Raw genomic sequence first — 57466 nt, forward strand, 5'->3', positions numbered from 1 at the left:
GCCTGCGCGACTGCAACGAGAAGATGTTCGCCACGCTGTTCCCGCAGTGCACCACGCCGACCCTGGTCAGCCGCCGCCCGGACATCATTCGCGAGTTCGCAGCCAAGCATGCCGACGTGATCCTCAAGCCGCTGGATGGCATGGGCGGCACATCGATCTTCCGTCACCGCGCTGGCGACCCCAACCTGTCGGTGATCCTGGAAACCCTGACCGCGCTGGGCACCCAGCAAATCATGGCCCAGGCCTACCTGCCGGCGATCAAGGACGGCGACAAGCGCATCCTGATGATCGACGGCGAGCCGGTGGACTACTGCCTGGCGCGTATCCCGGCCAGCGGCGAAACCCGTGGCAACCTGGCCGCCGGTGGCCGTGGCGAAGCACGCCCGCTGACCGACCGCGACCGCTGGATCGCCGCCCAGGTCGGCCCGACCCTGCGCGAGAAGGGCCTGATGTTCGTGGGCCTGGACGTGATCGGCGACTACCTCACCGAAATCAACGTCACCAGCCCCACCTGCATCCGCGAGATCGATGCCGCCTACAACACCGATATCGGCGGAAAATTGATGGATGCCATTGATCGCCAGCTGAAGGCGCGCTGACCGCCGACGCACGGCAACAACCCAGAGTGGGGTATGATGCGGGTCCTTTTGGCCTGGCCTGCTACCCCGCCCTGCGGTTGCTGGAAACCTGATGACGCTGCCCGCTGACATCCCCGCCGACCTGCTGCCCCCCCGTGTTCGCCCGGTGGACCGGCTCGGCTTTACCCTGTTCCTGGCTGCCTTGGTGCACCTGGCGCTGATCCTCGGCGTCGGCTTCAGCGTGGTCAAGCCTGCCGAAATCCGCCACACCATGGACATCACCCTGGCCACCTTCAAGAGCGAGAAACCGCCGGAGAAGGCCGATTTCCAGGCCCAGGACAACCAGCAGGGCAGCGGCACCCTGGACAAGAAAGCGGTGCCCAAGACCACCGAACTGGCCCCGTTCCAGGACAGCAAGATCAACAAGATCACCCCGCCACCCGCCGCCAAGCCCGAGGTGGTACCGCCCCCTGCCCCGCAGAAGTCGGCGGTAGTGACCACGGCGCCCAAGCCACAGAAGGTCGAGCCCAAGCCCAGGGAAAGCAAGCCGCAGCCCAAGCCGGCAGCCCCGGCACCGGACTTCGACAGCTCGCAGTTGTCCAGCCAGATCGCCAGCCTGGAGGCGGAGCTGTCCAACGAACAGCAGATGTACGCCAAGCGCCCGCGCATCCACCGGCTCAATGCCGCCTCGACCATGCGCGACAAAGGTGCCTGGTACAAGGAAGAGTGGCGCAAGAAGGTCGAGCGGGTGGGCAACCTGAACTACCCCGACGAAGCGCGCCGGCAACAGATCTACGGCAACCTGCGCATGATGGTGTCGATCAACCGCGATGGCTCGCTGTACGAGGTGCTGGTGCTGGAGTCGTCCGGGCAACCGGTGCTGGACCAGGCGGCGCAGCGCATCGTGCGGTTGGCGGCGCCGTTTGCGCCGTTTACCGGGGACCTGGCCGAGTTTGACCGGCTGGAGATCATCCGCACCTGGCGCTTTGCCCGTGGGGACCGTTTGTCCAGTAACTGACCTGCGGCATTACGCGGTCCCTGTGGGAGCGGGTTTACCCGCGAAAGCGTCCGACTAAACGACATCATTGCCTGATCTGGCGCATTCGCGGGTAAACCCGCTCCCACAGGGAACGCGCAAGCCTCGTTACGCACCTTGTCAGCCTCGCCACCTGGCGCCACACTATCCCCCATGAAAACCCTCACGCCGAGCTACCTCAAGCATCAGTTCCTGATCGCCATGCCGCACATGGCCGATCCGAACTTCGCCCAGACCCTCACGTACATCGTCGAGCACAACGCCCATGGCGCCATGGGCCTGGTGGTCAACCGGCCGCAGGAGCTGAACCTGGCCGACATCCTCGAGCAGCTGCGCCCGGACGAAATGCCACCGGCCAGCACCTTGCAGGTGCCAATCTACCAAGGTGGCCCGGTCCAGACCGACCGTGGCTTCGTGCTGCACAGCAGCGAATGCAGTTTCCAGGCCACCGTGGCGCTGGAAGGGCTGTCGCTGACCACCTCGCAGGATATATTGCTTGCCATCGCCGCCGGGGTAGGCCCGAAACAGAGCCTGATCACCCTGGGCTATGCCGGCTGGGAAGCGGGCCAACTGGAAGCGGAGCTTGCCGACAACGCCTGGCTCAACTGCCCGTTCGACCCGGAAATCATCTTCGGCCTGACCAGCGACCTGCGCCTGGAAGCCGCCGCTGCCAGCCTGGGGATCAACCTGAACCTGCTGACCAGCCAGGCGGGCCACGCCTGATGGCCGAACTGCACCCTGAACTGCGTCTGCTGCTGGGCTTCGACTACGGCAGCAAACAGATCGGCGTAGCCGTCGGCCAGGTGGTCACCGGCCAGGCCCGCGAGCTTTGCACCCTGAAGGCACAGAACGGCGTGCCGGACTGGGCCCAGGTGGAAAAGCTGATTGCCGAATGGAAGCCTGACGCCATCGTCGTCGGCCTGCCGCTGAACATGGACGGCACCCCCAGCGAAATGAGCGCCCGCGCAGAAAAGTTCGCCCGCCGCCTGAACGGCCGCTTCAACCTGCCCGTGCACACCCACGACGAACGCCTGACCACCTTCGAGGCCAAGGGCGAGCGCATGGCCCGTGGCGGCCAGCGCGGCAGCTACCGCGACAACCCGGTCGATGCCATCGCCGCCGCCCTGTTGCTGCAAGGCTGGCTGGAGGCCAATACCTGATCATCTTTGCCGCCGGGCCCGCCCGGCGCACCCTTCCGAGGAGCCTGCAATGAGCCTACCCGATCCAGCCGAACTGATTCGGCAGATGGCCGTCGACCTTCGCGCCCACCTGGCCCGCCGGGCAATTACCGAACCGCGCTACATCGGCATCCGCACCGGCGGCGTCTGGGTTGCCCAGGCCCTGCAGGAAGCCATGGGCGACACCAGCCCCATGGGCACTCTGGACGTGTCGTTCTATCGCGACGACTTCAGCCAGAACGGCCTGCACCCGCAAGTGCGCCCTTCCGAGCTGCCGTTCGAGGTCGAGGGCCAGCACCTGGTGCTGGTGGATGACGTGCTGATGAGCGGCCGCACGGTGCGCGCCGCGCTCAACGAACTGTTCGATTATGGCCGCCCGGCCAGCGTCACCCTGGTCTGCCTGCTGGACCTGGATGCCGGCGAACTGCCAATCCGCCCGAATGTACTCGGCGCCACCCTGTCGCTGGCCGCCCATGAACGGGTAAAATTGACCGGACCCGCACCGCTCGCTCTCGAGCGCCAGGACCTCGCCTCCGCTTCCGCCCTTTAAGAGTCCCCCGCGATGACGCCAATCGACGCCAAGCGCCCGCTGCAGCTCAATGATCAGGGCCAGCTGCGCCACTTCCTCTCGCTCGACGGTTTGCCCCGCGAACTGCTCACCGAGATCCTCGACACCGCCGACTCCTTCCTGGAAGTCGGTGCCCGGGCCGTGAAGAAAGTCCCGTTGCTGCGCGGCAAGACCGTGTGCAACGTGTTCTTCGAGAACTCCACCCGTACCCGTACCACCTTCGAACTGGCGGCCCAGCGCCTGTCGGCCGACGTGATCAGCCTGAACGTGTCGACCTCCTCGACCAGCAAGGGCGAGACCCTGTTCGACACCCTGCGCAACCTCGAAGCCATGGCCGCCGACATGTTCGTGGTGCGTCACTCCGACTCCGGGGCCGCGCACTTCATCGCCGAACACGTGTGCCCGGAAGTTGCCGTGATCAACGGCGGTGACGGCCGCCATGCGCACCCGACCCAGGGCATGCTCGACATGCTCACCATCCGCCGCCACAAGGGCAGCTTCGAGAACCTGTCGGTGGCCATCGTCGGCGACATCCTGCACTCGCGCGTGGCCCGCTCCGACATGCTGGCGCTGAAAGCGCTGGGCTGCCCGGACATCCGCGTGATCGGCCCAAAAACCCTGATCCCGATCGGTATCGAGCAGTACGGTGTGAAGGTGTACACCGACCTCGCCGAAGGCCTGAAGGATGTCGACGTGGTGATCATGCTGCGCCTGCAGCGTGAGCGCATGGCCGGTGGCCTGCTGCCCAGCGAAGGCGAGTTCTACCGCCTGTTCGGCCTGACCACCGCGCGCCTGGCCGGGGCCAAGCCCGACGCCATCGTCATGCACCCGGGCCCGATCAACCGTGGCGTGGAAATCGAGTCGGCGGTGGCCGACGGCAAGCACTCGGTGATCCTCAACCAGGTCACCTACGGCATCGCCGTGCGCATGGCCGTGCTGTCCATGGCCATGAGCGGGCAGAACGCGCAACGTCAATTCGACCAGGAGAACGCCCAGTGACCATCAGTATTCTCGGCGCCCGGGTCATCGACCCCAACAGCGGCCTGGACCAGGTCACCGACCTGCACCTGGACGGCGGCCGCATTGCCGCCATCGGTGCCGCCCCGGCCGGCTTCAGCGCCAGCCGCACGATCCAGGCTGATGGCCTGGTCGCCGCGCCCGGCCTGGTCGACCTCGGCGTGTCCCTGCGCGAGCCGGGCTACAGCCGCAAAGGCAACATCGCCAGTGAAACCCGTGCCGCCGTCGCTGGCGGTGTCACCAGCCTGTGCTGCCCGCCGCAGACCAAGCCGGTGCTGGACACCTCGGCCGTGGCCGAACTGATCCTCGACCGCGCCCGCGAGGCCGCCAACAGCAAGGTCTACCCGATCGGCGCCCTGACCAAGGGCCTGGAAGGCGAGCAACTGGCCGAGCTGGTGGCCCTGCGCGACACCGGCTGCGTGGCCTTCGGCAATGGCCTGAAGGAAATCCCCAACAACCGTACCCTGGCCCGCGCCCTGGAATACGCCGCCACCTTCGACCTGACCGTGGTGTTCCACTCCCAGGACCGCGACCTGGCCCAGGGTGGCCTGGCCCACGAAGGTGCCATGGCCAGCTTCCTCGGCCTGCCGGGCATTCCGGAAACCGCCGAGACCGTGGCCCTGGCGCGCAACCTGCTGCTGGTGGAACAGACCGGCGTGCGTGCGCACTTCACCCAGATCACCAGCGCCCGCGGCGCGCGCCTGATCGCCCAAGCCCAGGCTCTGGGCCTGCCGGTGACCGCCGATGTGGCGCTGTACCAGCTGATCCTCACCGACGAATCGCTGCGCGAGTTCTCCAGCCTGTACCACGTGCAGCCGCCGCTGCGCACCGCCGCTGACCGCGACGGCCTGCGCGAGGCGGTGAAGTCGGGGGTGATCCAGGCGATTTCCAGCCACCACCAGCCGCACGAGCGCGACGCCAAGCTGGCCCCGTTCGGCGCCACCGAGCCGGGCATCAGCAGCGTCGAACTGCTGCTGCCGCTGGCCATGACCCTGGTGCAGGACGGCCTGCTCGACCTGCCAACCTTGCTGGCCCGCCTGAGCAGCGGCCCGGCGGCGGCCCTGCGCCTGCCGGCCGGCGAGCTGAAAGTGGGTGGCGCGGCCGACCTGGTGCTGTTCGACCCGCAAGCCTCGACCGTGGCCGGCGAGCAGTGGTTCTCGCGCGGCGAGAACTGCCCGTTCATCGGCCACTGCCTGCCAGGTGCGGTGCGTTATACCTTGGTCGATGGGCATGTCTGCCACGAGGCCTGACAAAGCGCACACTCGCTTTGTGTAGGAGCGGCCTTGTGTCGCGATCGGGCCGCAAAGCGGCCCCAGCTAATCTTGCATGATGCCGAGATCCTGGGGCTGCCTTGCAGCCCTTTCGCGACACAAGGCCGCTCCTGCATCGACCGAGTACGGTTAAGAGACCGAGCCGACCATTCATCCCCCACGGTTGAAATCCTTCCCCCCACCCCCATATGAGTCTGCATCAGGCACTTTCGCCCCGCTGCGTGGAGACTCTCCCCTTGACCACCATCGTTTCTGTCCGCCGTAACGGCAAAGTCGTCATGGGCGGCGACGGCCAGGTATCCCTCGGCAACACCGTGATGAAAGGCAACGCCAAGAAGGTGCGCCGCCTGTACCACGGCCAGGTCATCGCGGGCTTCGCCGGCGCCACCGCCGATGCGTTCACCCTGTTCGAGCGCTTTGAAGGCCAGCTCGAGAAACATCAGGGCCACCTGGTCCGCGCTGCCGTGGAGCTGGCCAAGGAATGGCGTACCGACCGCTCCCTGAGCCGCCTGGAGGCCATGCTGGCCGTGGCCAACAAGGACGCCTCCCTGATCATCACCGGCAACGGCGACGTGGTCGAACCCGAAGACGGCCTGATCGCCATGGGTTCCGGCGGCGCCTACGCCCAGGCCGCAGCCCGCGCCCTGCTGAACAAGACCGACCTCTCGGCCCGTGAAATCGCCGAGACCGCCCTGAACATCGCCGGCGACATCTGCGTGTTCACCAACCACAACCTGACCATCGAGGAGCAGGACCTGGCCGACTGATCAGCTGTTCTGGCGCCTCATCCCGGTGATGGGGTTTTTCCACGCTGATTCATTCCGCCCGAGGACCATTTTCATCATGTCCATGACCCCCCGCGAGATCGTCCACGAACTCAACCGCCACATCATCGGCCAGGACGACGCCAAGCGCGCCGTGGCCATCGCCCTGCGCAACCGCTGGCGGCGCATGCAGCTCCCCGCCGAGCTGCGCGCCGAAGTGACCCCGAAGAACATCCTGATGATCGGCCCTACCGGCGTCGGCAAGACCGAAATCGCCCGCCGCCTGGCCAAGCTGGCCAACGCGCCGTTCCTCAAGGTCGAAGCCACCAAGTTCACCGAAGTGGGCTACGTGGGCCGCGACGTCGAGTCGATCATCCGCGACCTGGCCGATGCCGCGCTGAAGATGCTGCGTGAGCAAGAGATCATCCGCGTGCGCCACCGCGCCGAAGACGCCGCCGAAGACCGCATCCTCGACGCCCTGCTGCCACAGGCGCGGGTCAGCAGCTTCGCCGAGGAAGCCGCGCAGACCAGCACCGATTCCAACACCCGCCAGCTGTTCCGCAAGCGCCTGCGCGAAGGCCAGCTGGACGACAAGGAAATCGAGATCGAAGTGGCCGATGCCGTGGGCGTCGAAATTGCCGCGCCGCCCGGCATGGAAGAAATGACCAACCAGCTGCAGAGCCTGTTCGCCAACATGGGCAAAGGCAAGCGCAAGGCGCGCAAGCTGAAGGTGAAAGAAGCACTGAAGATGGTTCGCGATGAAGAAGCGAGCCGCCTGGTCAACGAGGAAGAGCTCAAGGCCAAGGCCTTGGAAGCTGTCGAGCAGCACGGCATCGTGTTCATCGACGAAATCGACAAGGTTGCCAAGCGCGGCAACGTTGGCGGCGCCGACGTGTCCCGTGAAGGCGTGCAGCGCGACCTGCTGCCGCTGATCGAAGGCTGCACCGTCAACACCAAGCTGGGCATGGTCAAGACCGACCACATCCTGTTCATTGCCTCGGGTGCGTTCCACCTGAGCAAGCCGAGCGACCTGGTGCCCGAGCTGCAAGGCCGCCTGCCGATCCGTGTGGAACTCAAGGCCCTGACCCCGGAAGACTTCGAGCGCATCCTGCAGGAGCCGCACGCGTCGCTGACCGAACAGTACCAGGCCCTGCTCAAGACCGAAGGCCTGAACATCGAGTTCCTCGCCGACGGTATCAAGCGCCTGGCCGAGATTGCCTACCAGGTCAACGAGAAGACCGAGAACATCGGTGCCCGCCGCCTGCATACCCTGCTCGAGCGTTTGCTCGAAGAGGTGTCGTTCAGCGCTGGCGACCTGGCCAGCACCCATGACGAAGCGCCGATCCAGATCGACGCGGCGTATGTGAACAGCCACCTGGGTGAGCTGGCGCAGAACGAAGACCTGTCGCGTTACATCCTGTAAGACCGCAGGGGGCCGCCTTGCGGCCCATCGCGACACAAGGCCGCTCCTACAGGGGAACGCGATCTCCTGTAGGAGCGGCCTTGTGTCGCGATGGGCTGCAAAGCAGCCCCCTTGCACAATCCCCCGAATCTCCTGAAGCTGTGCACCATCAGCTCCCGAGAGATTCCGCCCATGGCCCGCCTGCCCACCGCCATCAACCTGCACAAAGCCTCGAAAACCCTCAGCCTCACCTACGCCCCCGGCGAGGTCTACCACCTGCCCGCCGAATTCCTGCGCGTGCACTCCCCTTCTGCCGAGGTCCAGGGCCACGGCAACCCCATCCTGCAGTTCGGCAAGATCAACGTCGGCCTCAGCGGCCTGGAACCTGCCGGCCAATACGCACTGAAACTGACCTTCGACGACGGCCATGACAGCGGCCTGTTCACCTGGGAATACCTCGAGCAGCTGTGCCTGCGCCAGGAACAGCTGTGGGCCGAGTACCTCGACGAACTGCACAAGGCCGGGAAATCCCGCGACCCTGCCGAGTCGGTGGTCAAACTCATGCTCTAGCGCAAGGCCTGCAGGATTTAGAGCGCATTTTCTAAAATCATCTGTTTGAATGACTTACAGACAGCCCAGTGACGGGCTGTCTTGCGCATTACATGAAAGTCGGGTAACCAATGGGGGTGGCAAGTTCCCTGCATCAAATTGCAGGTAGTCAGAGCCCTCGCAGCACCGCTGTTCCTTATCACTGGTCACCCGAGTAGCAGTACCGGGCTCAGAACTGTGCACCCGCCACAGCAACCGGTACTCGTCTCAGGACAACGGAGCGTCGTAGATGAGTAACAAGAACAACGATGAGCTGCAGCGGCAGGCCTCGGAAAACACCCTGGGGCTGAACCCGGTCATCGGTATCCGCCGCAAAGACCTGTTGAGCTCGGCACGCACCGTGCTGCGCCAGGCCGTGCGCCAACCGCTGCACAGCGCCAAACATGTGGCCCACTTTGGCCTGGAGCTGAAGAACGTGCTGCTGGGCAAGTCCAGCCTTGCCCCGGAAAGCGACGACCGCCGCTTCAATGACCCGGCATGGAGCAACAACCCACTTTACCGCCGCTACCTGCAAACCTATCTGGCCTGGCGCAAGGAGCTGCAGGACTGGATCGGCAACAGCGACCTGTCGCCCCAGGACATCAGCCGCGGCCAGTTCGTCATCAACCTGATGACCGAAGCCATGGCTCCGACCAACACCCTGTCCAACCCGGCAGCGGTCAAACGCTTTTTCGAAACCGGCGGCAAGAGCCTGCTCGATGGCCTGTCCAACCTGGCCAAGGACCTGGTCAACAACGGTGGCATGCCCAGCCAGGTGAACATGGACGCCTTCGAGGTGGGCAAGAACCTGGGCACCAGTGAAGGCGCCGTGGTGTACCGCAACGATGTGCTGGAGCTGATCCAGTACAGCCCCATCACCGAGCAGGTGCATGCCCGCCCGCTACTGGTGGTGCCGCCGCAAATCAACAAGTTCTACGTATTCGACCTGAGCCCGGAAAAGAGCCTGGCGCGCTACTGCCTGCGCTCACAGCAGCAGACCTTCATCATCAGCTGGCGCAACCCGACCAAAGCCCAGCGCGAATGGGGCCTGTCCACCTATATCGATGCGCTCAAGGAGGCGGTCGACGCGGTGCTGGCGATAACCGGCAGCAAGGACTTGAACATGCTCGGTGCCTGCTCCGGCGGCATCACCTGCACGGCATTGGTCGGCCACTATGCCGCCCTCGGCGAAAACAAGGTCAATGCCCTGACCCTGCTGGTCAGCGTGCTGGACACCACCATGGACAACCAGGTCGCCCTGTTCGTCGACGAGCAGACTTTGGAGGCGGCCAAGCGCCACTCCTACCAGGCCGGCGTGCTCGAAGGCAGCGAGATGGCCAAGGTGTTCGCCTGGATGCGCCCCAACGACCTGATCTGGAACTACTGGGTCAACAACTACCTGCTCGGCAACGAGCCGCCGGTGTTCGACATCCTGTTCTGGAACAACGACACCACGCGCCTGCCGGCCGCCTTCCACGGCGACCTGATCGAAATGTTCAAGAGCAACCCGCTGACCCGCCCGGACGCCCTGGAGGTTTGCGGCACTCCGATCGACCTGAAACAGGTCAAATGCGACATCTACAGCCTTGCCGGCACCAACGACCACATCACCCCATGGCAGTCGTGCTACCGCTCGGCGCACCTGTTCGGCGGCAAGATCGAGTTCGTGCTGTCCAACAGCGGCCACATCCAGAGCATCCTCAACCCACCAGGCAACCCCAAGGCGCGCTTCATGACCGGCGCCGATCGCCCGGGTGACCCGGTGGCCTGGCAGGAAAACGCCACCAAGCATGCCGACTCCTGGTGGCTGCACTGGCAAAGCTGGCTGGGCGAGCGTGCCGGCGAGCTGAAAAAGGCGCCGACCCGCCTGGGCAACCGTGCCTATGCCGCTGGCGAGGCATCCCCGGGCACCTACGTTCACGAGCGTTGAGCTGCAGCGCCGTGGCCCCCTGCGGGGCGCCACGGTGTTCATTTCACCCCATGAGTCACGCGCATGCCGCAACCCTACATCTTCAGGACCGTCGAGCTGGACAACCAGTCCATCCGCACCGCCGTCCGCCCGGGCAAGCCGCACCTGACGCCGTTGCTGATCTTCAACGGCATCGGCGCCAACCTGGAGCTGGTGTTTCCGTTCATCGAAGCACTGGACCCGGACCTGGAAGTCATCGCCTTCGACGTACCCGGGGTCGGCGGCTCGTCCACGCCGCGCCACCCGTACCGCTTCCCCGGGTTGGCCAAGCTGACGGCACGCATGCTCGACTACCTCGATTACGGTCAGGTCAATGCCATCGGCGTGTCGTGGGGCGGCGCCCTGGCCCAGCAGTTCGCCCACGACTACCCCGAGCGCTGCAAGAAGCTGGTGCTGGCCGCCACTGCCGCCGGTGCGGTGATGGTGCCGGGCAAGCCCAAGGTGCTGTGGATGATGGCCAGCCCACGGCGCTACATACAGCCATCGCATGTCATCCGCATTGCGCCGACGATCTATGGCGGCGGCTTCCGGCGTGACCCCGACCTGGCCATGCAGCACGCCGCCAAGGTGCGCTCCGGCGGCAAGATGGGCTACTACTGGCAGCTGTTCGCCGGGCTCGGCTGGACCAGCATCCACTGGCTGCACAAGATCCAGCAACCGACCCTGGTGCTGGCCGGCGACGACGACCCGCTGATCCCGCTGATCAACATGCGCCTGCTGGCCTGGCGGATTCCCAATGCCCAGCTACACATTATCGACGACGGTCATTTGTTCCTGATCACCCGGGCCGAGGCCGTCGCCCCGATCATCATGAAGTTCCTTCAGCAAGAACGACAGCGCGCCGTCATGCACCCTCGCCCGGCTTCGGGTGTGTGAAGGCGATTTGGGACCCTGTGGGAGCGGGTTCACCCGCGAAGAAATTAACTCGGTGTATGGCACCGGCTTCGCCGGTGTTCGCGGGTGAACCCGCTCCCACAGAGACCCTGCTAGATCAGTGAATATGTTTAGTCATGAGGCACCAGGTCAGGACGAGGGAGTGTTGCCATGAAAGACAAACCGGCCAAAGGAACGCCAACGCTTCCCGCCACCAGCATGAACGTGCAGAACGCTATCCTCGGCCTGCGCGGTCGTGACCTGATTTCCACGCTGCGCAATGTCAGCCGCCAAAGCCTGCGTCACCCGCTGCATACCGCGCATCACCTGTTGGCCCTGGGTGGCCAGCTGGGCCGGGTGATACTGGGTGACACACCGCTTCAGCCGAACCCGCGCGATTCGCGCTTCAGCGACCCGACATGGAGCCAGAACCCGTTCTACCGTCGCGGTCTGCAGGCCTACCTGGCCTGGCAGAAGCAAACCCGACTGTGGATCGAGGAAAGCCACCTGGACGACGATGACCGGGCCCGTGCGCACTTCCTGTTCAACCTGATCAACGATGCCCTGGCGCCGAGCAACTCGCTGCTCAACCCGTTGGCAGTCAAGGAACTGTTCAACAGCGGTGGCCAGAGCCTGGTGCGCGGTGTGGCCCACCTGCTCGATGACCTGCGCCACAATGACGGCCTGCCACGCCAGGTCGACGAGCGCGCATTCGAAGTGGGCGGCAACCTGGCCGCGACCGCCGGCGCCGTGGTGTTTCGCAACGAGCTGCTGGAGCTGATCCAGTACAAGCCGATGAGCGAAAAGCAGCACGCCCGGCCACTGCTGGTGGTGCCGCCACAGATCAACAAGTTCTACATCTTCGACCTCAGCTCGACCAACAGCTTCGTCCAGTACATGCTCAAGAATGGCCTGCAGGTGTTCATGGTCAGCTGGCGCAACCCCGACCCGCGCCACCGCGAATGGGGCCTGTCCAGCTACGTTCAGGCCCTGGAAGAAGCGCTCAACGCTTGCCGCAGCATCAGCGGCAACCGCGACCCCAACCTGATGGGCGCCTGTGCCGGCGGCCTGACCATGGCCGCGCTGCAGGGCCACCTGCAGGCCAAGCACCAGCTGCGCCGGGTGCGCAGCGCCACCTACCTGGTCAGCTTGCTGGACAGCAAGTTCGAAAGCCCCGCCAGCCTGTTCGCCGACGAGCAGACCATCGAGGCCGCCAAGCGCCGCTCCTACCAGCGCGGCGTGCTGGATGGCGCCGAGGTGGCGCGGATCTTCGCCTGGATGCGGCCCAACGACCTGATCTGGAACTACTGGGTCAACAACTACCTGCTCGGCAAGACACCACCAGCCTTCGACATCCTGTACTGGAACGCCGACAGCACGCGCCTGCCCGCCGCGCTGCATGGCGACCTGCTGGACTTCTTCAAGCTCAACCCGCTGACCCACCCCGCCGGCCTGGAGGTATGCGGCACACCCATCGACCTGCAGAAGGTCGAGCTGGACAGTTTCACCGTGGCCGGCAGCAACGACCACATCACCCCGTGGGATGCGGTGTACCGCTCGGCCTTGCTGCTGGGTGGCGACCGGCGCTTCGTGCTGGCCAACAGCGGGCACATCCAGAGCATCATCAACCCGCCCGGCAACCCCAAGGCCTACTACCTGGCCAACCCCAAGCTGTCCAGCGACCCCCGCGCCTGGTTCCACGACGCCAAGCGCAGCGAAGGCAGCTGGTGGCCGTTGTGGCTGGAGTGGATCACCCCGCGCTCCGGCCCGCTCAAGGCACCGCGCAGCGAACTGGGCAATGCCACCTACCCACCACTGGGCCCCGCGCCGGGCACCTACGTGCTGACCCGATGAGCATGCCGACTGGATGAAGACTCGCGACCGTATCCTCGAATGTGCCCTGCAGCTGTTCAACCAGCAGGGCGAACCGAACGTATCCACCCTGGAAATTGCCAACGAACTGGGCATCAGCCCTGGCAACCTCTACTACCACTTCCACGGCAAGGAGCCGTTGGTGCTGGGGCTGTTCGAGCGCTTTGAAGAAGCGCTGATGCCCTTGCTCGACCCGCCGCTGGAGGTACGCCTTGACGCCGAGGATTACTGGCTGTTCCTGCACCTGATCGTCGAACGCATGGCGCAGTACCGCTTCCTGTTCCAGGACCTGTCGAACCTGACCGGGCGCCTGCCCAAACTGGCCCGCGGCATGCGCAACCTGATCAACGCGCTCAAGCGCACGCTGGCAGCGTTGCTGGCCAGCCTCAAGGGCCAAGGGTTGGTAGAGAGCGAGACCCAGGCGCTGGGGCAACTGGTGGAGCAGATCACCCTGACACTGATGTTCTCGCTGGATTACCAGCGGGTACTGGGGCGCGAGGGGGATGTGGGGATTGTGGTGTACCAGGTGATGATGCTGGTGGCGCCGCATCTGCAGGCCCAGGCGCGGGGGGCGGCAGAGCAGTTGGCGGTGCGGTATCTGGAGGGGTAAGCCTGACTGGGATGTATTGCAGCAGCCGACGCATTCGCGGGTGAACCCGCTCCCACAGGTACGTTGCAGAGCTTACAAGCGGCGCAGTACCTGTGGGAGCGGGTTTACCCGCGAAGAAGGCGACGCGGTATCAGATCAGGGTACCGGTGCCTGTCTGTGCCGAAGGCGGGTTGCTGGCCGGAGCCGCAGTGGGCGCCGGAGCTGCGCTAGCGGCCGGAGCGGCGCTGGCCGCTGGAGCTGCCGGCTTGGCGGCTGCCGGCTTGGCCGGTGCTTTCTTCACAGCAGGCTTCTTCGCCACAGCTGGTTTGGCCGCTGCCGGTTTCGCCGCAGGCTTGGCCGCCGCAGTCTTCGCAGCAGGTTTAGCCGCTGCGGCCTTGGCTGCCGGCCTGGCTGCCGCGGTTTTTGCCGCAGGCTTGGCCGCTGCCGTCTTGGCCAGTGGCTTGGCCGCCGCCTTGCTCGCAGCCGGTTTGGCTGCAGTGCGCGACGAAATCGGGGTAACCGAAGCGCCGGTCAGTTTCTCGATCTGCTTGGTCAGGCTGTCCACCTGCTGGTGCAGGGCCTTGATCTCGTTGCGGCTCGGCACACCAAGGCGCGAGATGGCGCTGTTCAGGCGCTTGTCGAAGGCCTCTTCGAGTTCGCTCCACTTGCCCAGCGCACGGTCCTTCACGCCCGACACGCGCGAAGTGGTCGACGACTTGGCAGTCTCAGCAACATCTTCGGCGGTCTTCTTCGCCTGCTTCTCGGCCTTCTCGCCATCCTTCACCAGCGAGTCGAACAGCTTCGGGCCGTCCTGGTCGATCTTCGAATAGATACCAAGCCCCGCCAGCCAGATCTTGCGGGAGTACTTCTCGATCCCGCCGACCCAGGAGCTGCCTTCTTTCTCGGAATTCTTCTTGCCAGCCATCCTGCTCTCCTTATGGTTTGTGCGCGACGCGCTCGAGCAGCTCGTGCAGCTGTTCAAGCTTGATGGACAACGCCTCAACGTCATGTTTAGACGGAATGCCAAGGCGATTCAAGGCGCGACCTACCCGCGCGTCGAAAGCTTTTTCGATCTTGTCCAGTTGAACTTCGACCTTGCCGCGTACGCGACTGACTTCCTGGGTCGCTTCGTCGATCTGGTTGTTGGCAGCATCGAGCTCCTTGTCGATGCGCTTCTTGCCACGCTTCTCGACGCCTTCGCCGGCCTTGACCAGCTCATTGAAGTAGTCGGAGCCTTCCTGGCCCACACGCGCATAGGCGCCGATGCCCGCCAGCCAGATCTTGCGCGCGTAGCCGCGTACCTCGCCCAGCGTACCCGGGGCGTCGTCCTTTTTCTTCACAGTCACTTTGGCCATGCTCTGTACCTCATGCTCATGAGTGGAGGAGGAACCGCCCATGGAGGTTGGGCTTGAGCACAAGGTAGAGAGGGAAATTAGAATCTTCACCCTAAGGTGAACGAGCATGGCCCCGGGAAGGGGTGTCAGGCCAGGGCTTTGTCCAGCGCCCGCTCGATCTCGCCCTTGATGGTGCCGCTCATCATCGACAGCATCATGCCCAGCTTCAATTCGACGCGGATGCGGTCATCGAAGATGTGCACGCTGCCGTTGGCACCGCTTCGCGCCACATCGACCCGGTCACCGTTCCAGGTGGCCTTGAGGTCGTATTCGCGGGTCAGTTTGTCGACCAGCGCTTCAGCCTTGGCACGGGCGGCATCACGGCCGAGGGAATGTTTGCGTTCGACGCTGATCTGGGTCATGCGGGTGTTCCTGAAGATGAAGACATAATGGGCATTATGCCCGCCCCTGCCCACTGGCACACCCCGCCAAGACAAATCCGCCCGTTCGCCCTAGAATGGCGGTAATTTTTTCCGGTGAAGCGATATGAACGACCAGCGCAAAGGCGACCACGCCGAACCCACCACCCATTTCGGTTACCAGGACGTCCCTGAAAGCCAGAAGGCGAAGAAAGTCGCCGAGGTGTTCCACTCGGTAGCGGCCAAGTACGACCTGATGAACGACGTGCTTTCCGGCGGCATGCACCGCCTGTGGAAGCGCTTCACCATCGAGCTGTCGGGCGTACGCGCCGGCAACCGTGTACTGGACATCGCCGGCGGTACCGGCGACCTGGCCGCCAAGTTCTCGCGGCTGGTCGGCCCGACCGGCCAGGTAGTGCTGGCCGACATCAACGAGTCGATGCTCAAGGTCGGCCGTGACCGCCTGCTCGACCGTGGCGTGGCCGGCAACATCGAGTTCGTCCAGGCCGATGCCGAGAAGCTGCCATTCCCGGACAACCACTTCGACTGCGTGACCATCGCCTTCGGCCTGCGCAACGTCACCCACAAGGACGAAGCCATCCGCTCGATGCTGCGCGTGCTCAAGCCGGGCGGTCGCCTGCTGGTGCTGGAGTTCTCCAAGCCGACCAACAAGCTGATGTCCAAGGCCTACGACGCCTACTCGTTCGCCTTCATGCCGCTGGCCGGCAAGCTGATCACCAACGACTCGGAGAGCTACCGTTACCTCGCCGAGTCGATCCGCATGCACCCCGATCAGGAAACCCTGAAGGCCATGATGGTCGAGGCCGGTTTCGACCGCGTCACCTACCACAACATGACCAGCGGCATCGTTGCCGTGCACCGGGGGATCAAGCCCTGATGCTGCTGGCCGGGCTGCTCGCCAGCGCCGAACATGGCCTGAACCGCGTCCTGCGCATGGACAGCACGGCCCTGCCGCGGCTGGCCGCGCTGGAGGGCAAGGTCATCGAGATCGACTGCCGCCAGCCGGCCTTGCAGGTGTTCATCCTGCCCGATGAAGAGGGCCTGATGCTCGCCGCCCACTGGCAAGGCGAGGTCGACTGCAGCCTGCGCGCCCCGGCCGGCAGCCTGGCGCAACTGGCCCTGGCCAGGGACAAGACTGCCGTGCTGCACAGCCCGCAAGTCGAACTGCATGGCGACAGCGCCGTGCTGCTCGACCTGTTCGGTGTGCTGCAGGACCTGGAGCTGGACTGGGAGCACGAGCTGCAACGCTGGCTCGGCCCGGTCGCCACGGCGCTGCTGGCGGGCCACATCCGCCTGCGTGCACGCTGGACCCGCCAGGGCCTGGCGCGCTTCAGCCAGAACCTTTCCGAGTACCTGGCCGAAGAATCCCGTACCCTGGTCGGCAAGCGCGAAGCCGAAGCCGCCTTCAGCGAGCTCGATGCCCTGAAGCTCGATACAGAACGCCTCGAGGCGCGCCTCAAGCGCCTTTCCCGAACCCTTGATACCAGCGATAACGCATGAAGCTGCTCGCCGTCCGCCGTCTTTTTCGCATCCAGCGTGTGGTGATCCGCTACCGTCTCGATGACCTGCTGTTCGACCTGCCGCTGCCCTGGTGGCTGATGAGCCTGCGCCTGCTGATGCCATGGCGCTGGCTGCCGCGCAAGCCGTCCGAGCTCAGCCGTGGCGCGCGCCTGCGCCTGGCCCTGCAGGACCTGGGGCCGATCTTCATCAAGTTCGGCCAGTTGTTGTCCACCCGCCGCGACCTGCTGCCCAACGACATTGCCGATGAGCTGATGCTGCTGCAGGACCGCGTGCCGCCGTTCGACCCCAAGCAGGCAGTGGCACTGATCGAGGCGCAGTTGGGCGCCCCGGTAACGCAACTGTTCAGCCGCTTCGACGTCGAGCCACTGGCCTCGGCCTCGGTGGCCCAGGTGCACGCTGCGCGCCTGAAAAGTGGCGAGGAAGTGGTGGTCAAGGTGGTGCGCCCGGGCCTGAAGCCGGTGATCGCCCAGGACCTGGCCTGGCTGTTCCTGATCGCCAAGGCCGCCGAGCGCGCTTCGGCCGACGCCCGTCGCCTGCACCCGGTGGAAATCGTCGGCGACTACGAAAAAACCATCTACGACGAGCTCGACCTGCTGCGCGAAGCGGCCAACGCCAGCCAGCTGCGGCGCAACTTCGAAGGCTCCGAGCTGATGTACGTACCCCAGGTGTACTGGGACCTGTGCCGCCCCAAGGTGCTGGTGATGGAGCGCATCTACGGCGTGCCGGTGACCGACATGGCCACCTTGGCCGACCAGCGCACCGACATGAAGCTGCTGGCCGAACGAGGCGTGGAGGTGTTCTTCACCCAGGTGTTCCGCGACAGCTTCTTCCACGCCGACATGCACCCCGGCAACATCTTCGTCAGCACGGTCAAACCATGGAGCCCGCAGTACATCGCCATCGACTGCGGCATCGTCGGCAGCCTGACCGCCGAGGACCAGGACTACCTGGCGCGCAACCTGATCGCTTTCTTCAAGCGTGACTACCGCCGCGTCGCCCAGTTGCACATCGACTCGGGCTGGGTGCCGGCGCACACCAAGGTCAACGAGTTCGAAGCGGCGATCCGCACCGTGTGCGAGCCAATCTTCGAAAAACCGTTAAAGGATATTTCCTTCGGCCAGGTGCTGATGCGCCTGTTCCAGACCGCCCGGCGCTTCAACATGGAAGTGCAGCCGCAGCTGGTGTTGCTGCAGAAGACCCTGCTCAACATCGAGGGCCTGGGCCGCCAGCTGTACCCCGAGCTGGACCTGTGGAGCACCGCCAAGCCATTCCTCGAGCGCTGGATGCGCGACCGCATGAGCCCCAAGGCCGTGCTCGGCAACATCCACAGCCAGGTCGAGCAACTGCCGCACCTGGCCGACATGGCCCGCGACCTGCTCGAGCGCCTGTCGCAACCGCACCTGCACGATCCACAACTGCCGGAGCGGCGCCGCCAGGGCGACCGCTGGGCGCTGCGCCTGCTCGGCGCCGGCCTGCTCGGCGGTGGTGCGGTACTGGCCGCTGGTGCCGCCGCGGCCACCAGCCTGGCCGCCCCTGCCGCCTGGCCGGCCTGGCTGATGCTGGCCGCCGGCCTTTACCTGATCGTGCGCCAATAGCCAGCCGCGCCCATGGCTGGCACACTAGCGCAAAGGGCCCGGCACAGGAGCGGGCCCGCTTTGGAGTCGACGATGAAAGACTGGCTGGACGAGATCAAGTGGAACAGCGAGGGCCTTGTACCGGCGATCGCCCAGGACCACAAGACCGGACGCGTGCTGATGATGGCCTGGATGAACCGCGAATCGCTGGCCCTGACCGCCGCCGAGCAACGCGCCATCTACTGGTCGCGTTCGCGTGGCAAGCTGTGGCGCAAGGGCGAGGAATCCGGGCATGTGCAGAAGCTGCATGAAATGCGCCTGGACTGCGATGCCGACGTGATCATCCTGATGGTCGAGCAATTGGGCCATATTGCCTGCCATACCGGCCGTGAAAGCTGCTTCTACCGCGTCTTCGAAGACGGCCAGTGGAAAACCGTCGACCCGGTCCTGAAAGACCCGGATGCCATCTACAGCGCAGGACACTGACATGAGCGACACCCTCAACCGCCTGGCCGAAGTGCTTGAAGAACGCAAGCAAGCGGCGCCCGACAGCTCCTACGTGGCCAGCCTGTACCACAAGGGCCTGAACAAGATCCTCGAAAAGCTCGGCGAAGAGTCGGTCGAGACGATCATTGCCGCCAAGGATGCCGCGGTCAGCAAGGATTACAGCGATGTCATCTACGAAACCGCCGACCTGTGGTTTCATAGCCTGGTAATGCTCAGCGCGCTGGGTCAGCATCCGCAAGCCGTGCTCGATGAGCTGGAGCGCCGCTTCGGGCTTTCCGGGCATGATGAGAAGGCGGCTCGACAGCCGTCTGCCTGATGTAATTCAGGTGCGCGGTGCCCCTCTCTTTTGTGGGAGCGGGTTCACCCGCGAAGAATGCGACGCGGTGTATGGCACCGGCTAAGCCGGTGTTCGCGGGTGAACCCGCTCCCACAGGGGCCGCGTTGCCAGAACAATTCGCTTTACCTGTAAATTTCAGGAGTACGAAATGGGTATCTTTGACTGGAAACACTGGATCGTCCTGCTGGTGGTCGTGGTCCTGGTGTTTGGCACCAAGAAGCTGAAGAACTTCGGCAGTGACCTGGGTGAGTCGATCAAGGGCTTCCGCAAGGCCATGAGCGACGAAGAGAACAAGCCGGCCGAGCAGACCCCGCCGCCTGCCCAACCCGTTCCACCGGTGCAGAACACTGCCCAGCAGAACCAGGGCCACACCATCGAAGGCCAGGCCCAGCCGGCTCAAGAGCCGCAGCGGAAAGACTGACCCATGTTCGGCATCAGTTTCAGCGAGCTGCTGCTCGTCGGCCTGGTCGCCCTGCTGGTGCTCGGCCCCGAGCGCCTGCCCGGTGCCGCGCGCACGGCAGGCCTGTGGATCGGCCGGCTCAAGCGCAGTTTCAACAGCATCAAGATGGAAGTGGAGCGCGAAATCGGCGCCGACGAAATCCGCCGCCAGCTGCACAACGAGCACATCCTGCAGATGGAAGAGGAAGCCAAGCGCATCCTCAACCCGATGACGCCACCGGCGCAGCCGCCTGTCACCACCGCAACCGTTCAGCCCCCCGTCGGGCTCGAAGCCAGGCCGGTCGAGACCGCTGCCACCCCGGCCACGCCTTCTGAACCGCCTCAACCGCCGCGAGCCCCATGAGCGAAAATCCGGAACACGACCAGCCAATGCCGCTGGTTTCGCACCTGACCGAACTGCGCACCCGCCTGCTGCGCTGCGTTGCCGTCATTTTCCTGATCTTTGCCGGGCTGTTCTCCTTCGCCCAGCAGATCTACACCTTGGTCTCCGCGCCGCTGCGCGAGCACCTGCCGGCCAATGCGACGATGATCGCCACCGACGTGGCCTCGCCGTTCCTCACGCCGTTCAAGCTGACCATGATCGTCTCGCTGTTCCTGGCGATACCGTTCATCCTCCAGCAGATCTGGGGCTTCATCGCACCCGGGCTGTACCGCCATGAAAAGCGCATCGCCATTCCGCTGTTGGTGTCGAGCATCTTCCTGTTCTACGCCGGCATGGCCTTCGCCTATTTCCTGGTGTTCCCGCTGGTCTTCGGCTTCTTCGCCAGCGCCACGCCGGAAGGCGTTTCGATGATGACCGACATCGCCAGCTACCTCGACTTCGTGATGACGCTGTTCTTCGCCTTTGGCGTGGCCTTCGAAATCCCGGTGGCGGTGGTGCTGCTGGTATGGATCGGCGTGGTCGACGTGAAGTACCTGAAGAAGATTCGCCCCTACGTGATCATCGGCTGCTTCGTGGTCGGTATGGTCCTTACCCCACCGGACATCTTCTCCCAGACCCTGCTGGCCGTACCCATGTGGCTGCTGTTCGAGATTGGCGTGCTGTGCGGCAGCCTGATCCGCAAGCGCAGCGCCCACGACGAAACCGCCAACGACCACAACGACCAGCCACCAGCGACCCAACCGTGAACCTGTTGCTCCTTGAAGAGGCCGACTTCGTCTCGGCCGACCGCGTCGTTCTCGCAGACCGGCGCTTCACCTACATGCAGGACATCCACCGTGTGGCGGTGGGCGACAACCTGCGCGTGGGCCGCATCAACGGCCTGATGGGCAAGGCCACGGTGCTGCGCCTGGAAAAGCACGAAGCCGAACTGGAAGTCGCCTTTGACCAGCAGCCACCGGCCAAGCTGCCGCTGACCCTGGTGCTGGCCGTACCTCGGCCGAAAATGCTGCGCCGGCTGTTCCAGACCGTGGCCACCCTTGGCGTGCCGCGGCTGATCCTGCTGAACAGCTACAAGGTCGAGAAAAGCTTCTGGCAAACACCGTTCCTGCACCCGGACAGCATTCGCGAGAACCTCATCCTGGGCCTGGAACAGGCCCGCGACACCGTGCTGCCCGAAGTGATCATCGAGAAGCGCTTCAAACCGTTCGTCGAAGACCGCCTGCCGGCCATCGCCGCAGGCACCCTGGGCCTGGTCGGCCACCCTGGCCCCTACCCCGCCTGCCCGCGCGCCGTGGAGCAGCCCGTGACCCTGGCAATCGGCCCGGAGGGCGGCTGGATCCCCTACGAGGTGGACCTGCTGGGCAAGGCAGGCCTGGCTCCGGTCCAGCTGGGCGACCGCATCCTGCGGGTAGAGACCGCGGTGACAGCACTGCTTTCACGAATTTTCTGACACTCAAGTCAACTTTCACCCATAAAGTTTCCCCTCCCCAGGCCGATTGTCTTGGCAACACAACAATTAATCGTGCTGCCAAGGCGCCGGGGAGTCGTACATGTATCAATGGTTCGCCCAATCATTGGGCAATGTGAGCGTCAATCGCAAACTGGGGCTGGGCTTCGGCCTGGTGCTGCTGTTGACCCTGGCCATTACCCTGGCTGGCTGGCACGGCATGGACAGCATCATCAACCGTGGCGACAAGCTGGGGAACATCTCGGTCATCCAGCAGTACACCCAGGAACTGCGCATCGCCCGCCAGCATTACCAGCGCCAGCCTGACGAAGCCTCGGTGGCAGAGCTGGAAAAAGCCCTGGGCAATCTCGAGCGCCAGGTGCAGCTTATGCTCGGGCAGATCGAGCAGCCCGCTGACAGCCAGCGCCTTGAGCAGCAGCGCGAGGCCGTGCGCGGCTACCAGCAGGCGTTCAACGAGCTGAAACAGGCCGGCCAACGCCGCGAGGCCAGCCGCGCCGTGCTTGGCGATACTGCCGACAAGGCCGCAGAGCTGATTGGCCGGGTGCAACGCGGCCTGCTGCAGGGTGGCGATATCAGCCAGTACCAGCACGCGGTGGAAGTCAGCGCCCTGTTGCAACAGGCGCGCTTCCAGGTACGCGGCTACACCTACAGCGGCAACGCCGACTACCAGCAAACGGCGCTGAAGGCCATCGACCAGGCCTTGGCCGAGCTGCGCGCGCTACCGGCCAAAGTGCCGGCGGAGCACGCTGCCAGCCTGGACGATGCCACCACCGCCCTGGCAGGCTACCGCGACGCGGTCACCCAGTTCGGCAATGCTCAGGTCGCCAGTGAGCATGCCCTGCAGAGCATGGTCGAGCACGGCTCGGTACTGCTGCAGACCAGCCAGGCGATGACCACCTCGCAAACCGCTGTGCGCGACGCCGGGGCGGCCCAGGCCAAGACCGTGCTCGCCGTGGCCACCGTGCTGGCCCTGACCCTCGGCCTGCTGGCGGCCTGGGCCATCACCCGGCAGATCATCGTCCCGCTGCGCCAGACCTTGCACGCCGCCGAACGCGTGGCCAGTGGCGACCTGACCCTGAACCTGCAGGCACAACGCCGCGACGAACTGGGCCAGTTGCAAGCCAGCATGCATCGCATGACCCAGGGCCTGCGCGAACTGATCAGCGGCATCGGTGATGGCGTCACGCAGATCGCCAGTGCTGCCGAGGAGTTGTCGGCGGTGACCGAGCAGACCAGTGCCGGGGTCAACAACCAGAAGGTCGAGACCGATCAGGTGGCGACCGCCATGAATCAGATGACCGCCACCGTGCATGAGGTGGCACGCAATGCCGAGCAAGCCTCGGAAGCTGCGTTGATGGCCGACCAGCAGGCCCGCGAGGGCGATCGTGTAGTGGGCGAGGCGGTGGCGCAGATCGAGCGCCTGGCCGGCGAAGTGGTCAACTCCAGCGAAGCGATGAACCAGCTCAAGGCCGAAAGCGACAAGATCGGCAGCGTGCTCGACGTGATCAAGTCGGTGGCCCAGCAGACCAACCTGCTGGCCCTCAACGCAGCGATCGAGGCGGCCCGTGCCGGCGAGGCCGGGCGTGGCTTTGCTGTGGTGGCTGATGAGGTGCGCAGCCTGGCGCAGCGCACCCAGCAATCGACCGAAGAGATCGAAGAGCTGATTGCCGGCCTGCAGAGCGGCACCCAGCGTGTGGCCAGTGTGATGGACAGCAGCCGCCAGTTGACCGACAGCAGCGTCGAACTGACCCGCCGAGCCGGCAGTTCGCTGGAGACCATCACCCGTACCGTGTCTTCGATCCAGGCCATGAACCAGCAGATTGCCACGGCAGCGGAAGAACAGACGGCCGTGGCAGAAGAGATCAACCGCAGCGTGATGAACGTGCGAGATATTTCTGACCAGACCTCGGCGGCCAGTGAAGAGACGGCCAGTTCCAGCGTGGAGCTGGCGCGGTTGGGTACCCACCTGCAAGGGTTGGTGGGGCGGTTCAGGCTCTAGGCTGATGTGTAGGTCGCCTGTACTGGCCTCTTCGCGGGTAAACCCGCTCCCACAGGTACCGCACAGTTCTCAAAATCTGTGCAGTACCTGTGGGAGCGGGTTTACCCGCGAAGAGGCCGGCGCAGGTGGAGTATTCCTACCTGTTGAAGTGAAATTTCCTACCTGATTATCAGGTCAAGTCCTACAGCTCCGCTGCCGATTGGCAAAGGTGTGATGCCAGCAATGCGCCTGCATCCTCGCCCCCAATCGCACGGAGATTCCTCATGCTCGGCTACCTCAACCGCAAGCTCGGCAACATCAGTGTCGCAGCCAAGCTCGCCCTCGGCTTTGCCGTAGTCCTGCTGCTTACCCTGGCCACCACCGTCAGTGGCTGGCGTGCACTGGATGACGCCATTGTGCGCTCGCAGCAACTCAGCGAAATCGGCCTGATCAACGACCTGACCAAAGACTTGCGCGCAGAGCGCATCACTTACCGCGTACTCAACGACAACGCCAGCAGAACGCGGATAGCCAACATTCTCGACCAGCTCAACAGCATGCTGAGCACCTTGCAACAACGTAGCAGCGTGGATGAATCCCGGCAGATGCTGACCGAAAAACTGGCGTTGCTGCAGCGCCTGCGCGACGATTTCAGCGAGCTGGAGAATACTGTCGCCAAGCGTATCGCCCTGCGCCAGGCCATGCAGGCCCATGAGCAGAAGCTCACCGAAGTGATCGACGATCTCCAGACCCAGGCCTTGCTGAGGATGCCTGCCGACAGCCAGCAAGGCGGTGTGCTGGGGCTGATGGACACGCTTGGCCGTCATGTCGACGGTGCCAACCAGCAGAGCCTGGTTCCGGCCTATACCTTCTCCCCTGTGGAAAGCTTCGCCAAGGTCGGCGACAGCTCCCTGGATGCCGCCGCCAGCAGCCTTGCGCAACTGCTCAAAGGCCTTGCTCCACTTGGCTTGCCCCGTGCGCTCACCCAGCAGCCCGGGGAGCAGCTGGCCAAGTACCGCGCCAGCCTGGATGAGTATCGTCGGGCTGCGGTGCGTGTCGAACAGCTGCAAAACAACATGGAGAACATGGGCAACGAGCTGCGCGCGGTAAGCCTGGAACTCGGCAAACGCAAGATCGAGCAGCGCGACAGGGAAGCCCTTGAGGCCCGCTCGCTGCTGACCACTGTAGCCCTGCTGGCGTTGGCCGTAGGCGTCGTGGCCGGCTGGCTGATCACCCTGCAGATCACCCAGCCTTTGCGCCAGACCCTGGCCGTGGCCGGGCGCATCGCCAAGGGCGACCTGAGCCAGGTCGAACCTGTGCAACGCCGCGACGAGATGGGCCAGTTGCAAACCAGCATGCGCGAAATGACCTTGAGCCTGCGCGAGCTGATCGGTGGCATCGACCAGGGCGTCGGCCACCTGTCACAGGCCGCCACACAGCTGGCGGCCAGCAGCGAAGACACCAAGCTGCGCATCAACCAGCAACGCGAGGAAACCGACCAGGTGGCCACAGCCATGAACCAGATGAGCGCCACCGTGCAGGAAGTGGCGCAGAACGCTGAACAGGCCTCGCTGGCGGCGACCAACGCCGACCAGCAGGCGCAGATCGGCGACCAGGTGGTGGCCGAAGCTATTGGCCGTATCGAACAGCTGGCCGGGCAGATGGACCATTGCCTGGCGGCCATGCAGCACCTGGCGGGCGAGAGCCAGCGCATCGGCAGCATCCTCGATGTGATCAAGTCAGTGTCCGAGCAGACCAACCTGCTGGCCCTGAACGCGGCGATCGAAGCGGCACGGGCGGGTGAAGCCGGGCGTGGTTTTGCCGTGGTGGCCGATGAAGTGCGCGGTCTGGCACAGCGCACCTCGACGGCGACCGAGGAAATCGGCCAACTGATCGACAGCCTGCACAACGGCACCGACGAAGTGACCCGCCTGCTGGACAACAGCAAGAACCTGACCGAGCAGAGTGTGGAGCTGAGCCGCAAGGCGGGGCATGCGTTGAGCCAGATCACCGACACGGTGTCCAGCATCCAGGGCATGAACCAGCAGATTGCCACGGCCAGCGAAGAGCAGAGCGTGGTCGCCGAGCAGATCAACCGTAGTGTGCTGAATGTGCGCGATGTGTCGGATCAGACCAGTGCGGCCAGTGAGCAGACGGCGGCTTCTAGTGGGGAACTGGAGCAGTTGGGGCAGCAGTTGCGGGGGATGGTGGGGCGGTTCAACATCTGAAACCGAGTCGTCCTCTTCGCGGGCATGCCCGCTCCCACAGGTATATCACCCTCCTTCAAGGCGGTGGTGGACCTGTGGGAGCGGGCGTGCCCGCGAAGAGGCCGGTGCGGGTTAAAGCACCTGACGCAGGAACGCCTGCGCGCGCGGGTCTTTCGGCGAGGCGAAGAACGCGGCCGGCGCCGAATCTTCCAGCAACTTGCCATGATCGAAGAACAGCACCCGGTCCGCCACTTCACGGGCAAAGCCCATTTCGTGGGTAACGCAGACCATGGTCATGCCTTCCTGGGCCAGGGTCTTCATCACGTCCAGCACCTCGCCGACCATTTCCGGGTCGAGCGCCGAGGTTGGCTCGTCGAACAGCATCACTTTCGGGTCCATGGCCAGGGCCCGGGCGATCGCCACCCGCTGCTGCTGGCCACCGGACAGGCGCGACGGGTATTCGTTGGCTTTCTGCGCAATGCCCACCTTCTCCAGCAGCGCCCGGGCCTTGGCCTCGCGGTCGGCCTTGTTGCGCTTGCGCACCACCTTCTGTGCCAGGCACAGGTTCTCCAGCACGGTCATGTGCGGGAACAGGTTGAAATGCTGGAACACCATGCCGACTTCGCGGCGGTAGGCGTTGATGTCGGTCTTCGGGTCGGCCAGTTGCAGGCCGTCGATGGCCACATGGCCTTCGTCGAAATGCTCCAGGCCGTTGAGGCAGCGCAGGAAGGTAGACTTGCCCGAACCCGACGGGCCGAGCACCACCACCACTTCGCCCTTGGCGACCTGGGTGGTGACGTTATCCACGGCCCGTACCACGTGGCCACGGGTGTCGAAGACTTTCAGCAGGTCACGGACTTCAATCACTTTGCGCAAGCCTCCGCTCGAGCCGGCTGGCCAGGTGCGACAGCGGCAGGTTGATCAGCAGGTACAGGCCTGCCACGCAGAACCAGATCTCGAAGGTCGAGAACGAGGTGGTAATGGCCTCGCGGCCGCTCTTGGTCAGTTCGGTGATGGCGATCACCGACACCAGCGAAGTGTCCTTGACCAGGCTGATGAACTGGCCGGCCAAAGGCGGCAGCACGCGCTTGAAGGCCTGCGGCAGGATCACGTGGCGCATCGACTGGCCCGCGTTCAGGCCCAGCGAGCGGGCCGCTTCGTTCTGGCCCTTGGCGATGGACTGCACGCCGGCACGAACGATTTCGGCCACGTAGGCGCCGGTGAACAGCGCCAGTGCAGCCACCCCGGCAAACTCGCGGGACAGGTTGAGCACGGTACCGATGAAGAAGTAGAAGATGAAGATCTGTACCAGCAGCGGTGTACCGCGCACCAGCTCGACATACACCGTCGACAGGTCACGCAGCGTAGGGTTGCTGGACAGGCGGCAGAGGCCGGCGAACAGGCCGATCAACAGGCCCAGAGCACCGGATACCACCGAAATCCAAAGCGTGGTCCACAGGCCCCAGGCCAGCGGGCCAGCCGCCCAGTGGCGGGTGACGCCAATCTGGTCGCCTTCGGAAACATCGTCGCCACGGGCCAGTTGCAGGCTGTCCTTGTCCACATCGAGCACCTGCTCGGCACCGCTCTCGTCTTTCAGCGTGACACGGGCATTGTCGCCAGAGATGACGATGTCCTGCACGGTGCCGTAACCGGCGGCGCGCTGTGCTTCCTCGGCCTTGTAGGCGAAGTACTGCGGTACGCGGTTCCAGCGCCACTCGTAGGAAATCATCGAGGTGGCCATGTACAGGCTGAACGCCAGGCCCACCAGGACCAGGGCAGTCAAACCGTGCCAGGGCCACTGGGCTTTCTTGTGTTTGATCACGTGGGGTACTTCCGTAAATACGAACGCGCAGGGTTTGCCTGCGCGTCGGGGTCATAAAGCCGGCTTGTGGCCTGGGCCTTATTCCATTTCCTTCAGCCAGTCCTTGTTCTTGAACCACTTGTCGTGAATACGATCGTAGGTCCCGTCATGCTTGATCTGGTGCAGGAAGTTGTTGATGAAGTTGATGCTGTCGTAGTCGCCTTTCTTCAGGCCGAAGGCCAGCGGCTCGTAGGTGAAGGGTTCTTCGAGGAACAGCAGCTTGCCGGCACCGGCCTTGTCCACTGCCACCACGTTGTACGGCGCGTCGTAGACGAAGGCGTCAGCCTTGCCGTTGACCACATCCATCACCGCTTCCTGCTCGTTGTCGTAGCCGTGGTACTTGGCCTTGGCGATCAGCTTCTTGGAAACCATTTCGCCGGTGGTGCCGAGCTTGGAGGTGATGCGGTACTTCTCGTTGTTCAGGTCCTTGTACGACTTGATCTCGCCCGCCAGTTCCTTGCGGATCAGCAGGGTCTGGCCAACCACGATGAAGGGTTCGCTGAAGTTCAGGCGCAGATTGCGTTCCTGGGTCAGGGTCATGCCGCTGCCGATCATGTCGAACTTGTCGGTCAGCAGGGCCGGGATGATGCCGTCATAGGCCGTGGATACCGGCTCGAACTTGACGCCCATGGACTTGGCCATGGCTTTGAGGATATCGACTTCGAAGCCGATGATCTCGCCACGCTTGTTGGTCATCTGGAACGGCATGTAGGTCGGGTCCATGCCCACCCGCAGGGTGCCGCGCTTGACCGCGTCATCGATCGCGCCCGCCTGGGCCGCCGTCACGGCGACCAGGGCGGTGACACCGACCAGCAGTCGCGAAAGGTATTTCTTGATCATCACCAAGTCCCCTAGCAAGAAAAGTAGCGAATCTTATTGTTGGCACGGCCGTGGCGGCCGATGCGTCATATCGGAGAGGGATGCTAACGCATGGCGGCTCGGGGACCTAGAGCCGGGGGGGACTTTGTTGGCCAAAATCCATCATGCAGGGACATTGCTAGCGAGGGCTTTGCCCTCGTTTCGCGACACAAGGCCGCTCCTACAGGGGCATGCATTCCCTTGTAGGAGCGGCCTTGTGTCGCGATAGGGCCGCAAAGCGGCCCCTGGGCCGATCAGGCGCCGACAAGTGCCGGTTGGCCTTCATTCTCCGGATGCAGCGGCAACAGCGGCGAATGCGGGTCGTTCTTGATCGATGCACGCCACACGTTGATCCACGCCGCATTGTGCTCGGCCCAGACCTGCTCGTGCAGGCGGGTCAGCGCCACCGGGTCGCTGAGCAGGGCCAGGCGGGTATTGAGGTCCAGCCCTTGCGGCCCGACCTCCATCGCCTTGGCCACGCGCTCGACGCGCAGTGCCTCGATCGGCGCCGCCTGACCATGACGGGCAGTGGCCATGGCGCAGGCCAGGGCGTTCTGCCGCGGGTCGACCACAGCCCGCACGAAGCCGTCATGCAGGGCATGCCAGCGGTTTTCGTGGGTGTACTGGTCGGTGGCCAGCAGCTCTTGCGGAGTGGCGTATTCCTCGGGGATGAGGAACAGCTTCTCGTCCTTGGCCGCCAGGCCCAGGCGGGTGCGGCTGGAGATCACCGAAACCGGGATCGACAGCACCAGCGAACCAACGATTGGCGCCAGCCACCACAGGAAGCTCGGGTTCAGCCAGGCCACCAGCGCCGCCCAGGCAATGCCCAACAGGGTCTGCGGGCCGTGGCGGCGCACCGCTTCGCTCCACGGCGTGGAGTCGTCGTCACGCTGCGGCGAGTTCCAGGTCGCGGCCCAGCCGAGGAACGCGGCCAGCACGAAGCGGGTGTGGAAGATCATGCGCACCGGTGCCAGCAGCATGGAGAACAGCATCTCCATCAGCATCGACAGGGTGACCTTGATACGCCCGCCAAACTCTGTCGCGCCCTTGGCCCAGATCAGGATGACGCTGAGCAGCTTGGGCAGGAACAGCAGCACGATGGTGGTGGAGAACAGCGCCACGGCCTTCTCCGGGTGCCACTGCGGCCACAGCGGGTAGAGCTGGTACGGCTCGATGAAGTACTGCGGCTCCATCAGCGTGTTGGTCGCCAGCAGCGCGGTCGACAGCACCAGGAACAGGAACCACAGCGGTGCCGACAGGTACGACATCACCCCGGTGAGGAACACCGCACGGTGCACCGGGTGCATGCCCTTGACCAGGAACAGGCGGAAGTTCATCAGGTTGCCGTGGCACCAGCGGCGGTCGCGCTTGAGCTCGTCGAGCAGGTTCGGCGGCAGTTCTTCGTAGCTGCCCGGCAGGTCGTAGGCAATCCACACGCCCCAGCCGGCACGGCGCATCAGCGCGGCTTCGACGAAGTCGTGGGAGAGGATTGCACCGGCGAACGCACCCTTGCCCGGCAATGGCGCCAGGGCGCAGTGCTCGATGAACGGCTTCATGCGGATGATCGCGTTGTGGCCCCAGTAGTGCGACTCGCCCAGCTGCCAGAAGTGCAGGCCGGCGGTGAACAGCGGGCCGTACACGCGGGTGGCGAACTGCTGCAGGCGCGCATACAGGGTGTCCATGCCCGAGGCCTTCGGCCCGGTCTGGATGATGCCGGCGTCCGGGTTGGCCTCCATCAGGCGCACCAGGCTGCTCAGGCACTCGCCGCTCATGACGCTGTCGGCGTCGAGTACGACCATGTACTTGTATTCGCCGCCCCAACGACGGCAGAAGTCGTCGAGGTTGCCGCTCTTGCGCTTCACCCGGCGCCGACGGCGGCGGTAGAAGATACGGCCGAAGCCTTTGGTTTCGCGGCACACGTCCAGCCAGGCCTGTTGCTCGGCCACGGCGATGTCGGTGTCGTTGGTGTCGCTGAGCACGAAGAAGTCGAAACGGTCGAGGTTGCCGCTGGCGGCCACCGACTCGAACGTTGCGCGCAGGCCGGCGAACACGCGCGGCACGTCTTCGTTGCAGATCGGCATCACCAGCGCGGTACGCGCCTCGGGCGCGATCGGCTCGTTGCCTGCACTGCTACCCGAAATCTTGTACTTGTCACGCCCGGTGAGCAGCTCGAGGAAGCCCATCAGCGCGGTCCAGAAGCCCGCCGATACCCAGCAGAACAGGATGCCGAAGAGAACCAGGATGGACGTCTGCAAGGCATACGGCCAAACCTGCACCACGGTGTCCCACAGCGGCTGGTTGACGACTTCGTCAAAGTCCACGAACGACCAGCCCTGGTACGGCAGGATGCCCTTCATGTACCAGCCGGCAACGATGGTCTGGCCGATCATCAGCGCCAGCAGGATGTAGCGGCGGATCGAGCCGACCGCACGCCAGCGAGCTGGCGGCAGCTCGCGCTTGGGCGGCTGCGGGGCGTTGGTGCGGCCGGTCATGCGCCGCCACATGCGGATCAGCACGTTGGTACGCCATGGCTCGGGCACGACCTTGGTGCGCTTGATCGGCGGAGCGATCTTCAGGCACAGGCGGCCGCTGCCGTCGACGCCAAGCATCTCGGCGTCTTCCAGCTCGGCGGCGCTGCCTACGGTCAGGCGCGGGCCCACCGAGGCCTGGACGGCCTCGGCAGAGCTGGCGGCCGGGTTGGCCGCCAGGCGTTGGTGCAGCTCACTGAATGACGTGCAGCTGGCGAGCTCCGCCCGTTGCTCGTCGCTCAGTGGTAGGTGGGCCAGGTACTCGCGAAGCGATTCCGGCCTTGCGCTTGAGTTACTCATCGGCAGGCAACTGATAGCTCCAGGTCTCGGTCAGCACCTTCTCGGTGGTGGCCGGGGTCCCGTTGGTGGGCGCCGCATCGGCGGCAGGTTGTTCGGCCTTGGCAGCTTTCTCGGCCTTGGCTTGCTTGGCTGCAGCCTTGTCCTGCTTGGCGTCCTTGGCAGGCTTGGCGGCTTCGACCGGCACGTCACGCACCAGCGCGGCACGCATTTCGGTCGATTTGTTGGCTTCCTTGACCTTCAAACGCAGGGTCAGGCGCCAGCCCTTGGTCTCAGGGTTATAGCGCAGGTTGTTCTCGACCACCTCGGCGTTGTCGCCCACGCTGATCTGGCTGCGCACGGCGGTGTCTTCCGGCAGGGCGGCCAGCGCCGGGCCGGCGAAGTCGACCAGGAAGGCCACGCTGCCGTCTGGCTGGCGGATCAGGTTGGATTGCTTGACGTCGCCGGTGGAACGCAGGGTCTGCTTGACCCAGCCCAGCTCGGGAGCCTGGAACTTCGGCTCGTCGATGGTCCAGTGCAGGCGGTACGCGTACTCGAATGGCTTGCCTGGCTCAGGCAGCTTTTCCGGGCTCCAGAAGGCCACGATGTTGTCATTGGTCTCGTCGGCAGTCGGGATTTCGACCAGGTCGACGGTGCCCTTGCCCCAGTCCCCCTTCGGCTCGATCCAGGCGCTCGGGCGCTTCTGGTAGTTGTCGTCGAGGTCTTCGTAGTCGCTGAAGGCGCGCTGGCGCTGCATCAGGCCGAAACCACGCGGGTTCTCGACGCTGAAGTTGCTCACGGCCAGGTGTTTCGGGTTGTTCAGCGGACGCCACAGCCATTCGCCATTGCCGGCATGGATCGACAGGCCTTCGGAGTCGTGCAGGGCCGGACGGTAGTTGAGGACCTTGGACGGCTGGTTGGGGCCGAACAGGTACATGCTGGTCAGCGGGGCAATGCCCAGGCGGCTGACATGGTCACGCAGGAACACGCGGGACTGCACGTCGACCACGGTATCGTTGCCTGGGCGCAGGGTCAGCTTGTAGGCGCCGGTGGAACGCGGCGAGTCCAGCAGGGCGTAGATGACCAGGTGCTTGTCGGCCGGCTTGGGCTTCTCGACCCAGAACTCGGTGAAGCGCGGGAACTCCTCGCCCGACGGCAGTGCGGTGTCGATGGCCAGGCCACGGGCCGACAGGCCGTACACGTGGCCCTTGCCGACCACGCGGAAGTAGCTGGCGCCAAGCAGGGTCATGATCTCGTCCTGCTTGTCGGCCTTGTTGATCGGGTACAACACGCGGAAACCGGCGTAACCCAGGTTCTTGGTGGTTTCCGGGTCGTGTGGCACGTCACCGAACTCGAAACGGCTCGGGTCGTACTTGATTTCCTCGACCTTGGTGGCGGTGACCTGGTTGATCTTCACCGGGGTGTCGAAGTGCATGCCCTGGTGATAGAACGACAGCTTGAACGGGGTCTTGTCCTTGGCCCACTCGGCCTTTTCCTGCAGGAAATGAATCTTCTGGTAGTCCGCGAACTTCATGTCGCGGAATACGGCCGGCAGGTTGCTTTTCGGTGCTTCGTACTTCTGGCCGGCCAGATCCTTTGCCTTGGCTGCAACATCGTCAAGATTGAATGCCCACAGCTGGCCCGCGCTCATCAGGCCGACCAGTGCCACACTGGCCATCAGGGCCTTGCGCAGCCCGGTACCGGGGATTCTTGATGCTTTTTGGGGACTAACAATCACGAGCAACCCTCGCCGAAAACAGATCATGAAACCAACGGCCAGCGACAAATGCCGGGTTGGCGAGCACTGTTCGGACCCCGTGAGGGCGTAATGATTCCCCAAACGGATCCAGACAATGCTCGAGTCAGAGTGAAACGAACCTGCGAACGCAGGTCCATGCAGCGCGCGATTATCCAGCAGGTCGCGTGACAACGCATCAGGCTGGAACAACTATTTATCGTACAAAACCCCTTGTTTTCCTGTGAACAAGGGGTTTTTTACACTCACATTTGTAACATAAATGTTACGGGGCCATCATTGACCAGGTGCACCTGCATGTCTGCACCGAATTGCCCGCTTGCCACATCGGCATGCTGGGCCTTCGCCTGCTGCAAAAGATAGTCGAACAACTCGGCGCCGAGGGCCGGTGGCGCTGCCGTCGAGAAGCTCGGGCGCATGCCGTTGCGGGTGTCTGCCGCCAGGGTGAACTGCGACACCAGCAACAAACCTCCCCCCACATCCTTGAGCGACAGGTTCATCTTGCCCTGCTCGTCGCTGAACACCCGGTAGTTCAACAGCTTGTGCAACAACTTGTCGGCCTGCTCACGGGAATCTTCAGGCTCGACGGCCACCAGCACCAGCAAACCCTGGTCGATGGCACCTACCACCTCCCCCGCTACTTCCACCCGCGCACCACGCACGCGCTGCAGCAGGCCCCTCATGCTTCTTCCAGGGGCAGATCGAGCAGGCGCCGGGCCATCTGGTCGGCGGCACGCACCAGGGCATCGGTGATGCCCGGCTCGGAAGCCGCGTGGCCAGCGTCACGGATCACCTTCAGTTCGCTGTTCGGCCAGGCCTGGTGCAGCGCCCAGGCGTTGTCCAACGGGCAGATCACATCATAGCGGCCATGCACGATCACGGCCGGCAGGTGGGCGATCTTTGGCAGATCGCGGATCAGCTGGTCCGGCTCGAGGAAGGCGTTGTTCATGAAGTAGTGGCATTCGATACGGGCGATCGACAGTGCACGCTGCGGCTCGGAGAAGCGGTCGACCACCAGCGGGTTGGGACGCAGGGTGGCGGTACGGCCTTCCCAGGTGGACCAGGCCTTGGCCGCGTGCATCTGGGCGATCTGGTCGTTGCCGGTCAGGCGCTTGTGGAAGGCCGTGACCAGGTCACCGCGCTCCTCCGGCGGGATCGGCGCGATGTAGTCCTGCCAGTAATCGGGGAACAGGCGGCTGGCGCCTTCCTGGTAGAACCATTGTATTTCCTGGGGCCTGCACAGGAAGATGCCGCGCAGGATCAGGCCATGCACCCGCTCGGGGTGGGTCTGGGCGTAGGCCAGGGCCAGGGTGGAGCCCCACGAGCCGCCGAACAGCACCCACTTGTCGATGCCAAGGTGCTCGCGGATGCGCTCAAGGTCCTCGACCAGGTGCCAGGTGGTGTTGTTTTCCAGGCTCGCGTGCGGCGTGGAGCGGCCACAGCCGCGCTGGTCGAAGGTGATGATGCGGTACAGGGTCGGGTCGAAGTAGCAGCGGCTCTGGGCGTCGCATCCGGCGCCCGGGCCGCCGTGGATGAATACCACCGGCAGACCTTCTGGCGAGCCGCTTTCGTCGACATACAGCACATGCGGCGCTTCCACGGCCAGATCGTGCCGGGCGTAGGGTTTGATCTGCGGGTACAGGGTCTGCATTGCGCACTCCGTGTGAGGATTATTCGGCCGTGGGCCATCATAAACCTGAATTGCGCTTTGAGCACTGCCCGCGCTGATGCCGCCGCACCTCAAGGGCACATATATCTACCTCCAGCAGCTCAGGCAGGCCCGCGATAGTCCCTCGCCCCAAATCAAGTAAGGGCCTCGCCATGCCAACTGCAGTCACTGCCGTGCCTAGTGTTCATTACGCCACCATCGAGCGCAGAATCCCCACCTGGCTCAAGCAGGCTCCACCAGAAACCCGACTTGCGATGCGCAACTGGCATCACCCCCCTGCCTGGCTGGTGACGGCACTCCAGCAACAACCGGAAGTCGCCAAGGCATGGCAGGAAGAGCACGCACGCCACCGCGAGCACCAGGTGCAGGTGCACAAGCTGTTCGAACAGCTTCCAACCCTGGAAACCTACGCCACCAAGGCACTCACCGAAGCCATCAAGCAGCGATTCAGGCTTGACCTGGATGTGCGCAACACCTACCTCGTCGATGCCCGCCTGATCGAAACGACCGACGCCATCGACAGCCGCCAGGCTGTCGACCGGGCTACACGCTCGCTGCTGCACTGCGCCTTGCACAACTTCGACCAGGCCGCCGCTGCCGAACATGGCATGGACGCGCCCGCCTCCTTGCTCAAGAGTTCGGTCATCGTCGATCACCGGCGCTTCATGGGCACCGTGCCGATCACCAATGCACTGGATATTGCCGCCGAAGACTTCGCCGACTTGTGTCGCACGCTGGATATCGGCGGCAAGTACCACGAACAGGTACATGCCATCTACTACCCGGTGGCCACGCCGTCACTCGGCGCCGATGAAGCCGCACTGGCCGTTTATGAAACCCTGGGGCGTGCCGAGGTCTCTGCATTCCGGCAATCCCTGCATTTCGCGCGCCTCAAGGGCGATATCAGCGAAACGCTATATTCCGCCGCTCTCGCCACACCACTTGACCAGGCGCCATCGCCCTCTTCGCCGGTGACATTCAGCTTGCTCGAGTTGTGGGAAGCCGAGCTGACCGGCGTTGTGCTCATTACCCTGCAAGCTGAAGGGCATCAGGCCGTGGCGCTGTACATCCCTGAAGACAGCACCACGCCCCTCAAGGAGTTCACCAGCCAGCAAGCCATGCACGACGAATTGCGCGACAGGCTCCAGGCCGATATCGGCTACCTGGACAAGCACCTCGCCGACCGCGACAAGGCGCCGATAACCACCCGCCTGAAGGACCGGCTCATGCCCCTCGCCTGGAGTGTTCGCGGCTTGCATGAACGTGTTCCGGACCCGTACGCCACCCTGTATCCGGTCATGAAGCCTTTCAGCCACGCCTTCCAAGGCGTGATGGCTTTCCAGAAGGCCCAGCGTCATGAAAAGGATGTGCTGTTCCACGCCACGCCAACCGAAATCGTCGACCGGCGCACCACGCAAGCCCACCGGGAACTGATCGCCGGCCGTGTGCTTACGGCCTTGAACATCGCCGGCTTCTTCGTGCCGGGGCTTGGCGAGGCAATGCTTGCCGTTTGCCTGGCCCAGCTGGCCCATGAGGTGTATGAAGGGATCGACGCCTGGGAAAACGACGAGCGTGATACTGCCTATGGCTATCTGCTCGATGTGATCGAAAACGTGGCCGTCATGGCCGCCCTCAGCGCAGCAGCCAAAGCATTGAGAGGCTCGCAGGGCAGCGAAACCGGCATGGCTTCGGAAGGGCCGGAGATAGAAGAGCCAGAGGATGAGGAGCCAGGGATAGCCCGTATTCCTATAGAAACGCCTTCATTCATCGAAGAACTGGAAGACGTGGAAACATCCGATGGTCAGATGAGGCTGTGGAAACCCGACCTCACGCCTTACCAGAGCTTCGAGACACTGCCCCATGACCTGGTACCAGACGAACTGGGCCTACGGCATCACCAAGGCAAGCGCTGGCTGGTACTGCAGGGCAATCAGTACATCGTCAGCCAAGCGCCAACGACTGGTGAATATCGTTTGCAACACCCTGCAAGTCCTCGCCGTTACCAGCCGCCAGTGCGGCACAACGGTGCCGGAGCATGGTTGCACGTTACCGATAAGCCACTGAGTTGGTCGGGTATGACACTCCTGCGCCGCATCGGCCACTTGAGTGGGCACTTCGACGAGCCGACGCTGCAACGGATTATCGCCGTCAGCGGCGTACACGAAGACGAGCTGCGCCGGGCCCTGGCCGAAAGCCAGCGGCTGCCGGCCTTGCTGGAAGACACCCTGCAACGCTTCAAGCTGGACGAAACGGTCCGCCAGCTGGCGGACGAGAGCACTCGGCCCGCTGAGTTTGCCAGGGCCTACGCCGGCCTTTCGCGCGACCTGGCGCCGGGCGCCGAGGCCATCCAGAGGGCGTATCCGAAATTGCCGTCAGCAGTCGCCAATGAGCTGGCGCGCGAGGCCAGTGCCAACGAACTGCAGATACTCGACAACGGCAAGGTACCACTGCGCCTTGCCGAAGAGGCCCGCATCTACCAGCAACAAATTCGCCTTGCCCGCGCCTGCGAAGGGCTGTACCTGGCCAGCGTGCCAAACTGGGATAGCGACCTGTTGATCGTGCATACGCTCGAACGCTTGCCAGGCTGGCCTGCACAGACCAGGCTCCGGCTGCTCCAGCGCATGTCCTGGCCGACCCAGGATCATGCCATAGGCACACTGGACACCCGCCCATTCAAGACCATCACCCATGCCCAGGCAGGGTACATCGTCCACGACGCAAGCCTGCCCAGCGCGGCGGTCAAGGTGTATTCAAGCCTTTACGCTGCATTGTACGAGGCACTGCCAGCGGCCATGGCAAGCATGGACATCGCCGATCAACAAGCGCTGCAGCGCCTTGTACAGGAAAGCCCGTTGCTGCCCCGCCCGGCCTTGAGGGTGCTGCTGGGCATGCAGCCCGTACGCCCAGGCTACCGTTCTCCCATGCGCCTGGCCGATGGCCGCCTGGGCTACCCACTCAGTGGCGGCGGCCCGGCCACCCATGGCATCACCCGCCAGCAGCTGTTCGAAGCTATCGAAGCCACAGGGCTCGCCGCACGCACCGGCCGCTCGGCGGATCAGATTCTGCTGGCACTTGCCAGCCGCGGCCGCACACAGCTGCAGATATTCGAACATTTGCAGACGCTGCTGGAGCAACGCAACGAGCTGCAAAGCAGCCTGGACGATTGGAGCGAAGCCATTTCGCCGGCAAGCGACCAGGCAGCACACGACTACGACAGCCTGCGTGACTCGATCATGCAACATTGGTACGACACTGCGCTGGACGAGAGCACCGGGCCCACCACCGAACTGCGTATCGCCCGCGTCCCGCTTGCCGACGTGCCCCTCACCTTGCCCGCTTTTTTCAACGCACGCGTGCGCAGCCTGAGCCTGATCGACTTACCGTCAGGGTCCTTGGCGGGGTGGGCGCAAAACGAGCGCCTGCTGCACCGCCTGCTCAGGCAGATGCCGCAGATCGAGTCGCTGGAAATCAGCCGTCCGTTTGACCCCAGGGCAACGCCCTCGCCCTTCCTGTTCAGCGTGCCCACCATCACCGAGTGCCTGCCAGGGTTGCAACGACTGGTGCTCACCAACCAGAACATGACGCTTTCCGAAAGCGACCTGAACCTGCTGTCAGGGCTTCGCCAATTGAGATACCTGGACCTGAGTGGTAACCGGCTGGCGCAGAGCAACAGGCCAAGCTTCCATGAATTGACCCTGGATTACCTGGGCCTGGACCAGATGCAATTGGCCCAATGGCCGATCGGGATTGGTAGCGACGCCCTGGCGCGCATTGCCCACCTGTCATTGCGCCACAACAATCTCAGGTCGTTGCCCACGTTCCTGCTTCATGAAGCGGACATGCTGACCACGCCACCGGTGATCTCGCTGGAAGGCAACAGTATCAATGAATCCCACCTGCAGCGCTTGTTGCTGAACGAGCACATCGACACCTCGGGTATCACCACGGACCAGCCAGCAGCACTTTCCGAACAGCTAGCACGCATTCGCGATGAGCGACGGCAGATGCGCGATGCGATCGATGGCTGGGCCCAGGCATCCAGTTCGAGCAACCCATTGACCCAGGCCGCACTGGCGGACAGGCAACGTATCGCGTCAGCGATCGACCAATTCTGGGAACAGCAGGAGCAGGGCCAGTCATACCTGCGCCTGCAACTCGAGGACGTGGCCATCGAGCATTTCCCCAGGCGGCTTCCAGCGTTCTTCGGCGCCCGCGTACGTGCACTCAGCCTGACGCGGTTGCGAGGCAGCACCTCACAGCTCGATGAACTACTCAGCCGGTTCCCTAACATCAGCCGGCTGACCATCGATGAACACCAGGCCGCCATGCCATCGCTGGCATCCGCCCTGGCTCGCCTTCCCCAACTCACCTACCTGGAGTTTCGCAACATGGGTCTGGAGGTCGACCAGGCCATGATGGACATTTTCGCAGGGCTGCGAAACCTGACCTCGCTGGACCTGTCGGGCAACCGTGCAGGCAGCATCGACCATGTGCCCGCATCGCTGGCCAGCAACCTGCAGTCACTCGCATTGACCAACATGAACCTGCAAGCCTGGCCCAGCTGGTGTGACAGTTTGCTGCCACTGGAACTTCTGGACCTGAGCTCGAACAACATCACCCAGTTGCCCGAGCACATCCTGACGAACCTGAACAATCCCATGCCAATCTCGTCGATCGCCTTGTTCGACAACCCACTGCCTCTTGAAACCATCCTGCGGGTACGCACCTTCTCGGACAGCCAGCACAGCTATTCCTTTGCCCTGGATATCCCCGACGACCTGATGTTCTTCGATTCTTCGAGCGAAGGGTCTCTCGACCACCCTCACTTCCCACTGCTGGGCGATGATACGCCCAGCCTTGAGGACTGGATGCTGGGTAGCGAAGCACAGAATGCCGCGTTGCAGGACTGCTGGGAGCGGCTCGAAGGCAGTGATCTGTTGCGTCTGACGGGCCGTTTGCACAATGCCGCCCCATACGTTGACCCGAATACGCGAGCCACCTTCTGCGAACGGGTGCGCTTGATGCTGGTGGTGGCTGCAAGCAACGAAAGCGAACGCCCGATCATGGAGAGCATCGCCGCAGCGGCATTGCCAGACCCGGTAACCGGCTCGCAGACCTGCCATGACGGAGCGCTGCAGGAGTTCAACAATATTGAACTGTACCTGATGAGCCAACGCCTGTTGGTCGACGCCGGCGATTCCCTGCAAGCACTGCGTCGTCGGCTGTTGCAGCTTTTCCGGATCGAACAGCTGGAGCTGCTGGCCAACCAACGGACCGGCTCGGGTGACCTGGTCTCGGTACGCCTGGCCTACCGCCGGGAACTGGCCAGGGAACTGGACCTGCCGATCGCCGACAGCATGCGTTTTCGAGGTGCTGCGAACCTGGCGCGCGATGAGCTATCCAGTGTGCTGGAAAAGGTCCGGAAAAGTGAACTGAGCGATGCACTGGTCGACTACATGCTGGCGAATACGGACTGGACCACGCGCCTGCGCGCCGAGTGTGCCGACCGCTTCGCCGAAATAGACGCACGTTTCCGCCTGCGGGTGCTCGAGCTGGCCAGCAAGGACCACTCGCTTCAGGACGAGTTGAACTTGCAGCAAGGCCTGCAAGATGACAGGGACCAGGAAGAGAACGAGCTACTGCGCGAACTTACCATCAAGCAGATCAACAACAACTGACCCGTAGTGACTGGCGACGCGCATGGCCTGCATCGCGTCGCCATTCTTACTGGCGAACTTCACCGCCCGTAATGTGCCTTGCCCCAATCCAGCACTGCCAGCAGAAGCTGCTTCAACACCTCCTGTGTCGGCCGTGCCAGGTCTTCGCGGTAATCGAACGGCTCGGTCTCTTCCATATAGGTGCTCTGCGCCAGCTCCAGCTGCACCGCATGGATGTGATTGGCCGGATCGCCGTAATGCCGGGTGATATGCCCGCCCTTGAAGCGGCCATTGAGCACATGGCTGTAACCTGGCGCCTCGGCGCACACTCCATGCAGCCGCTCAGCCAGTTCCGGATCGCAACTGGCGCCGTTGAAGGTACCCAGGTTGAAGTCCGGCAGCTTGCCGTCGAACAGGTGTGGGATCAGCGAACGGATCGAATGGGCGTCCCACAGCAGGGCGTAGCCGAACTGCTCGCGCAGCCGCGCCAGCTCGCGACGAATCGTGTCGTGGTAGGGGCGCCAGATCTGCTCCAGATACTGCTTGCGCTCCTCGCCTGTCGGCACCAGCCCGTCCTTGAACAATGGCTCGCCATCGAACAGCGTGGCCGGGTACAGGCCGGTGGTGGCACCAACGTACAGTGGCTTGTCGTCATCCGGCCGGTTCAGGTCGATGACGAAGCGGGAATACTCCGCCGCCACCACGCTGGCGCCCATGTCACGGGCAAAGTCATACAACCGTGGAATATGCCAGTCGGTGTCCGGCAGGCTGCGCGCCTGGTCGACCAGGCCGTCTCGTACCGCCGGCGACAGTTGCAGGCCGGCATGGGGCATGCTGATCAGCAGCGGCAGGCGCCCCTGGTGAAAACTCAGTACCTTGTCCATCGTGCCTCACTCAGTTGGAAATCTCGTGGCCCTTGCGCACCACGCGCTTGGGCAGGTCGCCGCCCAGCCAGTAGGCCAGGTCGGCGGGGCGTTCGATCTGCCAGGCGACGAAGTCGGCGACCTTGCCCACTTCCAGCGAGCCGTGGCTGTCGCCCAGGCCCAGCGCCGTGGCGGCGTGCACGGTGACACCGGCCAGGGCTTCTTCCGGGGTCATGCGGAAGCAGGTGCAGCCCATGTTCAGCATCAGCCGCAGCGACAACCCTGGCGAGGTGCCGGGGTTGAGGTCGCTGGCCAGGGCAATCTTCACGCCGTGGCGGCGCAAGGCGTCCATCGGCGGCAGCTGGGTTTCGCGCAGGAAGTAGAACGCGCCCGGCAGCAGCACGGCGACCGTGCCGGCTTTTGCCATGGCAATGGCGTCTTCCTCGGTCATGAATTCCAGATGGTCAGCCGAAAGCGCCTGGTAGCGCGCCGCCAGGCTGGAGCCGTGCAGCGACGACAACTGTTCGGCGTGCAGCTTGACCGGCAGGCCCAGCTCGCGCGCCTTGATGAACAGCCGCTCGACCTGGGCCGGGGAGAACGCCAGGTGTTCGCAGAAGGCATCCACTGCGTCCACCAGGCCTTCGGCAGCCAGGGCCGGCAGCATTTCGTCGCAGATGTGCGCGATGTATTCGTCAGCCCGGCCGACGTATTCCGGCGGCAAGGCATGGGCTGCCAGGCAGGTGGCGCGCACCGCCAGCGGCAACTCGTCGGCCAGGCGCCGGGCCACACGCAGCATCTTGCGCTCGTTGGCCAGGTCCAGGCCGTAGCCGGACTTGATCTCGATGGTGGTCACGCCATCGCGCATCAGAGCCTGGACCCGCTGGCGAGCACTGGCGAACAGCTCGTCCTCGCTGGCCGCGCGGGTGGCCCGCACGGTGCTGGCGATGCCACCGCCCTGTGCGGCGATTTCGGCATAGCTCACGCCCTGCAGGCGCTGCTCGAACTCGCCGCTGCGGTTGCCACCGAACACCGCGTGGGTGTGGCAGTCGATCAGCCCCGGGGTGACCCAGGCGCCGCCCAGGTCCACCGTACGCTCGGCATCGACCGACGCCAGCTCGACGCGTGGGCCGATCCACTCGATCAGCCCGGCGTTGGTGACGATGGCCGCGTCCTCGATGGCCGAGTAACGGCCCTCGGCCATGGTTGCCACATGGCAGTGCTGCCAGACGGTTCTCATACATTGACTCCTGTACTTAGCGGTGCAGCTCGGCCGGTTCCGCTACCGGTTTGCCCTGCCCTGCGCGCGGCTTGCACCACAGCAGGTAGGACGCCACCAGGAACACCACCCAGACCACGCCGACGAGCAGTGCCGCCTGGGTATCCGGGAAGTAACCGAGCACGCCAAAGATGAACACCATGAACGCAATGGCCATGGCCGGGCCGTAAGGCCAGAACGGTACCGGGAACTGTAGCTGGGCCACTTGTTCACGGCTCATGCTGCGGCGCATGGCCACTTGGGTGAGCAGGATCATCAGCCACACCCACACGGTGGCGAAGGTAGCGATCGAGGCGATCAGCAGGAACACGTTCTCCGGGATCAGGTAGTTGAGCAGCACGCCGATCAGCAGCGCAGCACCCATCACCACAACGGTCATCCACGGCACGCCGTGCTTCGACAGCTTGCTGAAGCCGCGCGGCGCGTGGCCTTGCTGGGCCAGGCCGTACATCATGCGGCCGGCGCCGAAGATGTCGCTGTTGATGGCCGAGATCGCGGCGGAAATCACCACGATGTTCAGCACCGCGGCGGCAGAGCCGATGCCCAGGTTACTGAAGATCTGCACGAACGGGCTGCCCTGGCTGCCGATCTGCGGCCATGGGAACAGGCACATCAGCACGAACAGGGTGAGCACGTAGAACAGCAGGATGCGCAACGGCACGGCGTTGATCGCCTTGGGGATGACCCGCTGCGGGTCCTTGGCCTCACCGGCGGTGACGCCGATGATCTCGATGCCGCCGAACGCGAACATCACCACGGCAAAGGAGGCGATCAGGCCACCCACGCCATTGGGCATGAAGCCGCCGTGGTCGAACAGGTTGCTGACACCCACGGCCTGCCCGGTGCCTACCTGGCTGAAGCCGAAGGCCATGATGCCGAGGCCGGCCAGGATCATCGCCACGATGGCGCCGACCTTGAGCAGCGACAGCCAGAATTCCATTTCGCCAAAGACCTTGACGTTGCACAGGTTGAGGCCGCCGATCAGGAAGACGATGCCCAGCACCCAGATCCAGCGGGCCACTTCCGGGAACCAGAAGCCCATGTAGATACCGAAGGCGGTGACGTCGGCGATGGCGACGATGACCATCTCGAAGGCGTAGGTCCAGCCGAGGATGAAGCCGGCCATGGGGCCGAGGTAGGTGCTGGCGTAGTGGCCGAACGAGCCAGCGACCGGGTTGTGCACAGCCATTTCGCCGAGGGCGCGCATGACCATGAACACGGCGGCGCCGCCGATCAGGTAGGCCAGCAGCACGGCCGGGCCGGCCATCTGGATGGCCGAGGCGGAGCCGTAGAACAGGCCGGTGCCGATGGCGGAACCGAGGGCCATGAAACGGATGTGGCGGGCACTTAGCCCGCGCTTTAGACCTTGAGCTTGTTGCATGTCACGTCCTTAAATTGTTTTTGTGGTCGTGAGATCGAAGGGGGCTGCCTTGCAGCCCAATCGCCGGCAAGCCAGCTCCCACAGAGATGGTATGTCGCATCTCCATCTGTGGGAGCCGGCTTGCCGGCGATGGGCCGCACAGCGGCCCCTGGGGGCATTACAGGCTTGGCAGCACACCAGCCGGCAGCAGGCCGGTCAGGCGACCCTTGGCCAACAGTTCCACGGCCTTTTCGATGTCGGGCGCGAAGAAACGGTCACGGTCGTAGTGCGGTACTTCGCTGCGCAGCGCCTGGCGCGCCTGCTCCAGCTTGGCCGAGGTCTTCAGGCCCTTGCGCAGGTCCAGGCCCTGGCAGGCGCCCAGCCATTCGATGGCCAGCACGCCACGGGTGTTTTCGGCCATTTCCCACAGACGCTTGCCGGCAGCCGGGGCCATCGACACGTGGTCTTCCTGGTTGGCCGAGGTCGGCAGGCTGTCGACGCTGTGCGGGTGCGACAGGGCCTTGTTCTCGCTGGCCAGGGCAGCAGCGGTGACCTGGGCGATCATGAAGCCCGAGTTGACCCCGCCGTTTTCCACCAGGAACGGCGGCAGCTGGGACATGTGCTTGTCCATCATCAGCGAGATACGGCGCTCGCTGAGCGAACCGATTTCGGCAATGGCCAGGGCAATGTTGTCGGCGGCCATGGCCACCGGCTCGGCGTGGAAGTTACCGCCGGAAATCACGTCACCTTCGGCAGCGAACACCAGCGGGTTGTCCGACACGGCGTTGGCTTCGATGCCCAGTACCTCGGCGGCCTGGCGCAGCTGGGTCAGGCAGGCGCCCATGACCTGCGGCTGGCAGCGCAGCGAGTACGGGTCCTGGACCTTGTCGCAGTTCTTGTGCGACAGCGACACTTCGCTGGAGTCGCCCAGCAGGTCACGGAAGCAGGCAGCGGTGTCGATCTGGCCGCGCTGGCCACGCACTTCGTGGATACGCGCATCGAACGGCGAGCGCGAGCCCAGTGCGGCTTCGACGCTCAGGCCGCCGCAGGCGATGGCAGCGGCGTACAGGTCTTCGCCCTGGAACAGGCCACGCAGGGCATAGGCGGTGGACGCCTGGGTGCCGTTGAGCAGGGCCAGGCCCTCCTTGGCGGCCAGGGTCAGCGGCTCGAGGCCGGCCACGGCCAGGGCTTCGGTGGCTGGCAGCCACTGGCCCTTGTAGCGCGCCTTGCCTTCACCCAGCAGCACCAGAGACATGTGCGCCAGCGGGGCGAGGTCGCCGGAAGCGCCCACCGAACCCTTCAGCGGGATGTGCGGGTAGACTTCGGCGTTGACCAGGGCGATCAGCGCGTCGATGACTTTGCGACGGATGCCGGAGAAGCCACGGCTGAGGCTGTTGATCTTCAGCACCATGATCAGCCGCACCAGGTCGTCATCCAGCGGCGCGCCGACACCGGCGGCGTGGGACAGCACCAGCGAGCGCTGCAGGTTTTCCAGGTCGTGGCTGGCGATGCGGGTCGAGGCCAGCAGGCCGAAACCGGTGTTGATGCCGTAGGCGGTACGGTCTTCGGCAATGATCTGCTCGACGCAGGCAACGCTGGCGTCGATGGCCGGCGCGGCGCTGGCGTCCAGTTGCAGACGCACGGGAGCGGCATGGATGGCGCGCAGCTGGGCCAGGGTCAGGGTGCCGGGCTTGAGGGTCAATTCGGTCACTTCACTACTCCAATCGCGTGGAGCCGCAGGCCCGTTTGTGAGTGCCTGCGTGCTCCTTCTTGTTGTTCAGTATCACCCCTTGTGGGGTGCGATCCAAAGCGTGGCGATCAGCCAGTGATCATCGGCAGGTCCAGGCCCTGCTCCTTGGCGCACTCGATGGCGATGTCGTAACCGGCATCGGCATGACGCATTACACCGGTCCCTGGGTCGTTGGTCAGCACGCGAGCGATACGCTCGGCGGCTTCATCGGTACCGTCGCAGACGATGACCATGCCCGAGTGCTGGGAGAAGCCCATGCCCACGCCACCACCGTGGTGCAGCGAAACCCAGGTAGCACCGCCGGCGGTGTTCAGCAGGGCGTTGAGCAGCGGCCAGTCGGAGACAGCGTCGGAACCGTCGCGCATGGCTTCGGTTTCACGGTTGGGGCTGGACACCGAACCGGAGTCCAGGTGGTCACGGCCGATCACGATCGGTGCCGACAGCTCGCCGCTGCGTACCATTTCGTTGAACGCCAGGCCCAGCTTGGCGCGCAGGCCCAGGCCAACCCAGCAGATACGTGCCGGCAGGCCCTGGAAGCTGATGCGCTCGCGAGCCATGTCCAGCCAGCGGTGCAGGTGGGCGTCGTCGGGGATCAGTTCCTTGACCTTGGCGTCGGTCTTGTAGATGTCTTCGGCATCACCGGACAGCGCCGCCCAGCGGAACGGGCCGATGCCACGGCAGAACAGCGGGCGGATGTAGGCCGGCACGAAGCCCGGGAAGTCGAAGGCATTGGCCACGCCTTCTTCCTTGGCCATCTGGCGGATGTTGTTGCCATAGTCGAAAGTCGGAACACCCTGCTTCTGGAAGTCGAGCATGGCTTGCACGTGCACGGCCATCGATTGCTTGGCGGCCTTGACCACTGCAGCCGGCTCGGTCTGCGCGCGGTCGCGGTACTGTTCCCAGGTCCAGCCGGCTGGCAGGTAACCGTTCAGCGGGTCGTGGGCGCTGGTCTGGTCGGTGACCATGTCCGGGCGCACGCCACGCTTGACCAGCTCTGGCAGGATTTCGGCAGCGTTGCCGTGCAGGGCGATGGAGATGGCCTTGCCTTCGGCGGTGTACTTGGCAATGCGTGCCAGGGCGTCGTCGAGGTCAGTGGCCTGCTCGTCGACGTAGCGGGTTTCCAGACGGAAGTCGATGCGGCTCTGCTGGCATTCGATGTTCAGCGAGCAGGCACCGGCCAGGGTGGCGGCCAGTGGCTGGGCGCCGCCCATGCCGCCCAGGCCGGCGGTCAGTACCCACTTGCCTTTCAGGCTGCCGCCGTAATGCTGGCGACCGGCTTCGACGAAGGTTTCGTAGGTGCCCTGGACGATGCCCTGGCTGCCGATGTAGATCCAGCTGCCGGCGGTCATCTGGCCGTACATTGCCAGGCCTTTGGCGTCCAGTTCGTTGAAGTGTTCCCAGTTGGCCCAGTGCGGCACCAGGTTGGAGTTGGCGATCAGTACGCGCGGGGCGTTGCTGTGGGTCTTGAACACGCCGACCGGCTTGCCCGACTGCACCAGCAGGGTTTCGTCGTCTTCCAGGCGGGTCAGGGTCTCGACGATCTTGTCGTAGCACGCCCAGTTACGGGCAGCGCGGCCGATACCGCCGTACACCACCAGTTCTTTCGGGTTTTCCGCGACCTGTGGATCGAGGTTGTTCATCAGCATGCGCAGTGGCGCTTCGGTCAGCCAGCTTTTGGCAGTCAGCTTGTTGCCACGTGGGGCACGGATTTCAACGTCACGGTATTTGTTGTTGTCGGTCACGGGAAAGGTCCTCTGCGGTCGTCCGCGGGCGGGTATGTCGTGGTAGATATACAAACACACCTTTACTTGTATGTACAAGCATGGACAACCAAAATAATCGGACTTTTCCGCTGAGCGGCCAAAAAAACCCGGGGCCGCTGCGCGGCCCTTTCGCGACACAAGGCCGCTCCTACAGGGGACCGCGCCAGCCAAAGCATGCACGGTGCGTGTAGGAGCGGCCTTGCGTCGCGAAAGGGCTGCGCAGCAGCCCCCCGGCTATCTCAACGTGAAACGAGTTCGATCAGGCAGAACCGCCCCTGCACATCCAACCCCAACAACTGGTCATTGCCCTCCAGCCGCAGGCAGTCATACAACCCCAACCGCTGCGTCTCGCGCCCGGCAATACCCACCTCGACCTGGCTGCTGGCAGCGAACAGCAACACCGTCGACGCCGAGCTGTACAAGCGGCTGGTGCCATCGAACCACTGCAACCGCGCCCGGTAGCGCTGCGGTGCGTAGATCAGGTTGAAATCGCGGATCGCCCCGCCCAGCAGCTTGCAGCTGACCTGACTCTCGCCGCTGAAGGCGAAGGCATCGAACGGCAGCAACGGCCTGCTGGCCTGGCCGTCGACCAGCAGGCGCATGCCGTCACCCTGCAGCACGGTGATGATCCGCTGGTAGCCGGCGAAGGTGGAAAACCCGCCGGACTCCTCGATATCGGCAATCGACAAGCGCCAGCCAAAGCCGTCCAGGCCTTCGCCACTGTCGCGGGTGATCTCTTCGGTGAAACCACCACCGTTCTTCCACGGCATGCGCGGGTAACCCTGCGCACGCAACAACTGCAGCTGACTCATTTACTGAAACGTCCTTCCAGGCGATGACGGGAACCGGGGTGGATCAGCCGCGCGGCGGTCACCGGCTGGCGGCCGGACCAGGTGCGGCGGCGGATCAGCAGGCAGGGCTCGCCCCGCTCGATCTGCAACAGGCGGCATTCTTCCGGCTCGGCCAGGATTGCCTCGACCACGTGCTCACCCTCGGTCAGCGGCGCCACCTGCGACAGGTAGGCGTAAGGCGTCTGCCGGGTGAAGTCCTGCTTGAGGTAGTCGGGGGCAATCGCCGCATTGACGTAGCGATCCTCGATCTGCACCGGCACGCCGTTCTCGAAATGCACGATCAGCGAGTGGAACACCCGTTGGCCTTCGCGCATGTCCAGGGCCAGGGCCCGCTCGGAACCGGCCGTTTCCTCGGTGAGGGTGATCACCTGGCAGCTATGCTGGTGGCCACGCGCGGCAATCTCGTCGGCGATGTTGTTGACCTCGAACAGCGCCGAACGCCCCTTGGGCTCGGCCACGAAGGTACCGACCCCTTGCATGCGCACCAGCAGGCCTTCGGCGGTAAGTTCGCGCAGGGCGCGGTTGATGGTCATGCGGCTGAAGCCCAGCTCGCTGACCAGTTCGCTCTCCGAGGGCACCCGGTGATGCGGTGGCCAGCTGCCGTTGTCGATCTGCTGGATGATCATCTGTTTGACCCGGGCGTACAGCGGAGCCGGGCCCTCGCCCATCTGGGCAACCAGCGCGGAGACAGGTGGTGTCGGCACGGCGTTGGATCCTTGTGCAAATGGAATGAGCGGTAGCTTGCCGCAGTTTACCCGGCAGGCAAACGCCTGTATATGTATATACAAGTTAACAATAACAGGATTTTCACCGATGTCCGCCTACTTCGCCGAACGCGCCCTGCTGCCCACGGGCTGGGCCAGCCATGTCCGCATCGAGGTCACCAGTGATGGCCATGTGGCCCGCATCGAACCGGGTGCCTCGGCGGAAGGCGCCGAGCGGCTGGCCGGCCCGCTGCTGCCCGGCATGCCCAACCTGCACTCGCATGCCTTCCAGCGCGCCATGGCAGGGCTGGCGGAAGTCGCCGGCAACCCCAACGACAGTTTCTGGACCTGGCGCGACCTGATGTATCGCCTGGTCGGCCAGATCAGCCCGGAGCAGCTGCAGGTCATCGCCCGTCAGCTGTACATCGAGATGCTCAAGGCCGGCTACACCTCGGTCGCCGAGTTCCACTACGTGCACCATGACCAGGCCGGCAAGGCCTACGCCGACCCGGCCGAACTGTCCCGCCGCATCAGCGCGGCTGCAGCCGACAGCGGCATTGGCCTGACCTTGCTGCCGGTGCTGTACAGCCACGCAGGCTTCGGCGGCCAAGCCCCGAATGACGGGCAACGGCGCTTCATCAACTCCACCGAACAATACCTGCAACTGCAAGCGCAGCTGGCCCCGCTGCTGGCCGCGCAACCCGCGCAGCAACTGGGTCTGTGCTTCCATTCGCTGCGCGCCGTGACGCCCGGGCAGATCGCCGAAGTGCTGGCAGCCAGCGACAAGCAGTGCCCGGTGCATATCCATATCGCCGAGCAGCAGAAGGAAGTCGACGACTGCCTGGCCTGGAGCGGCCTGCGCCCGCTGCAGTGGCTGTACGAGCACGTGGACGTGGACCCACGCTGGTGCCTGGTACATGCCACCCATGCCGAGCCGGATGAAGTCACCGCCATGGCCCGCAGTGGCGCGGTAGCCGGGCTGTGCCTGACCACCGAGGCCAACCTGGGCGACGGGATTTTCCCGGCAGTGGACTATCTGGCACAGGGTGGGCGCATGGGCATTGGTTCGGACAGCCATGTGTCGCTGAGCGTGGTGGAGGAACTGCGCTGGTTGGAATACGGCCAGCGGCTGCGCGACCAGCGGCGTAACCGCCTGTATCGCGGCGACCAGCCGATGGTCGGGCGCACGCTGTATGACGCTGCGCTGGCGGGCGGCGCGCAGGCGCTGGGGCAGGCGGTCGGGGAACTGGCCGTGGGCAAGCGCGCCGACTGGCTGGTGCTCGATGGGCAGGACCCTTACATCGCCATGGCCGATGGGGATGCGATTCTCAACCGCTGGCTGTTTGCCGGGGGCGATCGCCAGGTGCGGGATGTGATGGTGAATGGGCAGTGGGTGGTGCGCCAGGGGCGGCATGCGCAGGAAGAGCAAAGCCGGTTGGCGTTTGCCGAGGTGTTGCGACAGCTGTTGGGGTGAGTTCATTGGGGCCGCTTTGCGGCCCATCGCGACACAAGGCCGCTCCTACAGGAATGTGCGTTCCCCTGTAGGAGCGGCCTTGTGTCGCGATGGGCTGCAAAGCAGCCCCCAGAAATTCAGTGCCTCTTGACGATCTGCTGGTCCGACGCACGCCAGATCAGCCGATTGGTGTCATACCCCTGCTGCCGGGCCTTGGACATCAGGTTCTCGCGCTCCCAGGCCGGTAGCGTCGGCGTACGCGACAGGATCCACAAGTGCTTGCGGTCCGGGCTGCCGACCACCGCCGTGCGGTAGCGATCATCCACATACAGAATCCAGTACTCGCCCCTCGCCACCCCTGGCACCAGCTTGGTGAACCAGTTGTCGAACTCGACCCACAATTTGTCGGTGTGCCCCGGCTCCTGGATGTTCGCATGCCCTTCGGCGCGCAGCCATTCGTCACCCATGGTGCGGCAGCGGTTGAGCACGCCGAGGCTACCATCGAGCCTGAGGTTGTAGTGCGCTTCGGACTGCTCGCAGCCGGTCTGGTAGCGCATCGGCAGGCGCGCCAGCTCGTACCACTTGCCCTGGTAGCGCTTGAGGTCGATGTTGCCCGCGGTTTTCGGTGCCAGCGGGTCATGCACGGAGCCGGCACAACCGCCCAGCAGCAACGCCAGGCATACCCCCATCAGCAGATACAGGCGCCTCATTTGAGACCCTGCCCTGAATACATGAGCACCTTGTCAGCCGCGTATTGCACACTGATGAAGCTCTTCTCGTCCCCCCAGGTGCAGCTGCTCATCCCCAGCGCACCAGAGCACTCGGTCGGCGTGCCGAGCAGCTGCTCGACCTCGGCCTTGTTCATACCGGCCTTGATCTTGGAATAGTTTTCCTGGTTGATCTTGCTGCAGGCAGTCAGGACGACGCACAGCGACAACAGGGCGAGGGAACGCAACGACATGAAGGACACTCCTGGAGAGGGGATACAGGCGAGTGGCCTGCAGTGACCTTCGACGGTAAAAACCCTCCCAGGTTCCCTGACCTCCCTCCTCTACCCCTACGCCATTGGTCGGATGGCCACTACTGTGCGATTAATCACAAAGAATTACCCCGCCCAAACAAAAAGGCCGCCCCGTGAAGGAGCGGCCTTGCGTCGCGACGGCCTGCGCAGCAGGCCACGAAACCTCAGAACCTGGACCCAGGCTCCAGCAAAAAGTCCATCTCTTCGCTGGTACTCGGCCGCTCCAGCACCAGGTTGCGGTGCGGGAAGCGCCCGAAACGGGCAATTACCCGCTGGTGCTGCTCGGCGTAGTCGAGGAAGCCTTCGAACAACCGGCGGTTGGCTTCGGGCTGCTCGTCCAGCAGCACCTGGTAGCGCTCGACGCACAGGTTCTGCCAGTCCAGCACCTCGGCATGCTCCAGCACCAGCAGCACGAACACCCGCTGGATAGGCAGCAGCTGGTAATCCCAGTTTTTCTGCAAACCTTGCATCGCCACCACCTGGGCCCGCCGGTCGCCCTCGAAGGCACGCGGCGTGTCGCGGTAGATCATGCGCGGCAGCTGGTCCAGCAGGATCAGCAGGCCCAGCCAGCCCTGTGGGCTTTGCTGCCATTCGTCGAGCCCACCCGCCAGGGCATGCTCGACCAGGTCGCCAAACAGCGCATGGGCGTCGGCATCATGATGCTTGCCGAACCACAGCGTGCTCTTCTCGTCAGCCACGGCCTGGGGACTGGTGCCCCAACCGAACCACCACTCCAGCAACGGCTGCCAAGGTGCGAGCATGACTTACTCCTTGTGGTAGGCGGTGACGCGCTCGACCTCTTCCTTCGAGCCGAGGATTACCGACACACGCTGGTGCAGGCTATCTGGCTGGATGTCGAGGATGCGATCGTAACCGTTGGTGGAGGCGCCGCCGGCCTGTTCGATGATGAACGACATCGGGTTGGCTTCGTACATCAGGCGCAGTTTGCCCGGCTTGCTCGGCTCGCGGGCGTCACGTGGGTACATGAACAGGCCGCCACGGGTCAGGATGCGGTGTACGTCGGCCACCATCGAGGCGATCCAACGCATGTTGTAGTTCTTCTTCAGCGGGCCGGTCTCGCCTGCCAGCAGTTCGCCCACGTAGCGCTGAACCGGGGCTTCCCAGTGGCGCTGGTTGGACATGTTGATGGCGAACTCTGCGGTGCTTTCCGGCACGCGGATGTTTTCGTGGGTGAGGACGAAGCTGCCCAGTTCGCGGTCCAGGGTGAAGCCCTTGACGCCGTTGCCCAGGGTCAGGATCAGCATGGTCTGCGGGCCGTAGATTGCGTAACCGGCGGCGACCTGCTGGGTGCCTGGCTGCAGGAAGGCATTTTCGTTCAGGGTTTCGTTCTGGCTCAGGTATTCGTTAGGGCAACGAAGTACCGAGAAGATGGTGCCGACCGAAACGTTGACGTCGATGTTGGACGAGCCGTCCAGCGGGTCGAAGACCAGCAGGTAGGCGCCTTTCGGGTACTTGCCCGGGATCTGGTAGGCGTTGTCCATTTCTTCGGAAGCCATGCCGGCCAGGTGGCCGCCCCACTCGTTGGCTTCCAGCAGGATATCGTTGGAAATCACGTCCAGTTTCTTCTGGACTTCGCCCTGCACGTTTTCAGTGCCCATGCTGCCCAGCACACCACCAAGGGCGCCTTTGGACACGTGATGGCTGATTTCCTTGCACGCACGCGCCACCACTTCGATCAGGAAGCGCAGATCGGCAGGGGTATTGTTGCTGCGGGTCTGCTCAATCAGATAGCGACTCAGGGTAACGCGGGACATGTATGGCTCCGAAAGGATTGGGGGATAAAAACCCCCGCAGTTTACAGGGAGAGTTGCGGGCTAGCGAGTGATGAGACTCGCCACGGCTCTCAGACGGCACAATAGGTCGGTAGTTCAGCGTGCGCCAGGCCGGTGGTCTGGTTGTGGGCCCATTCGCGGGCACGCCCGCTCCCACAGGAGTTGCACAACCCTGGAAACCTTGTGCAGTCCATGTGGGAGCGGGCGTGCCCGCGAAGAGGCCGGCACAGGCCTACCTCAATCCAGCGCCTTCCAGATCTCGCTGGCATATTCCCGAATGGTCCGGTCCGAGGAGAACCAGCCCATCCGCGCGGTATTCAGCACCGCCATGCGCCACCATTCCTGCGGCGTGTGCCACAGCTCCTCGACCCGTCGCTGGGCATCCCAGTAGGCATCGAAATCGGCACACACCAGGAAGCGGTCATGAGCCACCAGCCCGTCGATCAGCGCGCTATAGCGCGACGGGTCGTCCGGCGAGAACACCCCGCTGCGAACAGCCTGCAACACGTCGTTCAGGCGGCTGGACGCGGCAATCGCCGCACTGGCGCCAAAGTCCCCGTCGCGCCGTCTGGCCTCCACCTGCTGCGCGGTAAGGCCGAAGATGAACATGTTTTCGGTACCCACCTGCTCGCTCATCTCGACGTTGGCACCATCCAGGGTGCCGATGGTCAGCGCGCCGTTCAGGCCGAACTTCATGTTGCTGGTGCCGGAGGCTTCGTAACCGGCGGTGGAAATCTGCTCGGAAAGGTCCGCCGCCGGGATGATGCTTTCGGCCAGGCTGACGTTGTAGTTGGGCAGGAATACCACCTTCAGCAGGCCGCGCACGGTGGGGTCGTTGTTCACCACCCGGGCGATGTCGTTGGCCAGCTTGATGATCAGCTTGGCCTGGTGATAGCTGGCCGCGGCCTTGCCGGCGAAAATCTTCACCCGCGGCACCCAGTCGGTACCGGGGTCGTTGCGCATGGCCTGGTACAGCGCCACGGTGTGCAGCAGGTTTAGCAACTGGCGCTTGTATTCGTGAATGCGCTTGACCTGCACATCGAACAGCGCTTCGGGGTTCACCGTAACGCCCAGGCGGTCCTGGATGATGCTGGCCAGGGCACGCTTGCTGTGCAGGCGCTGCGCGGCGAACTGCTTGCGGAAGCCGCTCTTGTCGGCGAACGGCACCAGATTGACCAGGCGCCCTTCCGGATCGTCCAGCAACTCAGGGCCCAACGCCTCGACCAGCATGGCGGTCAGCTGCGGGTTGGACTGGTACAGCCAGCGGCGGAAGGTAATGCCGTTGGTCTTGTTGTTGATCCTTTGCGGGTAGAGCTTGTGCAGCTCGGCGAACACCGTGCTTTTCATCAGCTTGCTGTGCAGCGCCGATACACCGTTGACGCTGTGCGAACCGAGGAACGCCAGGTTGCCCATGCGCACTCGGCGGCCGTTGTCTTCTTCGATCAGCGACACGGCCCGCAGCACATCGAAGTCGTGCAGGCCTTTCGCCCGCAGCGCGTCGATGTGGTAGGCGTTGATCAGGTAGATGATCTGCATGTGCCGCGGCAGCATGCGTTCCATCAGCGCCACCGGCCAGGTTTCCAGGGCTTCGGGCAGCAAGGTGTGGTTGGTGTAGGCCAGGGTGCCGACGGTCAGCTCCCAGGCGGTATCCCAGGGGATTTCATGCTGGTCGACCAGCAGGCGCATCAGCTCGGCCACGGCGATCGACGGGTGGGTGTCGTTGAGCTGGATGGCCGCCGCATCCGGCAGGTTGAGCAGGTTGTCGTGCATGTTCAGGTGGCGGCGCAGCAGGTCCTGCAACGAAGCCGAAACAAAGAAGTACTCCTGGCGCAGGCGCAGCTCCTGGCCCGCCTCGGTGCTATCGGCCGGGTACAGCACCCGCGAAATGCTTTCGGCCCGCGCCACCTCGGCTACCGCACCCAGGTGGTCACCGGCATTGAAGCGTTCCAGGTGCAGCTCTTCCAGCGCCCGCGCACGCCACAGGCGCAGGGTATTGACGCTGGCCCCGCGCCAACCGACTACCGGGGTGTCATAGGCCACCGCTCGCACGGTCTCGCCCGGCCACCACACCTGGCGCTGCTGGCCGTGGGTGTCGTGCACCGTTTCGACGCTGCCGCCAAAGCTGATCGGGTAGATCACCTCGGCGCGCTCGAACTCCCAGGGGTTGCCGAAGTCCAGCCAGTTCTCGGTCTGCTCCTGCTGCCAGCCATCGACCATGGCCTGGCGAAACAGCCCGTGCTCGTAGCGGATGCCATAACCGTGAGCAGCGATGCCCAGGGTCGACATGCTCTCCATGAAGCACGCCGCCAGGCGGCCCAGGCCACCGTTGCCCAGCGCAGCATCGGGCTCGAGCAGGCGGATGCGCTCCAGGTCCACGTCCAGCCCTTCCAGTGCGTCACGGGCAATGTCGAGCAGGCCCAGGTTGCTCAGGCTGTCGTACAGCAAGCGGCCGATGAGGAATTCGAGGGAAAGGTAATAGACCCGCTTCTGGCTGCGGCGATAAGCCTGGCGGGTGTGGTCCATCCAGTGATCGACCATGTGATCGCGCGCGGCCAGTGCGATGGCTTCGAACCAGTCGTGGTCGAAGGCGTGCTCCGGGTCCTTGCCGACCGCGTAGGTCAGCTTGTCCAGTACAGCGGCGCGAAATTCGGCCACCTCGGCGTCACGAGCTTTGGGTTCCTGGGACATGCGGCATCCTCGGGCAAGTTGACGAAAGCGGAGGGAGACTGTTGAGCCTAGACCCTTCGACAGGGAGTGACAGTTAGCGTTCGCAGTTTTCATGCCCACTCTGCGATTACGGCAAAAGGTTGTTCATAAATTGAACAATTCCGGTATGATCGCGCGCCCCAAGACCGTGATACACCCCCATAACGATGAAAACGACCCTGATCGCCGCGGCCGAAGTCGACCGCCTGGAGACCTGGCAGCGCTACACCAGCAACATGTGCCATGACTGCCATTCGACCTGCTGCACCCTGCCGGTGGAGGTGAAGATCAAGGATCTGATCCGTATCGGCGTGGTCGACGAGTTCGAGAAAGACGAACCGCCGAAGAACATCGCCAAGCGCCTGCAGAAGGACGGCATCATCGAACGCTTCAACCAGAAGTCGGGGATCTTCACCCTGACCCGGATGAGCAATGATGACTGCCTGTACCTGGATCGTAAAAGCCGGCTGTGCACCATTTATGACAAGCGGCCGGATACCTGCCGCAACCACCCCAAGGTCGGGCCGCGGCCGGGGTATTGTGCGTACAAGCCCAAGGTGGTCGGGCGCTGATCCTGCTTTGCATTTGAGATTCTGGGGCTGCGTTGCAGCCCTTTCGCGACACAAGGCCGCTCCTACAGGAGATCGCGGTCCCTTGTAGGAGCGGCCTTGTGTCGCGATGGGCCGCAAGGCGGCCCCAAAATCTGCAGGCAAACAAAAACGCCCCCGGCCTTTCGACCGGGGGCGTTTTTGTTTCAGCTCAAGCTAGACAATCAAGCCTTGGCTTTCTTGGCAGCGCGGGTACGCTCGCCTTCGTCCAGGATCTTCTTGCGCAGGCGGATCGACTTCGGAGTCACTTCGCACAGCTCGTCGTCCTGGATGAATTCCAGGGCCTGTTCCAGGGTGTGGCGAACCGGCGGTACCAGGGCGATGACTTCGTCTTTGCCCGAAGCACGCATGTTGTCGAGCTTCTTGCCCTTGGTCGGGTTCACGCCCAGGTCGTTGTCACGGCTGTTCAGGCCGATGATCTGACCGTTGTAGATGTCCTGACCGTGCTCGATGAACAGCTTGCCACGAGCCTGCAGGGTTTCCAGCGAGTAGGTCAGCGCCTTGCCGGTCTCGATCGAAACCAGTACACCGTTCAGGCGGCCGGACATCTGGCCGGCTTTCATGGTGTCGTAGCGATCGAAGATCGAGGTCAGGATGCCAGCACCGTTGGTCAGGGTCAGGAACTGGTTACGGAAACCGATCAGACCACGAGCAGGTACGTTGTACTCCAGACGTACACGGCCCTTGCCATCCGGCGCCATGTTGGTCAGGTCGCCTTTACGCAGGCCCATTTCTTCCATGACCTTGCCCTGGGATTCTTCAGGGATGTCGATGGTGACGTTCTCGAACGGCTCCTGCTTC

At 64.1% G+C, this 57466-nt stretch carries 51 protein-coding genes and 2 pseudogenes (2 of these 53 only partly in view); 30 read left to right on the top strand and 23 right to left on the bottom strand.

The features are described 5' to 3' along the window. The 14 genes from gshB to ABNP31_RS24170 all read left to right on the top strand — a co-directional run. Positions 1 to 599: the 3' portion of a glutathione synthase gene (gene gshB / locus ABNP31_RS24105; RefSeq protein WP_085663498.1), read on the top strand. Its footprint begins 355 nt before the window's first position; only the last 599 of its 954 coding nucleotides appear in the window; the start codon falls outside the window, past its left edge; its stop codon occupies positions 597 to 599. Between the two features lie 91 nt (positions 600 to 690). Continuing rightward, positions 691 to 1596 (top strand): energy transducer TonB, encoded by a 906-nt coding sequence (locus tag ABNP31_RS24110; RefSeq protein ID WP_075046591.1) that lies wholly within the window; start codon positions 691 to 693, stop codon positions 1594 to 1596. Between the two features lie 171 nt (positions 1597 to 1767). Then, positions 1768 to 2337, top strand: coding sequence for a YqgE/AlgH family protein (locus ABNP31_RS24115; RefSeq protein WP_015272081.1), 570 nt, complete (start codon positions 1768 to 1770; stop codon positions 2335 to 2337). Then, positions 2337 to 2774 (top strand): Holliday junction resolvase RuvX, encoded by a 438-nt coding sequence (gene ruvX / locus ABNP31_RS24120; RefSeq protein ID WP_013974530.1) that lies wholly within the window; start codon positions 2337 to 2339, stop codon positions 2772 to 2774. The genes ABNP31_RS24115 and ruvX overlap by 1 nt, the downstream gene beginning before the upstream one ends. Before the next feature lie 49 nt (positions 2775 to 2823). Next, positions 2824 to 3342 carry a bifunctional pyr operon transcriptional regulator/uracil phosphoribosyltransferase PyrR gene (gene pyrR / locus ABNP31_RS24125; RefSeq protein ID WP_025340908.1) on the top strand — a complete coding sequence of 173 codons (519 nt, stop codon included), beginning with the start codon at positions 2824 to 2826 and terminating at the stop codon, positions 3340 to 3342. Between the two features lie 12 nt (positions 3343 to 3354). Further along, positions 3355 to 4359, top strand: a complete 1005-nt coding sequence (locus ABNP31_RS24130) for an aspartate carbamoyltransferase catalytic subunit (RefSeq protein WP_003257774.1) — start codon at positions 3355 to 3357, stop codon at positions 4357 to 4359. Beyond that, positions 4356 to 5627, top strand: coding sequence for a dihydroorotase (locus tag ABNP31_RS24135; protein ID WP_075046592.1), 1272 nt, complete (start codon positions 4356 to 4358; stop codon positions 5625 to 5627). Before ABNP31_RS24130 ends, ABNP31_RS24135 begins: the two co-directional genes overlap by 4 nt. Before the next feature lie 257 nt (positions 5628 to 5884). Continuing rightward, positions 5885 to 6415 carry an ATP-dependent protease subunit HslV gene (hslV, locus tag ABNP31_RS24140; protein ID WP_003249309.1) on the top strand — a complete coding sequence of 177 codons (531 nt, stop codon included), beginning with the start codon at positions 5885 to 5887 and terminating at the stop codon, positions 6413 to 6415. A gap of 76 nt (positions 6416 to 6491) precedes the next feature. Next, on the top strand, positions 6492 to 7835 hold the full coding sequence (gene hslU / locus ABNP31_RS24145) for an ATP-dependent protease ATPase subunit HslU (protein ID WP_015272084.1): 1344 nt from the start codon (positions 6492 to 6494) through the stop codon (positions 7833 to 7835). A gap of 171 nt (positions 7836 to 8006) precedes the next feature. Then, a complete protein-coding gene (locus ABNP31_RS24150) occupies positions 8007 to 8384 on the top strand; it encodes a gamma-butyrobetaine hydroxylase-like domain-containing protein (protein ID WP_003249306.1) in 378 nt (125 codons plus the stop codon). Between the two features lie 268 nt (positions 8385 to 8652). After that, positions 8653 to 10332: a class II poly(R)-hydroxyalkanoic acid synthase gene (phaC, locus tag ABNP31_RS24155; protein ID WP_025340910.1), complete on the top strand. Its 1680-nt coding sequence runs from the start codon at positions 8653 to 8655 to the stop codon at positions 10330 to 10332. A 63-nt stretch (positions 10333 to 10395) separates the two neighbouring features. Beyond that, complete coding sequence (phaZ, locus tag ABNP31_RS24160; RefSeq protein WP_350012836.1) at positions 10396 to 11247, top strand: poly(3-hydroxyalkanoate) depolymerase; 852 nt, start codon at positions 10396 to 10398, stop codon at positions 11245 to 11247. Between the two features lie 168 nt (positions 11248 to 11415). Next, positions 11416 to 13098 carry a class II poly(R)-hydroxyalkanoic acid synthase gene (gene phaC / locus ABNP31_RS24165; protein WP_085663496.1) on the top strand — a complete coding sequence of 561 codons (1683 nt, stop codon included), beginning with the start codon at positions 11416 to 11418 and terminating at the stop codon, positions 13096 to 13098. 13 nt (positions 13099 to 13111) lie between these two features. Then, entirely contained in the window at positions 13112 to 13726 is a 615-nt protein-coding gene (locus tag ABNP31_RS24170) for a TetR/AcrR family transcriptional regulator (RefSeq protein ID WP_075046596.1), read from the top strand. Between the two features lie 130 nt (positions 13727 to 13856). Here the strand turns inward: ABNP31_RS24170 and ABNP31_RS24175 are convergent, their stop codons facing one another. From ABNP31_RS24175 to ABNP31_RS24185, 3 genes are all read right to left on the bottom strand, one after another. Further along, positions 13857 to 14630 (bottom strand): phasin family protein, encoded by a 774-nt coding sequence (locus tag ABNP31_RS24175; protein ID WP_085663495.1) that lies wholly within the window; start codon positions 14628 to 14630, stop codon positions 13857 to 13859. A gap of 10 nt (positions 14631 to 14640) precedes the next feature. Then, positions 14641 to 15060 (bottom strand): phasin family protein, encoded by a 420-nt coding sequence (locus ABNP31_RS24180; RefSeq protein ID WP_023663112.1) that lies wholly within the window; start codon positions 15058 to 15060, stop codon positions 14641 to 14643. A gap of 125 nt (positions 15061 to 15185) precedes the next feature. Further along, the gene (locus ABNP31_RS24185; RefSeq protein WP_015272091.1) at positions 15186 to 15461 is read right to left on the bottom strand and encodes a polyhydroxyalkanoic acid system family protein; all 276 of its coding nucleotides are present in this window, start codon (positions 15459 to 15461) and stop codon (positions 15186 to 15188) included. A gap of 124 nt (positions 15462 to 15585) precedes the next feature. Between ABNP31_RS24185 and ubiE the strand changes: the two genes are divergently transcribed. The 13 genes and pseudogenes from ubiE to ABNP31_RS26315 all read left to right on the top strand — a co-directional run bounded on the left by ubiE (position 15586) and on the right by ABNP31_RS26315 (position 25933). Next, on the top strand, positions 15586 to 16356 hold the full coding sequence (gene ubiE, locus ABNP31_RS24190; protein WP_013974541.1) for a bifunctional demethylmenaquinone methyltransferase/2-methoxy-6-polyprenyl-1,4-benzoquinol methylase UbiE: 771 nt from the start codon (positions 15586 to 15588) through the stop codon (positions 16354 to 16356). Further along, positions 16356 to 16979 (top strand): ubiquinone biosynthesis accessory factor UbiJ, encoded by a 624-nt coding sequence (locus tag ABNP31_RS24195; RefSeq protein ID WP_075046598.1) that lies wholly within the window; start codon positions 16356 to 16358, stop codon positions 16977 to 16979. The genes ubiE and ABNP31_RS24195 overlap by 1 nt, the downstream gene beginning before the upstream one ends. Beyond that, the gene (gene ubiB, locus ABNP31_RS24200) at positions 16976 to 18595 is read left to right on the top strand and encodes a ubiquinone biosynthesis regulatory protein kinase UbiB (protein ID WP_075046599.1); all 1620 of its coding nucleotides are present in this window, start codon (positions 16976 to 16978) and stop codon (positions 18593 to 18595) included. The genes ABNP31_RS24195 and ubiB overlap by 4 nt, the downstream gene beginning before the upstream one ends. Positions 18596 to 18667: 72 nt before the next feature. Further along, positions 18668 to 19060, top strand: a complete 393-nt coding sequence (gene hisI, locus ABNP31_RS24205; RefSeq protein ID WP_013974544.1) for a phosphoribosyl-AMP cyclohydrolase — start codon at positions 18668 to 18670, stop codon at positions 19058 to 19060. Between the two features lies 1 nt (position 19061). Next, positions 19062 to 19397, top strand: coding sequence for a phosphoribosyl-ATP diphosphatase (locus tag ABNP31_RS24210; RefSeq protein WP_013974545.1), 336 nt, complete (start codon positions 19062 to 19064; stop codon positions 19395 to 19397). Positions 19398 to 19566: 169 nt separating this feature from the next. Next, on the top strand, positions 19567 to 19839 hold the full coding sequence (locus ABNP31_RS24215) for a twin-arginine translocase TatA/TatE family subunit (protein ID WP_025340917.1): 273 nt from the start codon (positions 19567 to 19569) through the stop codon (positions 19837 to 19839). Between the two features lie 3 nt (positions 19840 to 19842). Continuing rightward, positions 19843 to 20220, top strand: a complete 378-nt coding sequence (gene tatB, locus ABNP31_RS24220) for a Sec-independent protein translocase protein TatB (RefSeq protein WP_085663493.1) — start codon at positions 19843 to 19845, stop codon at positions 20218 to 20220. Next, positions 20217 to 21005 carry a twin-arginine translocase subunit TatC gene (tatC, locus tag ABNP31_RS24225; protein ID WP_085663492.1) on the top strand — a complete coding sequence of 263 codons (789 nt, stop codon included), beginning with the start codon at positions 20217 to 20219 and terminating at the stop codon, positions 21003 to 21005. Before tatB ends, tatC begins: the two co-directional genes overlap by 4 nt. Beyond that, positions 21002 to 21709 (top strand): 16S rRNA (uracil(1498)-N(3))-methyltransferase, encoded by a 708-nt coding sequence (locus ABNP31_RS24230; RefSeq protein WP_350012837.1) that lies wholly within the window; start codon positions 21002 to 21004, stop codon positions 21707 to 21709. The genes tatC and ABNP31_RS24230 overlap by 4 nt, the downstream gene beginning before the upstream one ends. Positions 21710 to 21926: 217 nt before the next feature. Then, positions 21927 to 22823 (top strand): annotated as a pseudogene (locus ABNP31_RS26300) (methyl-accepting chemotaxis protein); the annotation flags it as partial. Between the two features lie 198 nt (positions 22824 to 23021). Next, a complete protein-coding gene (locus tag ABNP31_RS26305; protein WP_406822301.1) occupies positions 23022 to 23726 on the top strand; it encodes a methyl-accepting chemotaxis protein in 705 nt (234 codons plus the stop codon). Between the two features lie 263 nt (positions 23727 to 23989). Beyond that, positions 23990 to 25030, top strand: a pseudogene (locus tag ABNP31_RS26310) (methyl-accepting chemotaxis protein); the annotation flags it as partial. Positions 25031 to 25228: 198 nt separating this feature from the next. Continuing rightward, positions 25229 to 25933 (top strand): methyl-accepting chemotaxis protein, encoded by a 705-nt coding sequence (locus tag ABNP31_RS26315; protein WP_371257968.1) that lies wholly within the window; start codon positions 25229 to 25231, stop codon positions 25931 to 25933. Positions 25934 to 26044: 111 nt separating this feature from the next. Here the strand turns inward: ABNP31_RS26315 and ABNP31_RS24245 are convergent, their stop codons facing one another. From ABNP31_RS24245 to pip, 7 genes are all read right to left on the bottom strand, one after another. Beyond that, positions 26045 to 26779: an amino acid ABC transporter ATP-binding protein gene (locus ABNP31_RS24245; protein WP_013974550.1), complete on the bottom strand. Its 735-nt coding sequence runs from the start codon at positions 26777 to 26779 to the stop codon at positions 26045 to 26047. After that, positions 26772 to 27734: an amino acid ABC transporter permease gene (locus ABNP31_RS24250; protein ID WP_015272097.1), complete on the bottom strand. Its 963-nt coding sequence runs from the start codon at positions 27732 to 27734 to the stop codon at positions 26772 to 26774. The genes ABNP31_RS24245 and ABNP31_RS24250 overlap by 8 nt, the downstream gene beginning before the upstream one ends. A gap of 78 nt (positions 27735 to 27812) precedes the next feature. Beyond that, positions 27813 to 28610, bottom strand: coding sequence for a transporter substrate-binding domain-containing protein (locus ABNP31_RS24255; RefSeq protein WP_024087841.1), 798 nt, complete (start codon positions 28608 to 28610; stop codon positions 27813 to 27815). A gap of 275 nt (positions 28611 to 28885) precedes the next feature. Beyond that, positions 28886 to 31459, bottom strand: coding sequence for a glucans biosynthesis glucosyltransferase MdoH (gene mdoH, locus ABNP31_RS24260; protein WP_350012838.1), 2574 nt, complete (start codon positions 31457 to 31459; stop codon positions 28886 to 28888). Then, positions 31452 to 33173 (bottom strand): glucan biosynthesis protein G, encoded by a 1722-nt coding sequence (locus tag ABNP31_RS24265; protein ID WP_221177163.1) that lies wholly within the window; start codon positions 33171 to 33173, stop codon positions 31452 to 31454. Before ABNP31_RS24265 ends, mdoH begins: the two co-directional genes overlap by 8 nt. Positions 33174 to 33436: 263 nt before the next feature. Continuing rightward, positions 33437 to 33874 (bottom strand): D-aminoacyl-tRNA deacylase, encoded by a 438-nt coding sequence (gene dtd, locus ABNP31_RS24270; RefSeq protein ID WP_075046605.1) that lies wholly within the window; start codon positions 33872 to 33874, stop codon positions 33437 to 33439. After that, entirely contained in the window at positions 33871 to 34842 is a 972-nt protein-coding gene (gene pip / locus ABNP31_RS24275) for a prolyl aminopeptidase (protein WP_013974556.1), read from the bottom strand. The genes dtd and pip overlap by 4 nt, the downstream gene beginning before the upstream one ends. A gap of 170 nt (positions 34843 to 35012) precedes the next feature. Here pip and ABNP31_RS24280 point away from each other — a divergent pair, with 170 nt between their 5' ends. After that, complete coding sequence (locus ABNP31_RS24280; protein ID WP_238067019.1) at positions 35013 to 40538, top strand: dermonecrotic toxin domain-containing protein; 5526 nt, start codon at positions 35013 to 35015, stop codon at positions 40536 to 40538. Positions 40539 to 40597: 59 nt separating this feature from the next. Here ABNP31_RS24280 and hutG read toward each other — a convergent pair whose 3' ends face one another. The 7 genes from hutG to hutC all read right to left on the bottom strand — a co-directional run bounded on the left by hutG (position 40598) and on the right by hutC (position 49048). Then, positions 40598 to 41401 carry an N-formylglutamate deformylase gene (hutG, locus tag ABNP31_RS24285; protein ID WP_238067020.1) on the bottom strand — a complete coding sequence of 268 codons (804 nt, stop codon included), beginning with the start codon at positions 41399 to 41401 and terminating at the stop codon, positions 40598 to 40600. Between the two features lie 10 nt (positions 41402 to 41411). Continuing rightward, positions 41412 to 42617: an imidazolonepropionase gene (hutI, locus tag ABNP31_RS24290; protein WP_238067021.1), complete on the bottom strand. Its 1206-nt coding sequence runs from the start codon at positions 42615 to 42617 to the stop codon at positions 41412 to 41414. Between the two features lie 16 nt (positions 42618 to 42633). Next, on the bottom strand, positions 42634 to 44037 hold the full coding sequence (locus ABNP31_RS24295) for an amino acid permease (RefSeq protein WP_023663049.1): 1404 nt from the start codon (positions 44035 to 44037) through the stop codon (positions 42634 to 42636). Between the two features lie 157 nt (positions 44038 to 44194). After that, entirely contained in the window at positions 44195 to 45727 is a 1533-nt protein-coding gene (gene hutH / locus ABNP31_RS24300) for a histidine ammonia-lyase (RefSeq protein ID WP_003259868.1), read from the bottom strand. Positions 45728 to 45834: 107 nt separating this feature from the next. Next, entirely contained in the window at positions 45835 to 47508 is a 1674-nt protein-coding gene (hutU, locus tag ABNP31_RS24305) for a urocanate hydratase (protein ID WP_013974561.1), read from the bottom strand. 260 nt (positions 47509 to 47768) lie between these two features. Beyond that, entirely contained in the window at positions 47769 to 48341 is a 573-nt protein-coding gene (locus tag ABNP31_RS24310) for a HutD/Ves family protein (RefSeq protein WP_013974562.1), read from the bottom strand. Further along, complete coding sequence (gene hutC, locus ABNP31_RS24315) at positions 48338 to 49048, bottom strand: histidine utilization repressor (RefSeq protein WP_013974563.1); 711 nt, start codon at positions 49046 to 49048, stop codon at positions 48338 to 48340. Before hutC ends, ABNP31_RS24310 begins: the two co-directional genes overlap by 4 nt. A gap of 145 nt (positions 49049 to 49193) precedes the next feature. Between hutC and ABNP31_RS24320 the strand changes: the two genes are divergently transcribed. After that, positions 49194 to 50558 carry a formimidoylglutamate deiminase gene (locus ABNP31_RS24320; protein ID WP_350012839.1) on the top strand — a complete coding sequence of 455 codons (1365 nt, stop codon included), beginning with the start codon at positions 49194 to 49196 and terminating at the stop codon, positions 50556 to 50558. A 116-nt stretch (positions 50559 to 50674) separates the two neighbouring features. Here ABNP31_RS24320 and ABNP31_RS24325 read toward each other — a convergent pair whose 3' ends face one another. The 5 genes from ABNP31_RS24325 to ABNP31_RS24345 form a co-directional block, all read right to left on the bottom strand. Further along, on the bottom strand, positions 50675 to 51247 hold the full coding sequence (locus ABNP31_RS24325) for a lipocalin family protein (RefSeq protein ID WP_085691413.1): 573 nt from the start codon (positions 51245 to 51247) through the stop codon (positions 50675 to 50677). Then, positions 51244 to 51498 carry an outer membrane protein assembly factor BamE domain-containing protein gene (gene bamE, locus ABNP31_RS24330; RefSeq protein ID WP_003249234.1) on the bottom strand — a complete coding sequence of 85 codons (255 nt, stop codon included), beginning with the start codon at positions 51496 to 51498 and terminating at the stop codon, positions 51244 to 51246. The genes ABNP31_RS24325 and bamE overlap by 4 nt, the downstream gene beginning before the upstream one ends. A gap of 224 nt (positions 51499 to 51722) precedes the next feature. Next, on the bottom strand, positions 51723 to 52319 hold the full coding sequence (locus ABNP31_RS24335; protein ID WP_013974567.1) for a DUF924 family protein: 597 nt from the start codon (positions 52317 to 52319) through the stop codon (positions 51723 to 51725). Between the two features lie 3 nt (positions 52320 to 52322). Beyond that, positions 52323 to 53333, bottom strand: a complete 1011-nt coding sequence (locus ABNP31_RS24340; protein ID WP_085704184.1) for a class 1 fructose-bisphosphatase — start codon at positions 53331 to 53333, stop codon at positions 52323 to 52325. Between the two features lie 255 nt (positions 53334 to 53588). Then, positions 53589 to 56039 (bottom strand): glycogen/starch/alpha-glucan phosphorylase, encoded by a 2451-nt coding sequence (locus ABNP31_RS24345; protein ID WP_286100692.1) that lies wholly within the window; start codon positions 56037 to 56039, stop codon positions 53589 to 53591. A 185-nt stretch (positions 56040 to 56224) separates the two neighbouring features. Between ABNP31_RS24345 and ABNP31_RS24350 the strand changes: the two genes are divergently transcribed. Further along, entirely contained in the window at positions 56225 to 56629 is a 405-nt protein-coding gene (locus ABNP31_RS24350) for a YkgJ family cysteine cluster protein (RefSeq protein ID WP_350012840.1), read from the top strand. Between the two features lie 200 nt (positions 56630 to 56829). On the opposite strand, the gene typA is transcribed toward ABNP31_RS24350, so the two are convergent. Further along, positions 56830 to 57466, bottom strand: the 3' end of a protein-coding gene (gene typA / locus ABNP31_RS24355) for a translational GTPase TypA (protein WP_003259874.1). It continues 1184 nt past the right edge of the window; 637 of the gene's 1821 nt are visible here — the last part of the coding sequence; the start codon falls outside the window, past its right edge — the gene reads right to left on this strand; the stop codon is at positions 56830 to 56832.

The organism is Pseudomonas asiatica, assembly GCF_040214835.1.
Lineage (GTDB): Bacteria > Pseudomonadota > Gammaproteobacteria > Pseudomonadales > Pseudomonadaceae > Aquipseudomonas > Aquipseudomonas putida_Z.

Bases quoted from the DNA above. Each gene is read 5' to 3' on its own strand.
- ABNP31_RS24110 (WP_075046591.1), top strand. From the start codon at position 691: ATGACGCTGCCCGCTGACATCCCCGCCGACCTGCTGCCCCCCCGTGTT.
- ABNP31_RS24115 (WP_015272081.1), top strand. From the start codon at position 1,768: ATGAAAACCCTCACGCCGAGCTACCTCAAGCATCAGTTCCTGATCGCC.
- ruvX (WP_013974530.1), top strand. From the start codon at position 2,337: ATGGCCGAACTGCACCCTGAACTGCGTCTGCTGCTGGGCTTCGACTAC.
- pyrR (WP_025340908.1), top strand. From the start codon at position 2,824: ATGAGCCTACCCGATCCAGCCGAACTGATTCGGCAGATGGCCGTCGAC.
- ABNP31_RS24130 (WP_003257774.1), top strand. From the start codon at position 3,355: ATGACGCCAATCGACGCCAAGCGCCCGCTGCAGCTCAATGATCAGGGC.
- hslU (WP_015272084.1), top strand. From the start codon at position 6,492: ATGTCCATGACCCCCCGCGAGATCGTCCACGAACTCAACCGCCACATC.
- ABNP31_RS24150 (WP_003249306.1), top strand. From the start codon at position 8,007: ATGGCCCGCCTGCCCACCGCCATCAACCTGCACAAAGCCTCGAAAACC.
- phaC (WP_025340910.1), top strand. From the start codon at position 8,653: ATGAGTAACAAGAACAACGATGAGCTGCAGCGGCAGGCCTCGGAAAAC.
- phaZ (WP_350012836.1), top strand. From the start codon at position 10,396: ATGCCGCAACCCTACATCTTCAGGACCGTCGAGCTGGACAACCAGTCC.
- phaC (WP_085663496.1), top strand. From the start codon at position 11,416: ATGAAAGACAAACCGGCCAAAGGAACGCCAACGCTTCCCGCCACCAGC.
- ABNP31_RS24170 (WP_075046596.1), top strand. From the start codon at position 13,112: ATGAAGACTCGCGACCGTATCCTCGAATGTGCCCTGCAGCTGTTCAAC.
- ABNP31_RS24175 (WP_085663495.1), bottom strand. From the start codon at position 14,630: ATGGCTGGCAAGAAGAATTCCGAGAAAGAAGGCAGCTCCTGGGTCGGC.
- ABNP31_RS24180 (WP_023663112.1), bottom strand. From the start codon at position 15,060: ATGGCCAAAGTGACTGTGAAGAAAAAGGACGACGCCCCGGGTACGCTG.
- ABNP31_RS24185 (WP_015272091.1), bottom strand. From the start codon at position 15,461: ATGACCCAGATCAGCGTCGAACGCAAACATTCCCTCGGCCGTGATGCC.
- ubiE (WP_013974541.1), top strand. From the start codon at position 15,586: ATGAACGACCAGCGCAAAGGCGACCACGCCGAACCCACCACCCATTTC.
- ABNP31_RS24195 (WP_075046598.1), top strand. From the start codon at position 16,356: ATGCTGCTGGCCGGGCTGCTCGCCAGCGCCGAACATGGCCTGAACCGC.
- ubiB (WP_075046599.1), top strand. From the start codon at position 16,976: ATGAAGCTGCTCGCCGTCCGCCGTCTTTTTCGCATCCAGCGTGTGGTG.
- hisI (WP_013974544.1), top strand. From the start codon at position 18,668: ATGAAAGACTGGCTGGACGAGATCAAGTGGAACAGCGAGGGCCTTGTA.
- ABNP31_RS24210 (WP_013974545.1), top strand. From the start codon at position 19,062: ATGAGCGACACCCTCAACCGCCTGGCCGAAGTGCTTGAAGAACGCAAG.
- ABNP31_RS24215 (WP_025340917.1), top strand. From the start codon at position 19,567: ATGGGTATCTTTGACTGGAAACACTGGATCGTCCTGCTGGTGGTCGTG.
- tatB (WP_085663493.1), top strand. From the start codon at position 19,843: ATGTTCGGCATCAGTTTCAGCGAGCTGCTGCTCGTCGGCCTGGTCGCC.
- tatC (WP_085663492.1), top strand. From the start codon at position 20,217: ATGAGCGAAAATCCGGAACACGACCAGCCAATGCCGCTGGTTTCGCAC.
- ABNP31_RS26305 (WP_406822301.1), top strand. From the start codon at position 23,022: ATGACCGCCACCGTGCATGAGGTGGCACGCAATGCCGAGCAAGCCTCG.
- ABNP31_RS26315 (WP_371257968.1), top strand. From the start codon at position 25,229: ATGAGCGCCACCGTGCAGGAAGTGGCGCAGAACGCTGAACAGGCCTCG.
- mdoH (WP_350012838.1), bottom strand. From the start codon at position 31,459: ATGAGTAACTCAAGCGCAAGGCCGGAATCGCTTCGCGAGTACCTGGCC.
- dtd (WP_075046605.1), bottom strand. From the start codon at position 33,874: ATGAGGGGCCTGCTGCAGCGCGTGCGTGGTGCGCGGGTGGAAGTAGCG.
- pip (WP_013974556.1), bottom strand. From the start codon at position 34,842: ATGCAGACCCTGTACCCGCAGATCAAACCCTACGCCCGGCACGATCTG.
- ABNP31_RS24280 (WP_238067019.1), top strand. From the start codon at position 35,013: ATGCCAACTGCAGTCACTGCCGTGCCTAGTGTTCATTACGCCACCATC.
- hutG (WP_238067020.1), bottom strand. From the start codon at position 41,401: ATGGACAAGGTACTGAGTTTTCACCAGGGGCGCCTGCCGCTGCTGATC.
- hutI (WP_238067021.1), bottom strand. From the start codon at position 42,617: ATGAGAACCGTCTGGCAGCACTGCCATGTGGCAACCATGGCCGAGGGC.
- ABNP31_RS24295 (WP_023663049.1), bottom strand. From the start codon at position 44,037: ATGCAACAAGCTCAAGGTCTAAAGCGCGGGCTAAGTGCCCGCCACATC.
- ABNP31_RS24310 (WP_013974562.1), bottom strand. From the start codon at position 48,341: ATGAGTCAGCTGCAGTTGTTGCGTGCGCAGGGTTACCCGCGCATGCCG.
- hutC (WP_013974563.1), bottom strand. From the start codon at position 49,048: ATGGGCGAGGGCCCGGCTCCGCTGTACGCCCGGGTCAAACAGATGATC.
- ABNP31_RS24320 (WP_350012839.1), top strand. From the start codon at position 49,194: ATGTCCGCCTACTTCGCCGAACGCGCCCTGCTGCCCACGGGCTGGGCC.
- ABNP31_RS24325 (WP_085691413.1), bottom strand. From the start codon at position 51,247: ATGAGGCGCCTGTATCTGCTGATGGGGGTATGCCTGGCGTTGCTGCTG.
- bamE (WP_003249234.1), bottom strand. From the start codon at position 51,498: ATGTCGTTGCGTTCCCTCGCCCTGTTGTCGCTGTGCGTCGTCCTGACT.
- ABNP31_RS24335 (WP_013974567.1), bottom strand. From the start codon at position 52,319: ATGCTCGCACCTTGGCAGCCGTTGCTGGAGTGGTGGTTCGGTTGGGGC.
- ABNP31_RS24340 (WP_085704184.1), bottom strand. From the start codon at position 53,333: ATGTCCCGCGTTACCCTGAGTCGCTATCTGATTGAGCAGACCCGCAGC.
- ABNP31_RS24345 (WP_286100692.1), bottom strand. From the start codon at position 56,039: ATGTCCCAGGAACCCAAAGCTCGTGACGCCGAGGTGGCCGAATTTCGC.
- ABNP31_RS24350 (WP_350012840.1), top strand. From the start codon at position 56,225: ATGAAAACGACCCTGATCGCCGCGGCCGAAGTCGACCGCCTGGAGACC.